Source organism: Streptomyces sp. NBC_01381 (genome assembly GCF_026340305.1).
Classification (GTDB): Bacteria; Actinomycetota; Actinomycetes; order Streptomycetales; family Streptomycetaceae; genus Streptomyces.
In genome coordinates this window covers 3,313,374-3,369,291 of sequence record NZ_JAPEPI010000002.1, presented here as the reverse complement: position 1 = coordinate 3,369,291, position 55,918 = coordinate 3,313,374, and the positions used below count along the sequence as shown (strand labels likewise).

Here is a 55,918-nt window from a genome sequence, read left to right as displayed (position 1 = left end):
GTCGTGTTCAGCTTCGTGCTGGCCGCCGCGCTCGCCGCCATGGCCTCGCTCACGGCGGACCGCGTCCGTGGCTGGCGCCGGTCCCTCAATCCGTCGGCGTCCGAACTGCCCGATGCCGCCTTCACCGTCGGGCGCGTCGTCCTCTTCGGCATGGCGGGCGTCTCGGTCTTCATGGCGTTTCAGCTCATGACCGCATCCGACGACGTGGAGTGGAGCGACGACGAGCTGACCAGCGCCGTCGGCCAGGCCACGACGGCGCTCGACGGCACATCCCGCTTCGGTGACATCTACGGCGACGACAGCGGCTTCGACGACGAGTACGCGCGCATGATCGAGGACGAGGTCGTCGAGCAGGGCGGCGGCGACTCCCCGCAGACCGGCGTGGACGCCGTACCCGCCGATGCCAACACGGCGTCCGGCGCGGGCTACACGGTGACCGGCTCCGGCGCGGCCGCGAGCTTCTGCGTGCGGGTCGAGCGCACCAGGTCCAAGGGCGACGACTACGAACCCCCGGGCGTGGCGGGCGGCGCGGGGACGGTGACCATGCCGAGCTACAAGTTCGCGGTGACGAGCGCCGACGGGGACTGCTGAGCCGCTACTCGCCCAGGGCCGTCCCGCAGCGTGCGCAGTAACGGGCGTCGCGCTCCGCGGCGAGGCGGCCGCACTCGGGGCAGACGCGGTCGAGGAGGCAGGCGGGCTCTCCGGCGTCAGAGCCGGGGGCGGGGCTGATGCCGAGGGGTGGGCGCCGTCGGTGGGCGGTGGTGTAGACGAGGCCCGCGTCCGCCGCCTGCACGGAGCGGGTCGTGCCGGCCGGAAGCCACACCAGGGCACCGGGCGTCAGCGGCCATGACCCGCCCGGCGTACGGAGTTCACCCTCGCCGTGCAGCACGGTCACGAGGACGCCCAGCGCGGCCTCCGTGTGCTCGCCGATGCCCGCGCCGGGCGCGAGCCGGATGACATTGGCGTCGAGGTCCCGTGCGTGCCCGCTCAGCGACCACGCGACGGTGATCTGTCCCTGCCCGGCGGCGGCGGTCTGCTCCGGGCCGACGAACACCGGAGCGGTGGCGGCGGACGTACTCATGGGGACTCCAGTGGGCGGGTGGGGGCTGCCCGGAGAGGGTGCGGACATGCGTCAGAGAGTCGGCGAAACTCTAACGGCGCACGACGGACCCTCAGAACCAGTCCGCGCGCCCGCTCGCGTCGCACAGCTCGAAGACGACTTCGCCCGCCTCGGGGTCCGTACCAGTCACCGGGCGGACCCGTGCCCCGACCCAGACCAGGTTCGGGGCGGCGCCCACGACGCGGCAGCGGAACACAAAGCCTTCGGGGAAGCGGACCAGGGACTCGTTGCGTGCCACGCCCGTGTAGCGGTTCACGACATTGGAGCGCACGACGACGCCGTAGCCCTCACTGCGTTCCGGCTCCAGGTCGCTCGACGCGCACACCGGGCACAGCAGCTTCCGGAAGGAGGCGGTCTGGCACCAGCGGCAGCGCTGATAGATCAGGCCGGTCGACTCGCGCTGATCGGGATCCTCGTCAAGTCCGGTCTGGTGCAACTCGGTTCCTGCTATGGACACGTTTCGACCCCCTGCGGTCGGCCCGGATACGCCGCGTCGTCACGGCGACACGCGCACCATATGGCACTGAGTGCCGCAACGTAAAGGTACTGAGTGTCGAAAGGACGCCAAGAACGGGCTCACGCCCCTTCGGCGCCCGCTCGCCCCTCCCCGAAAGCCGACTCGATGCGCTGCACGACCCGCCACATCGGGGCACCCTTCGGGGCCACCATCACGATCACCTCGTCCTCGGACGCACCACCGGCGGACCGCCCGGCCTGCGCGTTCCCCCACATCTCCCGTACGAGTCCCAGCGCGTGGTCCACCGAGGCCTCGGCGTCACCGTCGCCCCCCGAACGCAGCCAGGAGCGCAGGCCGTTGTTGTGCGCGGCGACCACGGAGGCCGCGATCACCTCGGCGCGAAGGGCGCCGTCGGGGGTCTCCGCACAGCGCCGTTCCAGATATCCGGCGAGCTTGCGCTCGTAGCGGCGCACCACGGAGAGTTCATACGTACGCAGGCCGGGCACCTCGCGCGTGAGGCGGTAACGCTGCACGGAGAACTCGGGGTTCGCGGCGTACATGCGCAGCACGAGACGGGCCGCGTCGCACACCGCACCCACGGGATCGTCGCCGTCGTCATGATCTTCGAGGAACGCCGACATATCGGCAAGGCAGCGCTCGTGGTCGGGGAAGACCACGTCCTCCTTCGACGGGAAGTACCGGAAGAACGACCGGCGTCCTACGCCCGCCCGAGCGACGATGTCGTCGACCGTGGTCCGCTCGAAGCCCCGCTCGAGAAAGAGCTCGAAGGCCGCCTCGACGAGCACCTCTCGCATGGGGGCCTTCTTGGCTGGTCCGCGCACCTCAGTCATGCCGGGAAACCTAGCACCGGAGAGCACCTTTTGGCACTACGTACCTTTACAGAGGGTACTGAGTGCCATAGGCTCGCATCACGGACCGCACTGAGGTAGGAGAGCCGGCGTGAGCTTGAGGATCGTTGTCACCGTGAAGTACGTGCCCGACGCCACTGGCGACCGGCACTTCGCCGATGACTTGACCGTGGACCGGGACGATGTCGATGGTCTGCTGTCGGAGCTCGATGAGTACGCGGTGGAGCAGGCGCTGCAGATCGCGGACGAGGCGGACGATGCGGAGATCACCGTGCTGACGGTGGGTCCGGAGGACGCGAAGGACGCGCTGCGCAAGGCGTTGTCGATGGGTGCGGACAAGGCCGTCCACGTGGAGGACGACGACCTGCACGGCAGCGACATCATCGGTACGTCGCTGGTGCTTGCCAAGGCGATCGAGAAGGCCGGCTACGACCTGGTGATCTCCGGTATGGCCTCCACGGACGGCACGGCCGGTGTCATTCCCGCGCTGCTGGCCGAGCGTCTTGGTGTGCCGCAGGTGACGCTGCTGTCCGAGGTCAAGGTCGAGGACGGTGTGGTCACCGGCCGCCGGGACGGCGACTCCGCATCCGAGCAGCTGGAGGCGTCTCTGCCGGCGGTGGTGTCGGTGACCGACCAGTCGGGCGAGGCGCGTTACCCCTCGTTCAAGGGGATCATGGCGGCGAAGAAGAAGCCGGTCGAGTCCTGGGACCTGTCGGATCTGGACCTGGAGGCCGATCAGGTCGGTCTGGAGGGTGCGTTCACGACGGTGGACTCCGCGACCGAGCGTCCGGCCCGTACGGCGGGCACGATCGTCAAGGACGAGGGCGAGGGCGGCAAGCAGCTGGCCGAGTTCCTCGCGGGCCAGAAGTTCATCTAAGGCCTGCCGAACCCGTCAACCCGCCCTACTTCCCTTGTAATCGCAGGAGATTGAAGTCCCATGGCTGAAGTTCTCGTCTATGTCGACCACGTGGACGGTGCCGTCCGCAAGCCCACCCTGGAGCTTTTGACGCTGGCCCGCCGCATCGGCGAGCCCGTCGCCCTGGCGCTGGGCAACGGTGCCGCCGAGACCGCCGCGGTGCTTGCCGAGCACGGCGCGGTGAAGGTCCTGACCGCCGATGCGCCGGAGTTCGCCGACTACCTGGTCGTGCCGAAGGTCGATGCCCTGCAGGCCGCCTACACGGCCGTGTCCCCGGCCGCGGTGCTGGTGCCGTCCTCGGCGGAGGGCAAGGAGATCGCCGCGCGTCTGGCGGTGCGGATCAAGTCCGGCATCATCACCGACGCCGTCGACCTCGAGGCGGGCGATGAGGGGCCGGTGGCCACGCAGGCCGCGTTCGCCGCCTCCTACTCCACCAAGTCCCGCATCACCACCGGCACCCCGGTCATCACGGTCAAGCCCAACAGCGCGGCCGTGGAGGCCGCCCCGGCCGCCGGCACGGTCGAGGCGCTGAGCGTGTCGTTCTCCGAGCAGGCGACGGGCACGAAGGTTGTCGCGCGGACGCCGCGTGAGGCGACGGGGCGTCCGGAGCTGACCGAGGCCGCGATCGTGGTCTCCGGTGGCCGTGGTGTCAACGGCGCCGAGAACTTCCACATCATCGAGGCGCTTGCCGACTCGCTGGGTGCGGCGGTGGGTGCCTCGCGTGCCGCGGTGGACGCGGGCTGGTACCCGCACTCCAACCAGGTCGGCCAGACCGGCAAGAGTGTCTCGCCGCAGCTGTACATCGCCTCGGGTATTTCCGGTGCGATCCAGCACCGGGCGGGCATGCAGACCTCGAAGACGATCGTGGCGATCAACAAGGACGCCGAGGCCCCGATCTTCGACCTCGTCGACTACGGCGTGGTCGGCGACCTCTTCGACGTCGTCCCCGCCCTCACCGAAGAGGTCAAGACCCGCAAGGGCTGAGCCAGTTGACCTGGCTGACCTGGCTGCCTAGTTGACCGCATCGAGGCCCTCGCCCCCGCAGCACGCGGGAGCGAAGGCCTCGATGCGTCACACGCCCCGGCGCGTCACACACACCAGGGCAGCACAGCGCCCGTCACCCGCGATAGGTCTCCAACAACCGCAGCCACACCTCACTGACCGTCGGATACGCCGGAACCGCATGCCACAGGCGGTCGATCGGGACCTCGCCCGCGATCGCGATCGTCGCCGAATGGATGAGCTCGCCGACGCCGGGGCCCACGAACGTGACGCCCAGCAGGATCTCGCGGTCCAGGTCGACGATCATGCGGGCGCGGCCCTCGTAGCCGTCCGCGTAGAGGCCTGCGCCCGCCACCCCCGCGATGTCGTAGTCGACGGCGCGCACGCGGTGGCCCGCGGACTCCGCCTCCGCGAGGGTGAGGCCCGCCGACGCCGCCTCGGGGTCGGTGAAGACCACCTGCGGGACGGCCGCGTGGTCGGCGGTCGCGGAGTGGGCGCCCCAGCGGTCGGTCTCCAGGAGGGGGACGCCCTGCGCGCGGGCGGTGATCGCGGCGCCCGCGATGCGCGCCTGGTACTTGCCCTGGTGGGTGAGGAGCGCACGGTGGTTGGCGTCGCCCACCGCGTAGAGCCAGTCGCTGCCCTGCACGCGCAGGCTCTCGTCGACCGGCAGCCATGAGCCCGGCTCCAGGCCGATCGTCTCCAGGCCCAGGTCATCGGTGCGCGGGGCGCGGCCCGTGGCGAAGAGGATCTCGTCGGCCTCGACCGTGCCGCCGTCGGAGAGGGTCGCCGTGACCGTGCCGTTCTCGCGCCGCACGGCCGTGACGGAGACACCGGTGCGGATCTGCGCGCCCGCCTCCGTGAGCGCCTTGGTGACCAGCTCCCCGGCGAACGGCTCCATGCGCGGCAGCAGCCCTTCGCCCCGTACGAGCATCGTGACCTGCGCGCCGAGTGCCTGCCAGGCCGTGGCCATCTCGACGGCGACCACACCTCCGCCGACCACCGCGAGCCGGCCGGGCACATGGTCGGCGCTGGTGGCCTCGCGGCTCGTCCAGGGCTTCACATCGGCGAGCCCCGGCAGGTCGGGCAGGGCTGCGCGGGTGCCGGCGCAGATCGCTACGGCGTGGCGCGCGGTGAGCGTCTCGTGGGGCCCGTCGGGGTCCGTGACGGTCACCTGGCGGGTGCCGGAGATACGGCCGTGGCCGCGGTAGAGGTCCACTCCGATGCCGTCGAGCCAGCCGACCTGGCCGTCGTCCTTCCAGTGGGATGCGTAGTCGTCCCGGTGCGCGAGGACCGCCGCCGCGTCCAGCGGACCCTGCACCGATTGCCGCAGCCCCGGCACCTTGCGCGCGTCCGAGCGGGCGATCACGGGCCGCAGCAGCGCCTTGCTCGGCATGCAGGCCCAGTACGAGCATTCGCCCCCGACGAGTTCGCTCTCCACCACCGCCACGCTCAGACCCGCGGCACGGACCCGGTCCGCGACGTTCTCCCCCACGGGACCAGCGCCCAGGACCACTACGTCGTACGCCTTCGATTCCGTCATGGAAGCCAGTGTGGTGCCAGGTGTGCGACGTGGCCACATGGGTACGCGCGCGGAGCGGCACCGGTGCGCGGATGGAATACGCATACGGCCGGGGCCGTTGTGCAAGGCGGCTTCACCCGATACCAGGAAGAGGGAACTAACCATGAGCAGCACGACTGTGGAGCTCACCAAGGAGAACTTCGACCAGATGGTCACGGACAACGAATTTGTCCTGATCGACTTCTGGGCGTCCTGGTGCGGTCCGTGCCGGTCGTTCGCGCCCGTCTACGAGAAGGCCGCCGAGGCCAACCCCGACCTGGTCTTCGGGAAGGTCGACACGGAGGCACAGCCCGAGCTTGCGCAGGCCTTCGGCATCCAGTCGATTCCCACGCTGATGATCGTCCGTGACCAGGTGGCCGTGTTCGCGCAGCCCGGCGCGCTCCCCGAGGCGGCCCTTGTGGACGTCATCGGGCAGGCCAGGAAGCTGGACATGGACGAGGTCCGCAAGTCCGTCGCCGAGGAGCAGGCAAAGGGGCAAGAGCAGTGAGCGAAGCTTTGTAGAGGCTTCGCGGCAGGTCAGCTGGACTCGCGGTGCACTGCCGTCGCGCCGAGCACGTCGTGCACCTCGGGTTCCATGCCGGGGTCACGCACGACCCGGTCGACCAGCTCCGCGAGTTTCTGTCCTGACGGCAGCTCGATGCGGACCGTGCTGAGCCGGGGCCGCAGGAGCCTGCCGAGCATCAGGTCGTCGGAGCCGATGAGCGCCGTCTCGTCGGGCACGGCGACCCCCTCGTCCTGGAGCGCCCGCATCAGCAGCATCGCGTACTCGTCGTTGTACGTGAACACTCCGTCGATCCCCAGCTCGCGCCAGCCCGCCGCGAGCCGGGCCGCCGCATCCTCCGTGTAGGCGAGGGGCAGCTCGGTGAGCGTGGCGTCCGTGCCGTGCAGCGCGCGGCGGATGCCTTCGACGCGCGGCCGTGAGAAGGGTTCGAGGCCCCGCTCCTCGGGGACCACGACGCCGATGTGCCGGCTGCCGCGCTCCAGGAGGTGCGTGGCGGCGCACCTGCCCACCAGGCGCTGGTCCATGAGCAGGGCGTGCGCGCCCTCGGCGCGCTGCGGGCCGAGCGTGAAGACGGCCTTGGCGCCCGACCGCTTCAGGACGCTCACACCGCGCGCCCCGAGCGCCGACGCGTCGGGCGCGAGGACCGCGACGGGGCGCAGCTCCGCCCAGGCGCGGGCCGCGTCCTCGCCGGTCAGGCCGAGGCTGCCGTACTGCACGACGGTGTAGTCGAATCGGCTGAGCGCCCACTGCAGTTCGTTGAAGAACTCGCTGAACAGCGGGCCCGCCGGGATCTGCGGCGTCGGCATCAGGACGACTCGGGTGTGCCCCGCGCGCAGGCTGCGGGCCGCGGCGTGCGGGACGTATCCCAGTTCCTTGGCGGCCGCGTGGACGCGGCGGCGGGTGGGTTCGCTGATGCGGACGGCGCTGGTGTTGTTGAGGACGTACGAGACGGTCGCGCGCGAGACTCCCGCAAGACGCGCGACGTCGGCGCTTGTCGGCACGGAGCTCGGCACTGAGGTCGACGCCGAGTTCGGCACCGAGTTCGGCACGGATTGCTGCGTGGGCTGCTGCGTGGGCTGCTGATTAGGTATCTGCACCATGACGCCGCTCATCTTTCCAGACCGTGCCGGGGCGCCCCCAGGCGGGCGTCCGGGCGCTGTGGGCGGACATCGGGCGCTTGGCGGTGGCGTGCGCGGCGTGAACTTCCCTGCTCTCGTTCCGCGTTGACCTACCGGCCGGTAGCGTGCGTTCACCTGCCCACCGATCAAAGGTGCCCCCACATGACTGCCGACCGTGCCGACGGCCTGGAGCGGACCGCCCGTGCGCTGGCCGCCGGAGAAGTGACCTCGCGTGCGCTGACCGAGCGGACGCTGGCCCGGATCGAGGCGTCCCAGCCGGTGCTCAACGCCTTCAAGCTGGTCCGCGCCGAGGCCGCGCTGGCCGAAGCGGACGCCGCCGACCGGGAGTTGGCGGCGGGCGGTCCCGGTCTTCCGCCGCTCCTCGGCGTGCCGCTCGCCGTGAAGGACGACACCGACATCGCGGGTGAGCCGACCGCGTTCGGCTGCCGCGGTGACTTCCCTCCGAAGAAGGAGGACGCGGAGTCGGTGCGCCGACTGCGGGCGGCCGGCGCGGTGATCGTAGGCAAGACCAACACCTGCGAGCTGGGCCAGTGGCCGTTCACCGAAGGGCCCGGCTTCGGCGACACCCGCAATCCCTGGCACACCGGCCACACCCCCGGCGGGTCGTCGGGCGGTTCGGCGGCCGCGGTCGCCGCCGGGCTCGTCCCTGCCGCGCTCGGCTCGGACGGGGCGGGCTCGGTGCGCATCCCGGCCGCCTGGACGCACCTCGTGGGGATCAAACCGCAGCGCGGCCGGATCTCGACCTGGCCGTGGCCGGAGGCCTTCAACGGAATCACCGTCAACGGCCCGCTCGCCAGGACCGTCGCCGACGCGGCGCTGCTCTTGGATGCGGCGAGCGGCAACCACGAGGGCGACCTGCACAAGCCGCCCGCCATCAGCGCCGTCGATGCGGCCACGCGTGAGCCGGGCCGCCTGCGGATCGCGCTCTCGCTGCGCATGCCGTTCACCGCGACGCCCAAGCGGCTCGATCCGGTGGTGCGGCGCAAGGTCATCGTCCTCGCGGACCGGCTGGCCGCGCTCGGGCACGACGTCGAGGAGGCCGACCCGCGCTACGGACAGATCGGCCTCGACTTCGTGCCGCGCGCCACGGCGGGCATCACCGACTGGGTCCGCGAGGTCCCCGACCCCCGGCTGCTCGACCCGCGCACCAAGGAGGCCGCCCGCCTCGGCCGCCTGCTCGGCGGTGCGCCGCTGCGCCTCGCCCGGCGCGCCGAGGCCGCCCTGCACCGCCGCGTCGGCGCGGTCTTCTCGACGTACGACGTGGTCATCACACCCACCACCGCCACTCCCCCGCCCCGCATCGGCACCCTGGCGAAGCTGAGCGGTTGGCGCACCGACCAGGCGATGATCGCCGCCTGCCCCTACGCCTGGACGTGGAACGTCCTGGGCTGGCCGGGCGTCAACGTGCCCGCCGGGCGGGTGGGCGACGGGCTTCCGGTGGGCGCGCAGCTGCTCGGCCCGGCGGGCAGCGAGCCGCTTCTGATCTCGCTGGCCGCGCAGTTGGAGGCGGACCAGCGCTGGTACGAGCAGTGGCCGGCCGTGGCCGAGACGGCGGCCTAACCCTTCGCCAGCGTGGGCCACAGCGCCGGGTCCTCGAAGCCGAGGGCCCACAGGACGGTGTGGCGTACGCCGTACTTCCGCAGGACCGGCAGATGGGCGGCCGTGCCGCGCGCGTCCTGGTACCAGACGGTGCGGCGCTCGTCACCGTCGTCGTACGTGAAGTGCGGCGTGCTCGACGCGGGATCGAGGCGGTAGGGCGCGCCGACCCTGCGGCGCAGGGCCTCCGCCTCTTTCCAGGTGACGTGCCGGGCTCGGTCGCCGCTGCCCACGCCCCAGTCCCAGCCGTAGCCGGGCAGGCCCATCTCCAGCTTGCGGGCGGGGACTTCGGCGGTGGCGCGGCGCAGGATCTCCTCGTACCAGGCGGGCGAGGAGAGCGGTCCGGGCGATCCCTCCGCCCAGTGCTGGTCGTACGCCATGATGCGCAACCGGTCGGCGGCGGCGCCCAGTCGGCGGTAGTCCCAGACGCGGCCGCTGATCCGTGTCTTGGGCGAGACGGTGACCACGCACTGCTTGCTCAAGGCGTGCAGCCGGGCGCACAGGTCGGTGACCAGCGTCGCGTACCCGGAACCCACCTTCCTGTAGTCGGCGTCCCCGGTGGCCGCGATGCTCTCGTAGTCCAGGTCGAGCCCGTCGTACGAGCGGCTGCGGACGACACGGAGCAGCGCGTCGATGTGCCGCGCGCGGCGGTTCTTGTCGGTGACGACGGAGGCGAGCTCGCCGCGCTCCATCCTCTCCATGACGGTCGGCACGACCTTGATGCCCGCCTTGTGGAGTCCGTCGATGACGCGGCGCTCCCCCGCGCCGGTGTAGCCCACCACGTCCCCGGCCGGCTGTGTGCGGTACCAGAAGGGGCTGACGGTGTGCAGTTGGGCGGCGTGGCGCAAGGCGTCCTGGTACGCGACTTCCTGCTCCCAGTAGGGCAGCCACGCGGAGACGGTGCGCGGCGGGGGCGCGATGGGGGCGGCGGGGGCGGGCGGTGGCGGGACCGTCGCGGCAAGTGCCGTGCCGCACAGGGCGAGGACGGCGATGAGCCGCGCGCGGTGGAGGTGTCGAGGTGGCGCCATGGACCGAGCCTGCGGTTCATCGGGCGGACCCGCCCTGCGGGTTGGGCCAGACAGGCTCTACGGTGGCCCGCGTGACTGCCGACACCGAAGAACCGCAGATGTCCGCGAACCCGGGCCGCACGGGCCGCACCGCGACCACCGAGGTCGAGCCCGCCGAGGTGGGGCGGGTGCAGGCGACGTACGCGCCGGCCCATGACGGCGACCCCGACCCCGGCGAGATCGTGTGGACGTGGGTCCCCTACGAGGAGAACGACGGGCGCGGCAAGGATCGCCCCGTCCTCGTCGTCGCCCGCGAGGACCGGGGCACGCTGCTCGCCGTGCAGCTTTCCAGCAAGCGGCATGGCGGCGACCGGGGTGGGGTCTCCCCTGCTCGAGCGAAGCCGAGAGCTTGGGGAAGGGTGCCGATCGGCAGCGGGCCGTGGGACCGTACGGGCCGCGATTCCTGGGTCGACATCGACCGGGTGCTCCGGGTGCACGAGAAGGGCATGCGTCGCGAGGCGTGCGCCATCGACCGGATGCGGTTCAACCTGGTCGTGCGGCGGCTCCAGGAGCGGTACGGCTGGCGCTGAGCCACTAGGGCCGGCGCTTGAGCCGCTACGGCCGACGTTGAACCGCTCGCTACGGCCGGCGCTGATCCGCCATGTCCGCGAACGCCCGCTCGAAGGCGGACCGCGTCACCGCGCCGCGCGTGCGGTCGAGCACCCCGAAGACGATGTGCTCGAAGGCCCCGTGGAACCAGCCGCCCTCGTCGAGCTGGACGCGGAAGGCGTCCGCCACGTCCACCGGGTCGTTCTGGAAGACCCCGCAGCCCCACGCGCCGAGCACAAGCCGCCGGTAGCCGCAGGCCAGCGCGGTCTCCAGGACCCGCTCGGCGCGGCCGAGCAGGGCGTCGGGCAGCTGCCCCGCACGCTCAGGTGTCTGCCGTCCGACGACTCCCGCGTTCGGCGCCGCCGACGTCAGGAAGCCCACGGTGTACGCCTCGTCGAGCAGCCGTCCGCGGTCGTCGCGGAAGACCGGGACGGCCGGGGAGTGGATGACGCGGTCGCTGTAGAACGGGTCGCGGTGGGCCCGGTGGTAGTCGTAGAACTCCCGGGCCGACCGCACGCACGTGTACAGCGCGGAGGCGCGGCACAGCGCCTCCTCCTGGGCCTGGGCCCCGTTCAGATAGCCGCCGCCGGGATTGCGCGCGGAGGAGAAGTTCAGGACGGCCACCGGGGTGTCTTCCCTGGTGGCGAGCCTGTGCGCCGCCTCCAAGCTGCTCTCCGCTGTGACCTCGACTACCGTGGAGCTCGGCTCGGGCAGCGTCACGCGCACCGCGGCGGGTCCGAACATCCGCGTGCCGGAGCGCGCGGCGTCCACCGCATGCGCGATCACCACGTCGCGGCCACCGGCAGAGACATACCGGCCCGCCGCGACGATCTCCTCGGTCTGCTGCGCGATCCCGCGCAGGCGGGCACTCATACCCGCTCCCCCGCCCTGTCCCCCGACTCGTACATGAACGCATGGTGAGCGGTTCGCATCGTCCGCCGCAACAGAATTCCCTGGCGTCGACTCGACCCCAGGGGCACTCTTGTGCGAACGGCCGACAAGGTCTTGGGTAGGACGGAGCGTTCCGGCTCAAGACCAACTCGGTCCACCCCACATCGAGTTGACCGGGGTGGTCCGCAACCGCCTGACCAGGCGGAACTGTGAACAGGAGGACCCCTGCATGCCCGAGGGCGACTGTACGACGTACCGCGCGAAGTACGGCACCGCGGTATCCGAGGCCGAGGCGGAGGCGCTGGTCAGCGGCATCTGCTTCAAGACCGGACCACCTCGCGCCACCGGTGTCGAACTGGAATGGCTGATCCACGAGCCGCACCGGCTCCGAACGCCCGTGTCCACCGCCCGCCTCGAAGCGGCCTACGCCGCACTGCGGGCCCTGCCCCTGAACTCCCAGATCACCGTCGAACCAGGTGGCCAGCTAGAGCTCAGCTCGCTCCCCGCCGCCTCGCTCATGGAGTGCGTATCGGCCGTGTCGGCCGATCTGTCCGTCGTACGCGACCGACTGGAATCCCTGAATCTGGCCCTCACCGGCATCGGCGCCGATCCATGGCGCCCGCCTCACCGCATCCTGCACCGTCCGCGCTATGACGCCATGGAGTGCTATCTCGACCGCGCGGGCCCCGCTGGGCGGCGCATGATGTGCTCCACCGCGTCCGTGCAGATCTGCCTGGACGCGGGGCACGAGGAGCCGGGACCGCTCGGCTACGGGCGGCGCTGGCGGTTCGCGCATCTCCTTGGCGCCGTACTCGTCGCCGCGTTCGCCAACTCGCCGCTCCAGGACGGCCGTGCCACCGGCTGGCGGTCCACCCGGCAGGCCGTGTGGGCCGCCATCGACCCGGGGACGTCCGCCGCGCCGCCGATGGACGCGGAGCCGCGGGCGGCCTGGACACGGCACGCCCTGGACGCGCCGGTGATGTTCGTCAGGGCGCAGCGGGACGACGTCGACTGGGCCGTCCCGGAAGGGCTGACCTTCCGCGCCTGGGCGCGTTCGGGCACACCGCGCCCGCCCACTCGTGAAGACCTCGACCACCACCTGACCACCCTCTTCCCGCCCGTACGCCCCCGCGGCCACCTGGAGCTGCGGATGGTGGACGCCCAGCCGGGCGATGACGGCTGGATCGTGCCGCTCGCCGTGACGAGCGCGCTGTTCGACGATCCGCAGGCCGCCGAGACCGCGTACCGCACGGTCAAGCCGCTGGCCGAGCGCGCCTGCCCGCCCGGTGCCCCCGCGGCGCCGCGCAGCCCGCTGTATCTGGACGCCGCCCGGCATGGGCTCGCCGATCCCGAGCTGCGCGAGGCCGCGGCGGCCTGTTTCGCCGCCGCCGTCGACGCGCTGCCCCGGATGGGCGCCAGCACGGCGGTGCGGGACGCGGTGGCCGCGTACACCGAGCGTTATGTCGCCCGGGGCCGCTGCCCGGCCGACGACGTGCTCGACCGGCACCGTGCGCAGACACACGACCGTGACCATGAGCCCGTTCCCGAGAACGAGCACGAGAAGGGCAGCCTCCGATGACCGGAACCGTCAGCGACCCCGATTCCCTTCGGGAGCGCGCCCTGGCGGCGCTGCTCGCCGCCCGGGACCGCACCTCGCTCCTGACCACCTGTGTCGAGGACCCCGAACTGACCGCGCAGCACTCGCCGTTGATGTCGCCGCTGGTCTGGGACCTCGCGCACATCGGCAACCAGGAGGAGCTGTGGCTGCTGCGGGCGGTGGCAGGCCGTGACGCCATGCGGCCGGAGATCGACGGTCTGTACGACGCCTTCGAGCATCCCCGCGCCGAACGGCCGACCCTGCCGCTGCTCGCCCCCGCCGAGGCCCGCCGTTACGCGGCCGAGGTGCGCGGGCGCGCCCTTGACGTCCTGGAGAGCACGCCGTTCCGCGGTTCGCCGCTGACCGACGCGGGCTTCGCGTTCGGCATGATCGCGCAGCATGAACAGCAGCACGACGAGACGATGCTGATCACCCATCAGCTGCGCTCGGGGCCGACGGCGCTCACCGCTCCCGACCCCGCTCCCGCGCCGCCGTTCACCGGTCCTTCCGAAGTCCTCGTCCCCGGCGGCCCGTTCACGATGGGCACGTCCACCGAACCGTGGGCGCTGGACAACGAACGTCCGGCGCACCACCGTCTCGTCCCGCCGTTCTTCATCGACACGACGCCGGTGACCAACGCCGAGTTCCAGCGCTTCATCGCCGACGGCGGCTACACGGACGAGCGCTGGTGGGCTCCCGCGGGCTGGGACATGGTCCGGGGCAACAAGCTCTCGGCGCCGCTGTTCTGGCGCCGCGACGCCGGGCAGTGGCTGCGCCGCCACTTCGGGACGGTGGAGGCCGTGCCGCCGAACGAGCCGGTCCTGCACGTCAGTTGGTACGAGGCGGACGCGTACGCCCGCTGGGCGGGCCGGCGGCTGCCCAGCGAGGTGGAGTGGGAGAAGGCCGCCCGGCACGACCCGGCGTCAGGACGGTCCATGCGCTACCCGTGGGGTGACGCGGACCCCACGCCCGAGCGCGCCAACCTGGGCCAGCGCCATCTGCGGCCGGCTCCGGCGGGCAGCTATCCGGCCGGTGAATCGCCGCTCGGCGTACGCCAGTTGATCGGCGACGTGTGGGAGTGGACGTCGAGCGACTTCCTGCCCTACCCGGGCTTCGCCGCCTTCCCCTACCGCGAGTACTCGGACGTGTTCTTCGGCGGTGACTACAAGGTGCTGCGGGGCGGCGCGTTCTCCGTGGACGAGGTGGCCTGCCGGGGCACGTTCCGCAACTGGGACCATCCGGTGCGGCGGCAGATCTTCTCCGGATTCCGCACGGCACGTGACGCGGGTCCGGCGGGGACCGGGCCCGGCGGCCCGGCGGAGGCCGTCTGATGTGCCGTCACCTCGCCTACCTGGGCCCCCAGGAGCCGCTCGGCAAGCTCCTGGTGGAGCCCGAACACAGCCTGTTCCGCCAGTCGTGGGCGCCCCGGCAGCAGCGCTACGGCACGGTCAACGCCGATGGATTCGGGGTGGGTTGGTACGCCGAAGGCGATCCCGAGCCCGCCCGCTACCGCCGTGCCGGTCCGATCTGGGGCGACCGGTCCTTCGCGGACCTCGCCCGGGTCGTACGGTCCGGTGCCCTGCTCGCCGCGGTGCGGGACGCGACCGTGGCGGGTGCCGACGGGGAAGCGGCGGCGGCGCCGTTCGCCGCCGGGGCCTGGCTGTTCAGCCACAACGGCGCGGTGGCGGGCTGGCCGCGGTCCCTCGCCCCGCTCACCTCGGGCCTGCCGCCCGCCGAACTGCTCTCGATGGAGGCGCGCTGCGATTCCGCGCTGGTGTGGGCGCTCGTCCTGCACCGGCTGCGCGGCGGTGACGACGAGGGACAGGCCCTCGCGGACACCGTCGTCGAGGTCGCCGAGGCGGCCCCCGGATCACGCCTCAACCTCCTCCTCACCAACGGCGAGACGATCGCCGCGACCGCCTGGGGCGACACCCTCTGGTACCTCACCGAACCGGGCCGCCGCACCGTCGTGGCCTCCGAGCCCTACGACGACGATCCGCACTGGCGTCAGGTCCCCGACCGCACGCTGCTCGCCGCGAGCCGTACCGATGTTCTGCTGACCCCGCTCAAGGAGCCCACCGAGTGAGCCCGTTCCTGCTGACCCGCACCCTGCCCGAGGACGCCACCGACGCCGCCCTGCGCGCCGACGTCCTGCAAGGCCTCACCCGTACGCCCAAGACGCTGCCGCCCAAGTGGTTCTACGACGCACGCGGCAGCGCCCTGTTCGACGAGATCACCACGCTCCCCGAGTACTACCCGACACGCGCCGAGCGGGAGATCCTGCAGACACGCGCCGCGGAGATCGCCGCCGTGACGGACGCGCGCACCCTCATCGAGCTGGGCTCGGGCTCGTCGGAGAAGACCCGCCACCTCATCGACGCGCTGCCCTCGCTGCACACGTACGTCCCCGTGGACGTCAGCGAGAGCGCGCTGACCGGCGCCGCGAACACGCTCCTCGCCTCGCGCCCTGCTCTCGACGTACACGCCCTGATCGCCGACTTCACCCGCGGCCTCGCCCTGCCCGGCACGCCGGGCCCGCGTCTGGTGGCCTTCCTCGGCGGCACCATCGGCAATCTGCTACCGGCCGAACGCGCCGCCTTCCTCACGTCGGTACGTGCCCTGCTCTCCCCCGGTGACGCGCTGCTGCTCGGCACGGACCTGGTGAAGGACGAGTCGGTGCTCGTCTCCGCGTACGACGACGGGGCGGGCGTCACGGCTGCCTTCAACAAGAACGTCCTGACCGTCATCAACCGCGAACTGGGCGCCGACTTCGACCCCGACGCGTTCTCGCACGTCGCCGTCTGGGACCGCGAGCACGAGTGGATCGAGATGCGGCTGCGGTCGCGGGCCACGCAGACGGTGAAGATCCCGGCGCTCGACCTGGCGGTCGACTTCGAGCGGCACGAGGAGATGCGGACGGAGGTCTCGGCGAAGTTCCGGGAGGACGGGGTGCGGGCGGAACTGTCCGCGGCGGACCTGAAGCTGACGCATTGGTGGACGGATGAGAGGGGCCGCTTCGCGTTGTCGTTGAGTGTGGCGGGGTAAGGGCATTTCCTTTCCCCAACCCCACCCCTTCCCGAAACTTTCCGGCTGCGCCAGCCGCGAGGTGGCCGCAGATCACCGCCTTCGGCGAGTTCGTCCTCAAACGCCGGACGGGCTGAGATGTTGGGGTGGGTGGGCAGCTGCTGGGATTCGGGCGGGTGGGTGGGAGACTCGCCGCGAAGCGGCGCAACGGCGGCGCGGCCGACGACGGCGCGTCGCCAGGCTGGGGCCGCTGCGGGGCAATCGGGTGGGTGGGCGGGAAAGATCCGCCGCGAAGCGGCGGTCTAGAACGGGGTTCCGGGGGCGGAGCCCCCCGTTTCGGGAAGGGGCGGGGTTGGGGAAAGAGACTCCTCACGGCCCGCTCACGTCCAGCGCCCTGGTGATCCGGCGGGACGCCAGCCCCGCCTCCACCGCCGCCTCACCCCCGCCCAGCACCTTCGACATGTACGCCTTGATGGGATTGTCCGCCTCCACGGCGGCCCACTTCGGGGAGGCCGGAGTCGCCCGACCCCGCGCCGCCCCCGCGGCCATCGCCGCGACCCCCGGCTCATCCGACACGGCAGAGGCCAGCGTCGTCTTGTTCGGCACGTAATTCATGGTCCGGGCAAGCTCCGTCTGCCACTTCTTCCCGGCGAGCGCCTCGATCACGGCGACCGCACCCTTGCGGTCGCCGGTCTTGCCGCGCACCACGAGATCGGACCCACCGGTGAAGACGGCCCCCGGCCTGCCCGCCGTCTTCCCGGGGATGGGGAAGTAGCCGAGCTTCCCCATCAGCTTCGGATTCTTCTCCTCGATCGCCCGCACCGTCCCCGGCACGGCGACGATCTGCGCCACGTCACCCCGAGCGAACACCCCGGCCTGCGGCGGATGCTCCTCGTCCGCGTCTCGGGGGCCCGAACCCAGCGCCTGGAGCTGCCGGTAGAACTCCATGCCCCGCAGCGCCGCGGGCGAGTGCAGGCTGCCCCGCCACACCCCGTTCGTCTCCTTGGCCAGGTCACCGCCCTCGTCCCAGATGAACCCCGACAGGGTGTACCAGTCCTGGCCCGCCAGGTAGATCCCCTGATTTCCCCCGGAGTTGAGCCGCTGCGTATCCGTGAGCCACTGCGCCCGCGTCTTCGGCGGCTGCTCGATCCCGGCCTGCGCGAAGAGGTCCTTGTTGTAGATGACGACGCGGTTGGCGGCGTACCAGGGCACGCCGTACTGGCTGCCGTTGTACCGCCCCGGCTCGGCCAGACCCGGCAGCCAGTCCTTCATGCCGAGATCGCGCGCGGACTCCAGGGTGAGGTCATGGAGCCCGCCCTCGTCGACGTACTGAGCGACCTGCGTGTTGCCGACCTCGATCACGTCCGGGCCGTCCTCGGCCTTGAGCGCGGCCTTGACCTTGTCACCGATGCCGGTCCATTCCTGGATGCGTATCTCCAGGTCGATGTCGCCGTGCTGCTGCTCGAAGTCCTCGGTGAACCGCTTGATGAACTCCGCCGAAGCGCTGTCCTTCATGAACCACACGGTGATGGTCCGCTGCTCCTCGTCCCCGCCGGGCAGGACGCCGCATCCGGGGAGCAGAGCGGTGGCGGCGAGGACGAGGGACAGGGACATGGCGGTGCGGCGGAGCGGTTTCACGTCGGTCACTTTCTGCCTGCGGACAGGGGAAGGTCGGCCCGACGTGGGGGTGAGCTCCAGGCTCGAACGGGTATGGCTGGATTTTGGTCTGTACCAATGGGTCGGTCAAGGGGGTCACGGCACCGGGATCGGCCGAATCAGCCGCCGGGGACCGTGTCCTCGAACGTCGTGCCCGCGCCGCGATAGGCGCCGACCCGCTCCTTCACCTGGTCCGGCGTCAGGACCTCGTCCTTGACGTGCAGGACGTAGTCGACCTGCTGGTCGTAGGCGCGGGGTGTGGTGCTCGACTGTCCCGCGAGGTCGATGAGCCACTGATTGAAGTTGATCGACATGGGCCGTTCCGGCAGGTACTTGGCATCGTGTGTGCCGAACAGCTGCCCGTCGACGTAGTACTTGATGGCGCTGTCGTCGATGGTGAACACGACGTCGTGCCAGCCCTCGTAGCTCTGCCGCACCTCGGTGTGCTGGTTGACGGCTTCCCACGGCTCGGGATTGAAGGTCTCCCAGGAGGTGGCGTAGAGGATGTCGGCGGGCTCGCCCCAGCCCCCGTTGGGCAGATACTCGAAGTCGTACTCGGAGTAGTCGTCGGCCATCGGGGACTTGAGGTCGTTGATGGAGAAGAACGCCTGGACGAGATGGTCCCCGTCGGGGCCGGACTTCGGTACGTCGGCGTATTTCACGCGGGCCGCGTAGGTGCCGTTCTTGAACTTGACCGCCTTGGTGAGAATCTCGGTCTGCTTCGTCGACTCCCCCGTGCCGGCGGTCGAAGTCTCCAGGTTCATCACGGAGTTGCCGTCCGCGGCGCGGAAGGTGATGTTCTCGGGCGCCCAGGTGGCGCCGGGCACGCCGGGGCCGCCCGCGTTGGAACGGATGCTCCAGCCGTGCTCGGAGATCTTCGGGTCGGTGTGACCGGCGTAGTCGAAGTCGTCGAAGAGCGTCGCGGCGGCGGCCGCCGGGGCGGTGCCGTCCGGAGCGGTGTCGTCCGGGGCCGCGGAGGCGGGCAGCGCGGCGGGCCCCGCCAGGCCGAGGCCGGCGGCGGCTGCGATCGCCGTCGCGACCGCGACGGTTGTCAGCGGCCGGGAGGTCACTCTGAAGCGGTGTCGGTTCATCGACCTGGTTCCTTTCGGAATGCCGGGGGCGCTCACCGCTCCCGGCGTGGGGGGGGAGGTGCGGCACAACGACACGACGCGGGCTTGACCAATTGGTAAGGTGACCACTCGCGAGGACTGAAGGTGGCATAGACCAATGGGGGCGTCAAGTCCCTTGGCGCGGGCGGGAGTTGTGGACACGACCCACCCCTCCGCCGGAACGGGACGGCATCGATGGACTACCAAAGAACCGCCCCCGGCGGCATGCTCAAGCGCGAGCGCGTGCGCGAGGTCCTGCTCGACCTGATCGAGACCCGCCGGCCCGGCGACGCGATCCCCTCCGAGCGCACACTCTGCGCCGACCTCGGTGTATCGCGGCCGACTCTGCGGGCTGCCGTCGACGACCTTGTGACCTCGGGACTTCTCGTACGCGAACACGGGCGCGGGATGTTCGTGGCACCCGCCAAGGTCACCCAGGAGCTGATCTCGGCGAGCCGCCCGCTCACCGCACCGCAGGCTCCGGGCGGCTGGTCGAGCCGGGTGGTGGAGTTCAGCACCGTCCGGGCCGGGGCACGGACCGGCCGCAAGCTGCGCGTCTCCCCCGCCGCCGAGATCGTGTACGTGGCACGGCTGCGCCTCGTCGACGGCGAACCCATCGCTCTGGAGCATCTGCACATTCCGGCCGCGCTGACACCGGGGCTCACCCCCGAGCAGATGGAGTCCGGTTTCTACGCCCATCTCCGCGAGGTCCGGCACATCCGTCCCGCCCACGCCGTGCAGTCCATCGAACCGACGGTGGTCACGGAGGCCGAGGCGCGGCTGCTCGGCGTGCCCGAGCTCTCCCCCGCGCTGCTCTTCGACCGGATCACCACGGACACCGAGGGCCGCCCCGTCGAGTATGTGCGCTCCCTCTACCGCGGCGACCGCTACCGCGTCGCCTCCCGGCTCGCCCTGGGCGCGGCCGCCGAACATCCCGCGCCCACCGCCTCGCGCACCGCCGCGTGGTGGGGCACGGTGGAGTGACGTCACCCCACCGCTGTGACGCCACCGCACGGAGGAGAGGAACACCCTCATGTCCGACCACACCTACCGGGTCACCGAGATCGTCGGCACCTCGCACGAGGGCGTCGACCAGGCGATCCGCAACGGCATCGACCGCGCCTCGCAGACCCTGCGCTCCCTGGACTGGTTCGAGGTCACCCAGGTGCGCGGCCATATCGAGAACGGGCAGATCGAGCACTACCAGGTGGGCCTGAAGGTCGGATTCCGCCTTGAGGACGGCGACAGCGCCTGAGGCCTGCGGGGCACGCCCGTCAGCCGGTCACGTCCGCCCCTCCCGCTCCTGGGCGTCCTTGAGCGCGGCGGACGTGCTCGCCCAGCGTGCCCGTACGACCTTGAAGCCCGCCCGCTCGGCCTCGTCGCACACCAGCTCGTCGTCGTCCACGAGCACGCGCACCGCACGCTTCTGCGCGATCTTCTGGAGAATCTCCAGTTTGGCGCGGCGCGCGGGCCGCCGGTCGTCGTTGCGCCGCATCCAGATCCGCCCCTCGGGCAGCCCCTGCGCCGCGAGCCACGCCACGGTGTCCTTGCGGCACCGCTCCGGCCTGCCCGTCAGATAGACGACCTCACACTCCTGAGCGCTCTCCAGGGCCAGCGCCACACCCTCCGCAAGCGGCGGATCCTCCGGGGCGGCGGCGAAAAAGGCGCCCCAGTCGCGCGGCTTGCGCTCCAGGAACCGCTGCCGGTGCGCGGTGTCCGCGAGGGTGCCGTCCAGATCGAATACGGCCAGTGGCCTGCTGTCTTCCGTCACGCGCACAGCCTAGGCAATGCTCACCGAGGCCCTGCCTTCAACCAGGGGTGACGCCCGGGTCCGGCCGGGTGGGTGCCGGTGACTCCCATGACCACCGAGTAGAGGGTGGTTTCGGCGGTGATGAACAGGCGGTTGCGCTTGGCGCCGCCCCAGGAGATGTTGGCGACGGTTTCCGGCACGTTGAGACGGCCGATCAGTGTGCCGTCGGGGTCATAACAGTGCACGCCGTCATCCATCGCGGCTGCCCAGAGCCGACCGCCGTCGTCGAAGCGCAGGTTGTCGAAGCGGGCGCCTTCACGAGCTGCGGCTTCGGCGAAGACCTTGCCGTCGGACAGGGTGCCGTCCGCGGTGACGTCGAAGACCCGGATGAAACCTGCCCGGGTGTCGGAGACGAACAGCTGCCGCTCGTCGGCCGAGAAGACCAGACCGTTCGGGGCACCGAAACCATCGGCGACGAGCCGCACTTCGCCGGTGTCCGGATCGATCCGGTAGACGTTGTTGGCGCCGATCTCGCTCTCGGCCCGGTAGCCCTCGTAGTCGCTGGTGATGCCGAAGTCCGGGTCGGAGAACCAGATGGAGCCGTCGGACTTCACCGCCGCGTCGTTCGGGCTGTTCAGCCGCTTGCCCTGCCAACGGTCGGCCAGCACCGTGACCGTCCCGTCGTGCTCGGTCCGGGTGACCCGGCGGTTGCCCTGCTCGCAGGTGATCAACCGGCCCTCGCCGTCGAGGGTGTTGCCGTTGGTGTGCCCGGCCGAGCGGCGGAAGACGCTGACCGCGCCGGTCTCCTCGTCCCAGCGAAGCATCCGGTCGTTGGGTATGTCGCTCCAGATCAACTGCCGCCAGGCGGGCAGGTAGATCGGCCCCTCGGCCCAACGGCAACCGGAGTACAGGACCTCGAGGTCGCTGTCACCGTTCATGCACCGCCCGGATCGGAACCGGTCGTCGAGCATCTCGTACAGCCCAGGGCCCTCGCTGCTCATGAGGTCCTCCCTCTCCTAGAAGCATCACTTGTGCGAATCTCATTCGGCTCAGGGCTGAGATTGCAGGATGAGATACGGTCGATGCAACAGGTATCCGAATGGAGAGTTGTGGATCACATCGATCGCGTCCTGCTGGCCGAGCTCCAGCAGGACGCCACCCAGCCCTACGCCGCATTGGGACAAGCCGTCGGCCTGTCCGCCGGCGCCGCTCATGAACGGGTACGCAAGCTCCGGGAGCGCGGTGTCATCCGACGCACCACGGTCGAGGTGGACCCGGCCGCGGTGGGCGGTGCCGTCCTCGCGTACGTGATGGTCGACTCGACCTCGTGGATGGGCGATTCGGCACAGGACTTCGCCGCACTCCCCGAAATCCTGGAGGCACACGTCATCGCCGGCAGCGCCTCGGTACTGGTGAAAGTGCGGACCGCCACCACTGAGCAGCTACAGGACGTCCTGCGCCGCCTCTACGCCATCGACGGCGTCAGCGGCACGCAGGCCACGGTGGCCCTTGAGACCTTCTTCGAACGGCCGCTCTCCCCGCACCCCGCGCCCGGCGGGAATCCTGGCGGCGCTCAGGCGTTGAACCTTCCGTGAGCTCAGTGATCGAAGCAACCCGGTTCTCCGTCCTCGACCGATCCCGCACCCGTGAGGGGCACGACGGCCCCGAGGCCCTGCGCGACACCGTGCGTCTCGCCAAGGAGCTCGAAGGGCTCGGGTACCACCGTCTCTGGGTGTCCGAGCATCACGGCGTGCCGGGTGTGGCCGGTTCGGCGCCGACCGTGCTCGCGGCGGCCGTCGCGGCGGCGACGCGCACCATCCGGGTCGGCACCGGCGGTGTGATGCTGCCGAACCATCAACCGCTCATCGTCGCCGAGCAGTTCGGGGTGCTCGAAGCGCTCTTTCCCGGGCGCATCGACATGGGGCTCGGCCGCTCGGTCGGCTTCACCGACGGGGTGCGCAAGGCGCTGGGGCGGGACAAGCACAACGCCGAGGACTTCGCCGCGCAGCTCACCGAGCTCCTCGGCTGGTTCCGCGGCACGTCCGACACCGGCGCGCATGCCCGCCCCGCCGAGGGCCTGACCGTCCCGCCGTACGTCCTGGCCATCGGCGAGGGCGCCACCATCGCCGCGCAGGCCGGGCTTCCCATGGTCATCGGCGACATCCGGAGCCGCGAGAAGATGCTCCGCGGCATCGACCACTACCGATCGTCGTTCCGGCCCTCCGTCTGGTCGAGCGAGCCGTACGTCGTCGTCTCGGGCACCATCGCCGTCGCCGAGACACCCGAAGCGGCCCGCCGCCTGCTGATACCGGAAGCCTGGTCCATGGCGTACTCGCGCACGCACGGCACCTTCCCGCCGCTGCCCCCGGCCGAGCGCGTCGAGTCACCGGCGATGACGATGACGGAGAAGGAGCGCGGGTTCTACGCATCCGGGCTCCAGGGCCACATCCATGGCACGGAGGAGCAGGTGGCCGAGGAGCTGGAAGTACTGCTCAAGGAGAGCGGCGCGCAGGAAGTGCTGGTCACGACCAGTACGTACGACCGCGACGGGCTCCTCGACTCCTACCGGCGGCTCGCCCGGGTCGCGGGTCTGGCCGCGGCCTAGAATCTTGGGGTTTGCCCCCGAGCCGCGTACGGAGTCCGCCCCATGCACAGCCCCCACGATCCGTTCGTACGTGTGCGTGGTGCGCGGGAGCACAACCTCCGCAACGTGGACGTCGCCATTCCGCGCGACGTCATCGCCGTCTTCACCGGCGTCTCCGGCTCGGGGAAGTCCTCGCTCGCCTTCGGCACGATCTACGCGGAGGCCCAGCGCCGCTACTTCGAGTCCGTCGCCCCGTACGCCCGGCGGCTGATCCACCAGGTGGGCGCGCCGCGGGTCGGCGAGATCACGGGCCTCCCGCCCGCCGTCTCGCTCCAGCAGCGCCGGGCGGCGCCCACCTCCCGGTCCTCGGTGGGCACGGTCACCAACCTCTCGAACTCGCTGCGCATGCTCTTCTCCCGGGCCGGCGACTATCCGCGGGGCGCCGAGCGCCTCGACTCGGACGCCTTCTCGCCGAATACCGCCGCCGGGGCCTGCCCGGCGTGCCACGGCCTGGGCCGCGTGCACCGCACGAGCGAGCAGCTCCTCGTCCCCGACCCGTCCCTGTCGATCAGGGAGGGCGCGATCGCGGCGTGGCCCGGGGCCTGGCAGGGGAAGAACCTCCGCGACGTCCTCGACACCCTCGGCCACGACGTCGACCTGCCCTGGCGCGAACTGCCACAGCAGGACCGGGACTGGATCCTGTTCACCGACGAGCAGCCGGTGGTGACCGTGCACCCCGTGCGGGACGCCGGCCGGATCCAACGCCCTTACCAGGGCACGTACATGAGCGCCCGGCGCTATGTGATGAAGACCTTCGCGGACTCCAAGAGCCAGACGCTGCGCACCAAGGCCGAGCGTTTTCTGGAGAGCGCCGACTGCCCGGCCTGCGGCGGCAGCAGGCTGCGCCCGGAGGCGATGGCCGTCACCTTCGCGGGCCGTACGATCGCCGACCTCGCCGCGCTGCCCCTGTCGGAACTGGCCAAGACGCTCGAAGGCGCGACGGGTTCGGAGGCGGCCCGCGTCCTGGCCGCCGACCTGCTCGCACGGATCGCCACGATCACCGAGCTCGGGCTCGGCTATCTGAGCCCGGACCGCGCGACGCCCACGCTCTCCACGGGCGAGCTGCAGCGGCTGCGGCTCGCGACACAGCTCCGCTCCGGGCTCTTCGGCGTCGTGTACGTCCTGGACGAACCCTCGGCCGGACTGCACCCGGCGGACACGGAGTCGCTGCTCACCCTCCTCGACCGGCTCAAGGCAGCGGGCAACTCGGTCTTCGTCGTGGAGCACCACCTCGATGTCGTACGCCATGCCGACTGGCTCGTCGACGTGGGCCCGCACGCCGGTGAGCACGGCGGTGAGGTCCTGCACAGCGGGCCGGTCGCGGACCTCGCGGGTGTCGCGGAGTCCGCGACGGCCCGCTTCCTCTTCGGGCGCGAACCGGAACCGGTGCGCGAGGTGCGCGCGCCCCGTGGCTGGCTGAAGGTCGGGCCCGTCAGCCGCCACAACCTGCGTGAGGTGACGGCCGAGATCCCGCTCGGCACCTTCACCGCCGTCACCGGTGTCTCCGGCTCGGGCAAGTCCACGCTCATCGGCGAGATCACCGAGGAACTCGAGGGCGTGGGGCGCCTGGTGTCCGTCGACCAGAAGCCGATCGGCCGCACGCCCCGCTCCAACCTCGCCACCTACACCGGCCTCTTCGACGTCGTGCGCAAGGTCTTCGCGGCCACGGACGCGGCGCGCGAGCGAGGCTACGGCGTGGGGCGCTTCTCGTTCAACGTCGCGGGCGGACGGTGCGAGACCTGCCAGGGCGAGGGGTTCGTGAGCGTGGAACTGCTCTTCCTGCCCAGTACATACGCGCCGTGCCCCGACTGCGGGGGCGCGCGCTACAACCCCGAGACGCTCCAAGTGACCTACCAGGGGCGGAACATCGCGGAGGTGCTCGACCTCACCGTCGAGTCGGCAGCGGACTTCTTCGCGGACACCCCGGCGGTCGCCCGCAGCCTGCGGACCCTGCTCGATGTGGGGCTCGGTTATCTGCGGCTCGGCCAGCCCGCCACCGAGCTGTCCGGCGGCGAGGCCCAACGCATCAAGCTGGCGGGCGAGTTGCAAGGGGCCTCCCCTGTTCGAAACGCCCGGGGAAGCGTCCGGCGCGGTCACACGCTCTACCTCCTGGACGAGCCGACGACCGGACTCCACCCGGCGGACGTCGAGGTCCTGATGCGTCAGCTGCACGGCCTTGTCGACGCGGGCCACTCGGTGGTCGTCGTCGAGCACGACATGGCGGTGGTGGCGGGCGCGGACTGGGTGATCGACCTGGGCCCCGGCGGCGGCGAAGAGGGCGGCAGGATCGTCGCGTCCGGCCCGCCGGCGGTCATGGCGGGGGCGCCGGGCAGCCGCACGGCGCCGTATCTGGCACGGGCGTTGACGCCCGACGGTTCCGGTTGGTCCGCACCAACTCCTTGACGGCGCCTCGGAGGGTGCCTTAAATCAAGTACTGGACTAAGCGTCGGGGACGGATCGCTCGCTGCGTTCAGTTCTCGACGGTGGTTTGTCATGCGCATGCCCCGCGGGGCATGCGTGCTCCCCTCCTCTCCCCCCTCCCCCGCCCCCTCCCCTCCCCCACGCGAAGCGATGTGATGACAGTGCGCACCCCCACCCGCCGCCGCCGTACGGCGCTCGCGGCCGCCCTGGTCTGCGGCGCCGCCACCCTGACCGCACTCCCGGCCGGGGCATCGGCCGAACCCGCGCCCGCGGCCGCCTCGTTCACCGACGACTTCGACGGACCCGCCGGGTCGGCGGTCGACGGCGCCAAGTGGCAGATCGAGACCGGCGACAACGTCAACAACCACGAGCGGCAGTACTACACCTCCGGCAACAGCAACGCCGCCCTCGACGGCCAGGGCAACCTGGTCATCACCGCCCGCAAGGAGAACCCGGGCAACTACCAGTGCTGGTACGGAACTTGTGAGTACACCTCCGCCCGTCTCAACACCGCGGGCAAGTTCACGCAGACGTACGGCCATGTCGAGGCCCGCATGAAGGTGCCGCGCGGCCAGGGCATGTGGCCCGCGTTCTGGATGCTCGGCGCCGACATCGGCGACGTGGGCTGGCCCCAGAGCGGTGAGATCGACGTGATGGAGAACGTCGGCTTCGAACCGAGCACCGTGCACGGCACCCTGCACGGCCCCGGCTACTCCGGCTCCGGCGGCATCGGCGCGGGATACACGCTGCCCGGCGGCGAGGCGTTCGCGGACAAGTTCCACACCTTCGCCGTGGACTGGTCACCCAACAAGGTCACTTGGTCCGTGGACGGCAACATCTACCAGACCCGCACCCCGGCCGACCTGGGCGGCAAGCAGTGGGTGTTCGACAAGCCCTTCTTCCTGATCCTGAACCTCGCGGTCGGCGGCTACTGGCCCGGCGACCCGGACGGCAGCACCACCTTCCCGCAGCAGCTCGTCGTCGACTACGTCCACGTATCCACCAACGACGGTGCGGTGCCCGGGAGTTGACTGCCTCTCACATCCCGGGCGTCACCGCGTCACCGGGCGGCCGGTATGGCGGGGCGCCCCTTCTCGTACACGGTGAGTCCCTTGGACAGCCGCAGCGGGACGAGGACCAGCTCGACGATCAGCGCCTTCCACGCGTAGCAGACGTTGACCGCCTTGGTGGCGTAGACGCACGGGATGTTCAGCAGGACCCCCGCCACGGGCAGCCGCCGCCGGCGGGCCGCGTAGATCAGGGGTGGCGCGGTGAGCAGTACCTCGGCCGCCGCCCACCACCCGAAGGACTCGCTCAGCGACTGGCTCGTCGTGGCCGCGAGCAGGAACGGTGTGGCCCACCACAGGGGTGCCGTGACGATTTCGAGGAGGGCCAGCAGGATCCAGAGTGCGAGCATCGGTTTCGCGGTGAGCATCCGGCCCAGGTGCAGCCGCACGTTCTGACAGAAGCCCGCCATCCACCGCCACACCTGTTTGCGCAGATAGGTGAGCGTCTCGGGGTCGGCGGCCCAGGCGACCGCGTCGCTGACGTACAGGGGCGCCGGCCCGCGATCTGCTGGGACCAGGTGTAGTCCATGTCCTCGACGATGGTGCGTTCCGGAAAGCCGCCGAAGGCGAGCAGGTCCGCGCGGCGGAACACCGAGCAGCACCCGGAGCAGACCATGGGGCTGCCCGCGGCGTGCTGGATGGGCCGGTGCCAGTGGCGTCACCCAAACGTACTTCGCCATAGAGGCAGCGAGCAGCCCACTCGACCCACTGGCGCCAGATCGATCTCGACTGACTCCGCGAAGCAGGGGCTTGTGGCGGGGACGTCCCCGCCGACCCCGAATCGGCGGAACAGGCGCGGTCGACGGGCGAGGGACCGACGTGATCCCCCCTTTGAGGGCCCGGACGTGCGGCCCGTCCATGGAGCAGCCGTCCAGGTCCAGCAGGTCGGCGCGCCGAAGCTCGGCCGGCAGGGGCGGCGCGCAGGCGTGGCCAGGTGACCGGCCTCGGTTCAGTTCCCGCAGCCGACGCCAGGCCGTTACTCCGGAACAGCCCGCGGTCTCTGCGGGGACATCGCGCCACGCGACACCGGTCCGCAGCACGCACATGACGTCGGCGAGTGCCGCCCGGTCGGGAACACGCAGTCGACCGGGGGGGCAAGATCGCCGAGCACAGGACCCGCGACTCAAGGCACCGAAGCGATCAGCAAGGAGGGACGGCCCGTGGCGCCACCGCTGTTCGCGCCGCCGCCACGAATGCTGCGATCGCCGGGTGGGTGCCGCCGCCGGCGCGGAAGGCTACCTTCGAACGGCGAAAGAGGGGCAGCCGAGTCAGGACCAGGTTCTCGGGGGCGTGTGCGGTGGCCATCTCCGGTACGAATCCGACGCCTTGCCCGATGGCGGCAAGTGCCAAGACCGTACGGAAGTCGTTGACCTGATGGCGGATGCGCGGCTGGAATCCGGCCGCCTGACAGCCGCGTACGGCCATCGCGTGACCAGTCGTGCCGTCCCGGGCCGTGATCCACGGGGACATGGCCCACGGTCCGAGCAGCTCCGCCAGCGTCTCGCCGCGGGTGACGCGACCGGTAGCGGGAGCACCGCCGGTGGCCAGGTACATCGGCTCCTCCAACAGAGGTACCTGGTCGACCGTGGTGTCCGGTGAGGCGGGCACGAAGTCGTAGTCGTGGACGAGGGCCACATCGAGTTCGCCGGCCCGTAGGCCGTCGGAGACCCGCGCCGAGTCGATCTCCTGCACCATCGGTTCCAGCGCGGGATGCCGCTGGGCCAGTTCGGCCAGCGTGGCGGGCACGATCGCGGGGCCGCCAGAGGGAAACGTCCCGATCCGCAGCGGACCGCCGACGCCCTCGCGTGCACCAGCCAGCTCGGAGACCGCCAGTTCGAGGCGTTCGAGGACGGCATCGGCGTGGGTGACGAGGGTACGGCCCGCGGGGGTGAGCACCACCCGTCTGCCGCTTCGTTCCAGCAGGGATACGCCCGCCTCGCGCTCAAGCACGCTCAGTTGCTGGGAGACGGCCGAGGCGGTGAAGGTCAGCGCCTCGGCAACGGCCGCGATGGTGCCGCGTCGGTCCAGTTCGCGCAGCAGGTGGAGACGTCGAACATCGAGCATAAGATGAGCTTACGCATAAGCGAAGAAACATGAACTGGATCTACTGGGTTTGTGTCGGTCAGGCTGGGCGCATGAAGCCCAAAGCGAATCTCACCGACCTGTTTGTCCCCTTGGTGACTCCGTTCACCGACGACCTGCGCCTCGCCCCGGACGCGCTCGCCCGCCTCGCCGACGAGGCGCTGTCGGTCGGCGGCGCTCGCGGACTCGTCGCCCTGGGCACCACCGCGGAGGCGGCCACGCTGACCACCGAGGAGAAGCAGGCCGTAGTCCGTATCTGCTCGGCCGCCTGCCGGACACACGGAGCTCCGCTGATCGTCGGCGTCGGCACCAACGACACCGCCGCCGCCATCACGACACTGCAGGAGCTCGCTCAGAGCGGTGACGTCGCCGCGGCGCTGGTTCCCACACCGCCCTACACCCGACCCGGCGAGGCGGGAACGCTGGCGCACTTCACGGCACTCGCCGAACACGGGGGCCTGCCGCTGGTCGTCTACGACATCCCGTACCGCACCGGTCAGCCCCTCAGCATCAGCACGCTGAACGCGCTCAGGCACCTGCCGGAGGTCGTCGGGGTCAAGTACGCAACCGGTGCGATCGACGCAGCCGCGATGGAACTGCTCGGCTCGTCGACCCCGGGCTTCGCGGTGCTCGGCGGCGATGACGCCGTCATCTCGCCACTGCTCGCGGCGGGCGCCCGCGGCGGCATCCTGGCGTCGGCCAATGTCCGCACCGCTGACTACGCCGAGCTGATCTCGCTGTGGCGGAGCGACGCCACCGGACCGGCCCGCAGGCTGGGAGCCGAGCTGGCCCGGCTGTCCTCCGCGCTCTTCGCCGAGCCGAACCCGACCGTGATCAAGGGGGTGTTGCACGCCCAGGGCCGTATCCCCAGCCCGGCCGTCCGGCTGCCGCTGCTGGCCGCCTCCGCCGATTCGGTCCGGCGAGCGGCAGACCTGGCCACCGCCAGGACCCACCAAGCCCACCAAGAGACCGCGGCCTGACACGGGCCCGTGGTCCCCAGAGGAACCCGGTGGACTTCGATAGCCGATGGCGCCCGCCCGCACCCGTGCCACCAACTCACCGACGGTGTCGGCCTGGTCAGCACCCGCGACAGCGACGTGGTGCGGATCACCGCCAGTGAGACCGTCAAGTGCCCGGCCGACGAGGAGCACTGGCACGGCGCCACCGACACCCCACTCATGGCCCACATCGCCATGGTCGTCGGCAACGAAAGCGGTGACGGGACCACCTGGCTGGAGCCCGTCACCGACGAGCAGTTCACCGCGGCTCTGGACGCCACCGGCCGCTGACGGCCCGCGACGCTTGTGCCTGCCCTAGGGCCTGTCCGATGGGTCAGGCCCTAGGGGTGGTGTGACCGGGATGGTTCACCGTGGTCGGGAGACGGCTCACGGGACGAGCGCGGTCCGCGAGGCGACTGGTATTACTGGTGCATGCAGGAAGAGACCGCGCGATCCGCGATCGACACGTTCATCTCCGCGTTCAACGCCTCGGACGACAGCTATGTGACTGCGCTGCTCTCCCAGGCCCTCACCTCGGACGTGGTCTTCTGGGGACCGTTGGGCCGCAGTGAGGGGATCGAGGCGGTCGAGCGGTTCGTGCTGGACATCCGGCGCCACCCCGCGGGGACCGGCACGATGGTGCGCTGTTCGGCAGTGGACATGCCGGACGAGTGGGCCCGGTACCAGTGGGTCTTCACGACGCCGGATGGAGGCCCCCGCCTGGCGGGAACGGACGTCGTCCATCTGCGGCGGAGCCTCATCGACCAGGTCATCGTCTTCGCGGGGGAGATCGAGCCGTCCGCCTCCTGAGTCATTCTCCTCTCGCGCCGTCCTTCTCCTGAACCGGCCCCGTTCGGGGCTCCGGGTCTGCCCAGCAGAGAGCATCTTCACAACGCTTCGGTCGTCCGCGCTTGGCCACGAGCGGACCGATGATGCGCTGCGGCTGTGTCAGTTCGCGGTTGGTCAGGCTGCGGTGCTGAGGGGGCGTCCGCCCCAACGGATGCCCTTCTCGCTTCGGATGCGGGCGCGTTCCTTGCGTTCGGCGGCCAGGACGTCGCGGTGGCGGGCGTTGGCGTTGCGCCAGCGTAGATAGGCGTGCAGGGCTCGTGTCTGCACGGTGTGGTCGGGGTGGTTGGAGTTGGCGATGGTGAACTGCCTCAGCGGTATGAAGTGGGCCTCGATGGGGTTGGCCCAAGAGGCGTAGGTCGGGGTGAAGCACAGCTCGACCTTTGTGCTTTGTAGCCCAGCGGCGGATGTCGGTGCCTTTGTGGGCGGACAGGTTGTCCAGGATCACGTAGATGGGGGAGCCGTCGGGCCGGGCGGCGCGGATCACCGACCGAGTAGCAGCCGTGGAAGTACCGGACTCCATGGGTGCGGTGGTAGGTGGCCGACACTCGGTCGGAGTGTTTCCGTTCGGCTCAGCCCGAGCCTGCGGTGGGCCGGATCCCGAGTGGGCCGAACTCGTCGAACGCGAAGACCCGGTCGGGGAAACGGTCCAGGACGTGCTCGATCCGGTCCAGCTTCGCCTCGCGGTCGGGGTCGGTAAATTCCTTCCAGGTCTTGGTGCGCTGGAAGGTGACTCCGCGGCGGGCGAGCAGGCCGCGTAACGCCTCACGGCCGATACGGATCACTCGGCTGTGGACTGTGCGCAGGTAGGCGACGAGTTTGCGTAGCGACCAGCGAGTGAAAGGCTGGCCGAGCTTGGTGGGGCGGGTGGTGGCCGTCTGGACGACGAAGTCCTCGTCGTCATCGCTGAGCAGGCGGGGACGGCCTCTCGCCCACCGAGGGTCCAGGCAGGCCAGGCCGATCTCGTTGAACCGGTGGATCACATCACGCACGGTGTCCTCGTCGGCCGCCACCAGCTGGGCGATCACCGGCACCCGATTCCCGCCGGCCGCGGCCAGCAGCACGGCGGGAACGGCCTCGGGGCCCGGGCGTCGGTCACGCGGGTCCCTGACACCGGGCCCGGCGTCCGCGGCCGGTCACGCCGTGCGCCGGATTCGGGGGAAGGAGGTGGCCGCAGCGAGGAACAGCCAGGTGGTGATGATGAAGGGCCAGCTGAGGGTGCGTCCGCCGAACGGCGCGAAGTAGGCGTTCAGGGCGGCCGTCAGCACCGTGGCGACGGCCACGCCCACCAGGGTGTAGAGCGCGGTCGAGACCGTACCGGCCAGGAAGAGGGTGCCCAGGGCGATGGCCACGAGGACCGCGTTGTAGCCGTAGACGCCCGCGGCGACCGCACCCGGCGGGGCGCCCAGGCCCCAGGCCAGCAGCACCGCCAGGGCGCTGCCCACGACGGCGGCCAGCCCCGGGCGGATCCCGGCGACGAAGAGCCCCACCAGCATGATCGCGCCGACGTACCAGTGCGCCGAGAGGCCGACCTCGGCGATGTTGGCGAAGAACCCGTGCCACAGGTCGGTCCAGGTGTACCTGGTCCCGCCGGTGGCCCTGACGGGCACGAACGCGGGGCTGCCGCCGTGCCAGACCCGGGTGAAGGCAGGCGCCGCCGTCAGCAACGCCCCGCCGACGACGCAGAACGGCGCGGTCAGCGCCGGCAGCCGCCACGGCGCGAGCAGGGCGGTCAGCGCCGCGCAGATCAGTACGCAGACGACGGCGCCGACGACGGTCAGCAGGTACGTCGACAGGCGCGGGCCGAGGAAGACGAACAGGGCCAGGCCGGTCAGGCAGCCGCTGAAGCCTTCCAGCCCCAGGTCGATCCTGCCCCGGTCGACGCCCAACGCGTAGGCGGTCGCGGTGGAGACCACGGCCCCCAGCAGCCCGAAGACGCCCATCCGCCAACTGCCCACGAAGAACGCGAGCAGAAACACGCCCCCGGCCCATACGTTCGTCTGCAGGCCGAGTTGGCCGAAGCTGCGGACCAACTGCGCGGTGAGGCGGACGGGGCCGGGGAACGCGGTGGGCCGCGCGGTGTCGGCGGCGGCCGCCGCGGTCTCGGGGGCGGCCGACTGCCAGGTGTCGGGGGTGATCACGGTGCCTCCTGGGCGGTCCGGGTGGGCGGTTGCCGCACGTCGGGGGCGAGTTGCCACTGCCCGCCCTCCTCGCGAACGGCGAGAACGCGTCCACTCCCCAGGTGCCCTCCGCCCCCCGAGAACCAGCGGGCCTCGCTCGGGTCCCACCAACGGTTCCCGACCCGGAGCACCTCGTGGTGCACGACCGTCCGCCCGATCCACGCGTCGCTGGCCTGCACCTCGTTCCAGGTGGCCCGCCAGTGGGCGGGGGCATGCGGTGTGGTCAGTACGGCGGCGCGGCCGCGCGCGTGGGGGATGTCCTGCCGGGTGAGGAGCGCCGCCGCCACATCGGCGTGCACCCCGCAGTCGCCGACGAGTTCGTCGTGGTCGGCCAGGTCGCACCAGTGCGCGGGCCACTGCACGGGCCCCCAGGGCAGCAGCGCGGGGACGGCGGCGAGCGCGGTCCCCATGTCCCCGTAATGCGTGAGCTGGGCGAACACGCCGTGCCTGACCATCCGGCAGCACGCCTTCGCGTGGCTGGCCACCTGGGACAGACCGATCCGGTCGAACCGCTTCAACTCGGTGATCAGGCCGGTCATGGCTGCCCCAGTTCCCGCGGCGCGGTCCCGCGCCCGAAGTCGTAGGCCATCGAGGTGTCGTACGCACCGCACATGCCGAACGCGAGGTGGTCGCCGACCCGTACGTCGCTCAGGTCCAGCCGGATCGAGAGCACGTCGTGCTCCATGCAGGATCGGCCGAGAATCCGGCTCCGGCCGGGCCGCAGGGGTACCCAGCGGGAGCCGTCGAACCGGGCCACGGGGTGCGGATGGAACGGCGTCTCGGGCATGTCGCCTTCGGCCGCGTCGACGACGATGTCGTAGCCGCGGTGGGATTCCCGGCGCGCCAGGACCTGCGTCACGACAGCGGCGGACGGCTGGGTGACGAGCTTGCCCGGCTCCAGCACCAGCAGCGGATCCCCGTCGCGTGCCACGGCGGGGCCGTGGGCGAGCACGTACCCCAGCGAGGCGCGCAGGTACGGCAGGTCGTCGACATGCCATCCGCCGCCGATGTCCAGTACGGCGGGGGGCTGGCCCAGTTGCTCCGCCAGCGGATCGGCGGCGCTGAGCGCCGCCGCGCACTCGCGCTGCCAGCGCGGTGCGCCCAGGGCGCTCTGCGCGAAGTGGAAGTGCAGCCCCCACCGGGCCTTGAGCCGCTCGGCGAGAGCGCCGAGCAACGGAAGCGTCTTCGCCATGGCCTCGCGCTCGTGCAATGGGATGCCGAAGCGGCTGACCAGCCCGGCGGGCGCGACGCGGACCCCGACGACAGCGGCTTCCAGTTGGAAGCCGCTGTCCAGCAGGGCGTGGAGCGCGCGCAGTTCCGCCACGGAGTCGGCGAAGAAGGCGAAGCAGCGTACCCGGTCGGTGGCGGGCCACCACTTCCCGGGCCCGTTGAGGATCGCCCGTTCGGCCGCCATGCCGAGACGGTCGGCCGCGTCGAGTTCCGCAAGGCTGATCGCCTCGGCGGCCATGCCGAGCCGTGCGGCCTCACGCAGCACAGCGGGCTCGGGGCAGGTCTTCACGCTGTGCGCGAGCAGTACCCGGCCGAGCCCCTCGACCTCCCGCCGCAGCGCCCGGACCTGCTCGGTGAAGAGCGGAAGGAGGAGGTGTCTGCTCGGAGTGGCCGCGCTCCCGGGAGGATCGAGCAGTTCCTCGAAGCCACTGGTGTGTGCGGCCGATCCGTCCGTGTGCACGGCTGTTTCCGCGAGGAGTACGGCTGCTTCGCCCGCGAGTGCGGCGGAGGCCGGGTGGCTCCCGATCGGCTCCTCGCTCCCCTCGGCGTCCTCGGGCGGGAGCAGGCGCCGTTGGCCCAGCGACGGCATCCCCGAATGCCGCTTGTCGCCCGCACGGGAGGCGCCCCCCACGACCCAGGCGATGGGGGTGATGCCCAGCGCCGGGTGCACCGGGATCTCCTCCACCACGCGGGTGAACCCCGGCGTGAGGCGCCTGCCGGGGTCGGCGACCCGTCCCGCGACCAGGGCGGCGGGCAAGTTGGCGCCGCACACCGAGGCGCCGTGGATCCAGGCGGGCAGCCGCGGGTTGATCTCCATGAGCGTGAGTTCGCCGTTCCAGCCGCGGATGAGTTCCAGCTCACCGCCGCCGGTCCACAGGGCGTCGGCGACCAGGTCCGCCAGACGCTCGTGCAGCGTCCCGTCCAACTCGGCGACCTCACCGGCCCAGGTCTTGCCCTCGGTCGTGACCATCGCCTTCGTGATGAAGACCGCGTCAAGGAGTCGGCCGTCCAGAGCACAAAACACGATGCTGCACTCCTGGCCGGCTACGTGCGCCTCCAGATGCCAGCCACCGCCCCACGTCCGCTGGACGACATCCCCTCGGGCCAGCGCGGCCCGGGCGGTGAAGGCCCGGTACGCGTCGTAGTGCTGGCCCTTCACCCACACCCCGTCCGGGGACCGGCGGATGAACTGGTCGATGGCCTGCCAGCTGGTGTCGGTCTGGTACGCCGCGGAGCGCAGGCCGAGCCGTTCGGCCGCTTCGACGGGAGGCTTGCCCACCAACCGCAGGGCGGTCTTCGAGGGCCCCAGGATCCGGTCGTGGGCAGCGAGCTCCGTCGCGAGCAGCCGGACCTCCAGATCCAGACAGGGGATCAGGACCGCGTCATCGGGCTCCAGCAGGCGGCCCATCTGCTCGACCCAGGTGGCCAGATGCGCCCGCTTCCACGAGGGGAGGCAGACCAGGTCGTCGAGGAGCTCCGAGTGCAGCCCGGAGCTCTCCGCCGAATAGTCCAGGCCGACGATCCGCAGATCGGGCCAGGCGAGACGCAACGAGCGGGCCACGCTCAACCCCGGCGACGGGTTCGGGCCACTGTGCATCCCGCTGACGAAGACCGTGCCGACCGCCGTCGCGCGACCGGGATCGGGCCCAGGGCCGTAGGGGCGCACCGCGTCCTCCGAGCACGCGGCGATCCCCTTCGACGCCTCAGGTCTGGTGACATCCCGGCTCGCGCCCACTGGCTCGCGTCCGGTGCGTGCTTGAAGCCCCATGCCGACATCATCAGCAGCGCTCTGTCCGCGCGCACCCGGTGACATCCGGCAGGGTGAGGCGCCGCGCCCGCCCACCGATGCGCGGGCGGTCGCGGTCAGTGAGGCTCTGGTGGGTGGTGCGGCCGTGGCCGGAGCCGACAGGAGATTGGTGCGACCACGTGACGCACCGTGCGGCAGCTGGATCTGCTCCCGGATCGGTGCTCCACCCCGACGTACGGCGGACGGTCCTCAACTTCCCATACACCATGCGGGACCGGCAGCCCGCGACCTCCGCGTGGGCGTCGCACCTCTCTGAGTGACACGACCGATCGCCAGCGGTACGTCAAAAGCACCCCTTTCCGGGACTCGCAGGCCCCCCGACCAGCCCCGGGTTGTGTGACCTGGGGCATGGCCGCGGCTTTGGACGCTCGTCGCGGACGCACACTGACCGGCAGCGCTGAAAGTGAAGCGGCCACCGACGCACTGAGCACGGTGCGTCGTGAAGACTGCACGTCAGTCGGCCTGGTGTGCGTAGGGCGTCGGGAGGCTCGGGCAGGTCCGGGGCAGTAGTCCACCGACAAGATCATCCGCCAGCGAGCGACTGCTCGGTTCGTGAGCACCAGCAGGGCCCGCACCAGCGCGGTCGCCCACCTCGGATTCGTGCGGACCTTGGTGAGGACGCGCCAGTTCTTGAGATGGGCGAAGCCGTGCTCGACCGGGGCCCGCACCGCGGCCAGTGCCTTGTTGGACAGCTTCTGACCACGGGTCAGGGGCCGGTTCCGGGCCGCCTTGTAGCCGGTGATCACCGCCGGGTCGGCGTCCGGAGCGCCGTCGTCGAGGCCGACGAACCCCAGGTCAGCGATGGCGCCGAGCCCGGCGGCCCGCAGTTTGGTGGTGAGCTTGTCGTGGCGGCAGGCGGTGATCTCGGATGTGCGTCCGGGCCGCACCGCGGAGATCCACACCAGTCGGCCGCGGTCGTCGGTGAGCGCGATCACGAGCAGGCCATGGCATTTGTGCTTACCCGAATAGTTGCCGCGGTTGTCTGCCCCGGTGCGACGACGGGTGCGTATGAGGGAGCCGTCCAGCAGGACCACGCCGCCGCCCTTCCGGGCGATCTTCTTCAGGTCCCGGTCCAGGCGCGGGGCGCGGGCGGCCAGCAGACCGACGACCTCCCGCGCCCACCGGCTCAGGGTGGTGCGGTGCACCCCGTTCCCGCCGGCCAGGTCGCCGGGCCGCTGGTCACAGCGCAGCACCGCCAGCACGATGGCGGCGATCTTCCCGGCGGGCAGGGCCCGCCACCGGGAGCCGATCTTCTTCAGGTGGCCGCGTATCAGGCCGGCGAGGTAGTTCAGGGTGGTGCTCGACAGCGGCAGGCGGGCGGTGCAGACAAGGCCGTCAGGGCCCTCGACGAGACCTTTGTTTTTCTTCACACCAAACTCAACTGCCGCCGAGGGCCCGCCAGTTACGGCCCACCCGCGCGGTCACGGACGTGCGGTGAACCGCCCGTCGGGCCGTTTGTGCAGCCAGCCGCGGTCGGCGAGCTTGGTCATCTTCGCCCGCAGCGGCTCCAGCTTGCCGCGCACCGAGGCGTCCAGGCCCAGCCGCTCGCCGACCGCCCTGACCTGCACCGGGCCGTCGGCCTCCCGCACGATCGCCAGGATCTTGCGGTAGTCGCCGGGCAGCGCGCCCTCGTCGGCCGCGTCGCTGCGGTGCGGGATGAGCAGGACTGCCCGCCCGGCCACCTGCGCCACTACCGGAGCAACAGCCTCGGCGTCGGCCTGGGCCTGCCCGGCCAGACGGTTCAACACCCGCTCCGCGATCGCCAGTTCGTCCCGCTCGGCCTGGACTTCCTGAAGCTGCTGTCCTTTGACAGCGAAGATAGTCGGGCACAGGATGCTGACCTGCGGCGACTAAGTTGGGTGTCCGACTGGACCTCGGTCAGTCGATGCCTTCGACGATGCGGAAGTCGCGCTCGACGCCGTCGGAGAGGGCGACCAGCGCCTCCTGGTAGGCCGCACTCTCGTGCGCCGCGACGGCCTGCTCAAAGCTGTCGAACTCGACCAGGACGGTGCGCTCGGCGATTCCGGCGTCATGCGCCACGACCCGACCGCCACGGACGAGGGTCCGACCGCCCCCGGCCTGGACGGCCGGAGCGGCCAGCTTGTTGTAGGCAGCCAGCTTCTCAGGGTCTGAAATGGTGCGGTAGACGCTGACCCAGTAGCCCTTGGGCATGGAACCTCCAGTGTTGGATGAGTGCATCTGACTTACGGGTTGGTCTCGGACGAGCGTCGGCGGGCGAGAGCGAGGCTTGTCAGCGTCGTGATCGCCATGGCGCCGATGCCGACCAGCGCCGCGGTGGTGCAGGCGTTGTCGTCGGGGAAGAGGCGGCCGGGGCCGGTGCCCGTGGCGAGTATCAGGCCGCCGATGGCGCTGCCCAGGGAGTACCCGACGCTGCGGACGGCGCCCCCATCCGTGCATGGCGCCGGCCATCGGGAGGTTTTTGGCGAACATCCGGAACAGTCCGATCGGCGGCACGTCCCCGGGCAATGCGCGCGAGCAGCGCGCCGGCCTGGTCGGCGTACGGCGGTTCCAGCAGGGTTATTCGCGACATCGGCGCTCCCGTTGAGTTTGTTTCGAAATTCGAAACGCGCATGGATCGCCGGGACACGGCTGCGGCCAGGCGTTTCTTCCGTAAGCTCCTCAAGGCGACCGAGACGGTGCCGCGGGTGATCGTCACGGAGAAGCTCCGCTGCTACGGCGCCGCCCGCCGCACCATCATGCCCTCCGTCGAGCACCGGCAGTCCAGGTACTTGAACAACCGGTGCGAGAACAGCCACCAGCCAACAAGGCAGCGCGAACGCGCCATGCGGAAGTTCACCTCGACCGGGCATGCACAGAGATTCCTGTCCGCGTTCTCCGGCATCTCACCCCACTTCCGGCCCCGCCGCCACCTGCTCACCGCCCACGAATACCGCACCGACATGCACCACCGCTTCACTGTCTGGAAGCAGGCCACCAGCCGCGTCCCGGCGACCGCCTGACAGCGGCACCACAGGCCCGGCAACACCCCAGCACACCTCAACTACCCGCTCACCCCCACAAGTTGACAGTGCCCTGTGGATCGCGAGGAGGTGGCCCGGCCGTTTTCTCGGCCGTCGGCAGATTCGCCCAGGGCAGAGCGGCTGCGGCACGGGAGAGCCCGGCGAGGAAGCGGAACGGGACCGGCGCCCGTGGTGGCGCGCCGGTCCCGCGTGGACGGCCCTACGCCTTGGGCCACCACGGCGCGGTGGCGTCGCGCAGTGTGTTGGTGCCGCAGTGCACCTCGCCCATGCCGAGGTGGTACGTGTACCAGTCGTCGATGTAGGTCGTCTTGAAGCCTGCCTTGTCATACACCGAGGTCACGGCATCGGTGAAGATGTCGCGGCCGCCGATGACCGGGCCCCACTGCTGGGGCGCCAGGTAGCGCGTCGGGCTGAGCAGGACGCCGTTGACGGCGCCCGGTACATACGCGCTGTGCGTCCGGGTGGGAGCCTGGCGGGCGCGGTCGCCGCCGCGGTCCTTCTGGTCGTCGGCGCCGCGCAGCTGGTTGAACTTCTGCAGCCGGTCGGGGCCCATGCGGCGCAGCTTGCGGCTGTCGCTGAGGGCGCTGCTCTCGTCCCCGTCGCGCGTGAACAGGCCGGGCACCTTGACGATCTCGTCGTCGGTGATGCCGGTCTCGCGCTTGAGGATGGCGAGGTTCGCCTTGATGCGCTCGGCCGCCAGCCTGTTGTCGGCGTGGAACTTCGACGAGGCGAGGACCTTGTCGATGGTCTCCTTGGGCGCCGGGACATCGGGGGAACGCGGCACGGAGAACATCTTCTTGGCGCCGTGACCGTCCCGCTTGGCCTTGGCGAGGAGCTCCACGCCCATGGCCGGGTCGGCGACGCCGATGCGCCAGCCGCGCGGGGTGTCGGCGGGCAGGAACTGGATGAACTCGTCCACGTGCCCGACCGAGAGCCAAGACGTGTCGAGCAGCAGCGGCGCCTGCACGCCCTGCGAGGACAGGAACGTACGCATCGCCTTGGCGGGCTTGGAGCCGGAGTCGGCCCGGTAGCCCTGGATGATGCGTCCGGCGGGGTAGCTCTTGCCGTTCAGGGTGTACGGCGGAATGGTCTCCAGGTTGCCCATGGAGTTGAGCGTCCACTCCTCGCTGTCGCGCACCCCGTTGACCTGCACGACGCCGACGTCCGGTCCGCGCAGCTTCTCGAACAGCTCACGTCCGGCGTCCCGGTCCGGCTGCGCGGAGCGGATGAGGACGCGCATGGTGTGCTGCTTGCCGCCCGGGCCCGGCACGCTCGCGTAGGCCGGTTCGACGAAGTCCTGCGCCCAGGGGTCGGCGTACTTGGTGAACTTGGTCATGGGCTTGCTGATCCCAGCGTCCTTCACCTTCTTGGCGAGGTCCTTGACGAACCGCTGCTGGGCGCGGCTGTACTCGCCCTGGCCCTGCACCTCGGTGACGAGGACTTCCTCGGTGCGCTGCAGGTGGTGGTGAGTGAGGACGGGGGCGGTGCGCAGCACGACGTCGTCGGAGCGGGACGTGCCGCCGTGAGTGACCGTGAACCGGACCTTCACGTCGCCGTTCCACTTCGCCGCCTCGCGCACGACGTCGGTCGCCTCGATGCCCAGCTCGACGCCGGAGCGCAGCTCCTTGGTGGTCAGCTTGTCGGTGGGCCGCAGCAGGGACCAGCGGCCGTCGCGGTTGATGAAGAGGCGGGACTTCTTGGCGCCGGTGCCGACCGTCTTGACGGTGCCATGGCTACCCGCCGGGGTCTTGGGCAGCGGAACGGTCTTCAGGCGGGCCAGGTCGGCAGCGTCGCGCGCGCCGTTGACCTTGGTGTCGGAGCCGTCGTTGCAGCGGGCCAGCTTGGCGTCCGAGAGCGGCCTGCCCTGCGCGTCCTTGACCGGGCAGCGCTTGGCGTCGTCGTCGACGTTCGGCAGCACGGTCGCGCCGCGGCGCTGGGTCCAGGTGTTCTCACCGGCCGTGTCGGTGGCGCCCTCGACGTCGACGGATCCGTCCCGGTTCACGTCCGCGCGCAGGTCGGGTGTCCGGGGCGTGGCCGAGGTGCCGGTCTCGGCGACGGCGGTGGCGCCCGTGGCCGCGAGGACCCCGGCCATGCCGGTCGCCAGGGCTATGTTTCTCCATCTGTTCGTACGCACAGTTCCCCTCTTCGTTCCCGGCCCTCTGTGGTCAGGTGGCGAGGGCCGTTGCAGAGGAAGAGGCCCACGGGGGCCGGGAGGTTGACGCGGCCGGGCGGAAAGAAGGGGAAAGAAACGGAAGCCACGCGCGGGCTCGTTGAACAACGGTGGCCAGCGGTGGGCGACAAGTAACAGAATTCGCCGGAATGCTTCTCCTGGTTCACGCGGGGCTGGTGGGCTGACCGCGCTCAACTCACCGATCAACAGGAGGCGTGCGTGAATCTCGTCGTCAACGGCGACGCGGAGAGCGGGTCCGGCGGCACCGCCGACCCCGTCGCGACGGTCCGCGGCTGGAAGGTCGCCCAGGGAGCCCCCGCGCTCATCGCCTACAGTCTCGGCGGCGGCTACCCGACCGCGTCGGACCCCGGCCCCGCCCGCCGCGGCAGCCGTTTCTTCTCGGGCGGCAACAGCCCGCGCACCGTGCTGGTGCAGGACATCGACCTGCCGAGGAGCGGCCCGACCGGGCGCCGAGCCGTCGACGCGGGCAAGGTGCGGTACACCCTGGCGGCTGGCTCGGGGGGTTTGCCGGGCAGGAGGACGGCGCGTGTCTCTCCGTGGAGTTCCGCGACGCCAAGGGCACCCCGGTCGCCCTCAGCGTGCTCGGTCCCGTGAGCGTTTCCGACCGTGAGAGCAAGACGATGTCCTATGTGGTGAGGCGGACGAGTCGCTTGTAGCAGCACAGGGCGGCTGCGAGACCGAGAAGGGCCAGGTAGTTGCGGGGATGGCGTTCGTAGCGAGGGCTCAGGCGTCGGTAGCCGGATAGCCAGGACATCGTCCGCTCGATGACCCAGCGGCGTCGCCCTAATCGTTCGCTGGATTCGATGCCCTTGCGGGCGATGCGCACTACGATCCGCTTCCATCGGAGCCACCTGCGCAGGTCGGCCCGGTCGTATGCTTTGTCGGCGTGTAGGCGCTGAGGCTTGAAGTACCGTCCGCGGCGGGGGTCGTGTCTCGTTTGGTGACCCTCGATCATGGCCTTCAGCCCTTCGCTGTCGTGGGTGTTGGCGGCTGAGATGCCGACGAGGAGGGGCAGTCCGTTCGCGTCCGACAGGATGTGCATCTTGGAACCCGGCTTGCCCCGGTCCACGGGGCTCGGGCCTGTGTGTTCGCCCCCTTTTCCGCCCGGACGTGGGCGGTGTCGAGCACTACGCGGGTGACGTCGACGAGGCCGGCGTCGTCGAGGCGGTGCAGCACGGCTTCGTGCAGGCGGCCCCAGACACCGGCTCTCGACCAGATCAGGAACCGGCGATGGGCGGTCGACTTGGATATGCCGAAGCAGAGCGGCAGTTGGCGCCAGGCGCAGCCGCTGACCAGGACGTAGATGATGGCCGCGAACAGCGTCTCATCAGGCATATCCGGTGTCCCGCCACCCTGCGGTCGCACTCTCGACGGCGGGAGCAACGGCTTGGCGATCTCCCACAGCCCGTCCGGAACAATCCAACTCCACGTCCCCTGGCCCATGGTGAGGTCCTACTCCGCCTCACCACATAGGACATCGTCTTAGTGCCGGCGCGATGCGTTGCGCACGCCTCCAGCGTCGGATCGGGCGGCGGCGCATGACGAGCAGGCCGAGGCCGAGATAGCCCATGACCAGCAGATAGCCGGCCACCGTGAGCGTGATGCTGAGGGACACGGGCAGCATGGCCGACTCCTGGTGGTGACCGCTCTCAGGAGGAGTCCCGGAGGAGGAAGTGCCAGCCGCGCACGAAGGTGTGCCAGCCGAACCACAACCACAGGGCGAACCGAACAGGGCCCAACGGCCCACGGGATAGCGCATGACGGCCCTGGTCGCGTCACTGAGCGTGGGAAAGCCGTCGTGGGGCCGCAGCAGGCCAATGCCCTCCCAGGCGAAGTTGGCGCCGAAAAAGCACGACCCAGACGAGGTAGCAGATCACTGGATGCTCTGCCACTGCCTCTCCCACGCCCCTGCCGCGGCTCCACAGGAAGAGCATCTGGGCAGGCTCCCGGCTCACGGCGCCGACCCGGGACACCCTGCGGCTTGTTGACCTGGTGACCCGGCCGCCGACCGACGAACTTCAGTACATCGAGGGCCCGTTCTCGCCCCCGATGACACGCCTTCAGGCTCTCTTCAGGTTCGAAACCTTAAGTTAACTCTGCAAAGGATTTTGCAGGGTTATTGTGTTTCTTGGTGGATCATTGACCAAGTGTTGGCATGTTCTAGAGTCCGCGAACTACCTGGAGGGAGGCTCATGTTCCGAGGTACGACGGCCCGGACCGTGATGTCGATCATCGCCGCCGTCCTGCTCGGCCTTCAGATTTTCGCGCACACCGCATCCTTCGCATCCGCGCACACAACCCGTCACGCCGTGGCCAAGGGCCAGCCCGAAATCAAGCCCTCCGGGAAGGCGCTGCGCGACGAGATCGCCACCTGCCGGGACGCAAGCCAGCACGGGTATCCGACCGGTCCCCTGGGCACCCGCGACCGGCACCGCACTGCCGCCGACTGCGCACCCGAGGCACCCGACCGTCCACACCTGAGGCAGGGGGCCTCGAAGGCGGACGAGCCGGGCACACCCCGTACCGCGCACCACCGCACGTCGAGATCCTCGACGACCCACGCCCCGGCGGCACTTCAGATATTCCGCTGCTGAGCGGCAGAGCAGCCCCCCACACACCTGTCCCGTAAGTCCGACGCGCCCCCACGGCGCGCCAGGAGGAGTCACCACATCATGCAACCCCTCATCGACAGCGCCCGCATGTTCGGACAGCGCCCTGAGGAGCTCGCCAACCTCGCCAAAGGCCAGTCGCCCGAGGTCCTGTTCATCACCTGCGCCGACTCCCGGGTCATCCCGGCCCTGATCACCGGCGCCCGCCCCGGCGAGCTCTTCGAGCTGCGCACCGCGGGCAACATCGTCCCCCCGTACACCTCGGAGCACCCCACCAGCGAGGCGGCCACCATCGAGTACGCCGTGGAGGTTCTCGGCGTCAAAGACATCGTGGTCTGCGGCCACTCGCACTGCGGCGCCGTGGGCGCCGTGGTGCGCGGCGACGACCTGAACGCCGTCCCCGCCGTGCGTGACTGGCTCGCGCACGCCGCCGACGAGCGCAAGTGCTCCGACCCCGCCGACCCCACGGTCGCCGAGGCCGTGCAGAACCACGTCCTGACGCAGCTGCTGCGGCTGCGCTCCTACCCCTGCATCGACAAGCGCCTGCAAGCGGACCAACTCCGGCTGCACGGCTGGTACTACGAGGTGCACACCGGGGCCGTGCGCGAATACCGCACGGCGACTGACACGTTCGAGGCGCTGTGAGGGGGCTGACTGTGCTGTCGAAGTTTCCTTACCTCAGGCAGGACTTTGCCGCTTCCATCGTTGTCTTCCTGGTCGCCGTGCCGCTGTGCGTCGGCGTGGCGGTCGCCTCCGGCGTCCCCGCAGAGCTGGGCCTGATCACCGGCATCGTCGGCGGCCTGGTCACCGGCTTTCTGCCCGGCAGCAGCCTGCAGGTGTCCGGCCCGGCCGCGGGCCTGACCGTGCTGGTCTTCGAGGCGGTCAGCGAGTTCGGAGTGGCCGCGCTCGGCGTGATCGTGCTGATCGCCGGCCTGCTTCAACTCGCCATGGGCTTCTTCGGGATCGGCCGCTGGTTCAGGGCGATATCCGTCGCCGTCGTCGAAGGCATGCTCTGCGGCATCGGCCTGGTGATCATCGCCGGCCAGATCTACGCGGCGGCAGGTCTGAAGGCCCCGGAGACCGGCATCGGCAAGATCGTCGGCCTGCCCGGGGCGTTCACCGACGCGCTCGGCAGCACCGAGGCCCTGACCTCCCTCGCGATCGGCGCGGGCACCGTCGCCGTCATCGTGCTGTGGAAGAAGCTGCCGAAGAAGGTGCAGGCCGTACCCGGCGCCCTCGCGGCGGTAATGCTGGCCACTCTCGCCTCGCTCGCCTTCAGCCTGCCGGTCGCCACCGTCGAGGTGGAGGGTCTGCTCGGCGTCATCCAGCCGCCCGGCGCCGACGCCTTCGGTGAGCTCGCCAGCCCGGCCATCTGGGGCACGATCATCGCGTTCGCGCTGATCGCCTCGGCCGAGTCGCTGTTCAGCGCGGCGGCGGTGGACCGGCTGCACGACGGTCCGCGTACTCAGTACGACAAGGAGATGATCGCCCAGGGTGCGGGCAACACGGTGTGCGGTCTGCTCGGCGCACTGCCGATGACCGCGGTGATCGTGCGCAGCTCCGCCAACGTCAACGCGGGCGGGAAGACGAAGGCGTCACGGGTGCTGCACGGCGTGTGGATCCTGCTGTTCGCCGCCGCGCTGCCCTCCGCGCTGGCGCTGATCCCGCTGCCCGCGCTCGCCGGCATCCTCGTGCACGCGGGCTGGAAGTTGATCCCGTTCCGCCAGATCGCGGCGCTGTGGCGGGGTCACAAGGGTGAGGCGCTGATCCTCGTGGTCACGGCCGTGTCGATCGTCGCGGTGAACATGTTCGAGGGGGTGCTCATCGGTCTGGCCCTGGCGGTGATCAAGACCGCCTGGGAGGCATCGCAGCTGAAGACGGAGGTCATAGACAAGGGCGCCGGGCCGATCCAGGTGTACCTGTCGGGCAACGCGACGTTCCTGCGGCTGCCGAAGATACTCGACAGCTTGGAGGCCCTTCCGCAGGACCGGCCGATCGAGGTGGACCTGTCCGGGCTGTACCACCTCGACCACGCCTGCCACACGGCCCTGGAGAACTGGGCGGACCGGCACAGCGCGCCCGACACCGACCCGGTGAAGGTCACGAACGCGGAACCGGTGAATGCCACGGAGCCGTAAGGATCTCGTCGTACGGATCTGTCGCGCGGCCGGAGACTCGCCCCCGAGCCTCCGGCCGCGCGGCTCGTCGCACCAACACGAATCACCAGTGGCCGGACACCGGCGCATCGAGCACAGTGTTTGGACCATCGGTGCATTCTGATGCAGTGACGCTGTGTGCGAGCGACCGACCCGACTGTGTGCACCCAGCACGCCAGCGACAGCGTTGAGGTCCTGCCGACCCACTACGCCAGGTGGCTGGGCAACAGCCCACCAAGATCCAGGGCATTGAACAACTCCTGCGCGCCCACGACCAGCCGCCCGATGGGCAGTTCAGGCTGCCGGGCCGTGGGCGGCTGCTTCTGTCAGCGGGCCGCGGGTGGTGACGAGTTGGACGCTGCCGTCGGCCAGCCGGTAGGACAGGCCCACTACGGCCGTCTGACCCGCGGTGACCTGGTCGGCAAGGACACGGGAGCGGTCCAGCAGGAGATCGACGGTGTGCCGTATGTGCTCGGCGATGATGTCGTCTTCCCGGGTGAGCCCGGCGGCACGGGCGGCCAGGGCGCTCGGCGTGACGCGCCCTGCCGCCGACGCGATGTTCATCGTGCACCGTCACGCAGTCCACAACGACGTTGTCGCGCTCAGGGCGCCCGCCGAACGGGTGACTCCACCCGGCCTGCCCCGACCGGCGCCGCCACCGGCTGTGGTCAGGATCCGTCCGGCAGGTCGGGCGCCACGCGCGCAGGCGCCCTGCGCTCATCGCGCCCGTACGCCTCAAGACGGGGACCGGGGCCGGTGATGCCCACGATCGTGGAGGAATGGGTCAAGAAGGATGAGCCCTCTGCCTGATCGGCGACTCCGGCACCGGCAAGTCCCACCTGCTGATCGCTGGGACGGAAGCCGTGAACGGCAGTCCCCCGTGCATCCGCTTTCCCCCGTCCTCTCCGGTCCTGCCTTCTCCTGTCCTGCCTTTTCCTGTCCTTCCGTTGACGATCACGCTAGACCAAACGGCGCAGAACATCCGGAACGGGAAATTCCTGTGGATAACTCGGAGGTCGCGGCTACGGAACGATGGAGTCGACGTAACCCCCGTCGACCCGCAGCGCACCGCCCGTCGTCGCCGAGGCGAGCGGCGAACTGAGGTAGACGACCATGTGGGCGATCTCCTCCGGCTCGATGAGCCGCTGGATCAGCGACTGCGGGCGGTGCTTGACCATGAACTCCCGCTGCGCCTCGTCCCAGGGCAGGGCGGGGTCGACCAGCTCGTACACGAAGTCCTCCACGCCGCCGGTGTGCGTGGGGCCCGCGATCACGGAGTTGACGGTCACGCCCGAACCGGCGGCCTCCTTCGCGAAGCCTCGGGAGACGGCCAGGAGCGCGGTCTTCGACGTGCCGTAGTGGATCATCTCGGCGGGCGTGACGAGCGCCGAGTCGCTGGCGATGTTCTGGATCCGCCCCCAGGAGCGGTCTTTCATGCCCGGCAGGTAGTGGCGGATCATCCGGACCGCGGTCAGCACATTCACCTCGAAGTAGCGGCGCCATTCGTCGTCGCTGATGTCGAGGGCCGGTGCGGCGCCGAAGACGCCGAGGTTGTTGATGAGGATGTCCGCCTGGGGCACGGCGTCGAAGACCTGACGGGCGCCTTCGTCGGTGGAGATGTCGCCGGGGGCCCAGAGGAATGCGGCTCCGCCGTGCTCGTCCTTCAGACGCTCCACGGCCTTGTCGACGGATGCCGCGGACCGCCCGTTCACCGCGACCCGCGCGCCCGCCCGGGCCAGGCCGGTCGCGATGGCCGCCCCGATTCCCTGGGTGGAGCCGGTGACGAGGGCGGTCTTGCCGGAGAGATCGACGAGCATGCTGCGTACCTCCTGCTGGGGTCTGACGGATGGCCCCCGGGTCCCGGGATCAGTAGATCACTCAGGCTGCGAGGCTCTGCTTCAGCGCCGCGAGCCCGTCGCTGAAGATGCCGTGGAACAGCGCGACGACCTCGTCGTCGCCGGCACCCACCGGTGTGAAGACGCCGGACCACTCCACACGGGAGGCGTCCTGGCCGGGCATCTCGTGCACCTTGAGGGTCGCCACATAGTCCGCGGCGGGGAAGGGGGCCTTGAGGATGGAGTAGCTGTACGTGCGCGCCTCTTCGTCGAAGGTCAGCAGCCGTTCGACGATGACGTCGCCGCCCTCGCTCGTGAGGGTGCGTACGCGGCCGCCCTCGCTGGACTCGCTGGAAGGGATGAAGGGCAGCCAGTCGGGCAGCGCGTCGAAGCCGCCGATGAGCTGCCAGACGCGGTCGGCCGGTGCGGGGATCTCGATCGATGCGATGGTGGAAGCCACGGGATTCTCCTTGATGGGTACGGGGATGGGTACGGGCGTGCGCGACTTGATGGGTACGGATGTGCGCGACATCATGAACCCGCACGATGCCGAGACGGTCGATCTCCAGCCGCTTCCGCGAGCCGTCAGTCCCAATACGCCTTCCGCAGCCGCGACTTGGCCAGTTTCCCGGCGGGCGTCCTGGGCAGCGAGTCGGCGAAGTCCACGGAGCGGGGCGCCTTGTAGTGGGCGATGCGCTCCCGCACGAACTCGATCAGCTCACGCTCAAGGTCCGGCCCCGGAGCCGCCCCGTCGGCCGGCTGCACCACCGCCTTGACCGCCTCGCCCATCTCCGCGTCCGGCACCCCGATCACCGCGACGTCCGCGACCGCCGGATGCAGCACGAGGCAGTCCTCGGCCTCCTGCGGATAGACGTTCACACCCCCGGAGATGATCATGAACGCCCTGCGGTCCGTGAGGAAGAGATAGCCGTCGTCGTCGACGTGCCCGATGTCCCCCGTGGTGGTCCAGTTGAGGTGCACCGGGTGCTGAGCCTCGCGGGTCCTGCCCTCGTCGTTGTGGTAGCGGAAGGGCAGGTCGTCGCGCTCGAAGTAGACGATCCCGGTCTCGCCGACCGGCAGTTGCACTCCCGCGTCGTCGCAGATCCGCAGCCCGCCGAGGAAGCCGTCCCGGCCCACCGAGCCGGGCTTGCGCAGCCACTCCTCGGGCGAGATGAACGTGATGCCGTTGCCCTCTGTCGAGGAGTAGTACTCGTACAGGACCGGCCCCCACCACTCCAGCATCCGCCGCTTGACCTCGACGGGGCAGGGCGCGGCCGCGTGGATGGCGGTCTTCATCGACGACAGGTCGTAGCGCTCGCGCACCGGCGCGGGCAGCTTCAGCATCCTTACGAACATCGTTGGCACCCACTGGCTGTGCGTGACCCGGTGCCGCTGCACGGCCACGAGGGCGCCCTCCGCGTCGAAGGCGTCCATCAGGACGACCGTGCCGCCGAGCGCGGTGACGACCCCGCAGAACCGCAGCGGCGCCGCGTGGTAGATCGGTGCGGGGCTGAGATAGACGGTGTCCTCGCCGAAGCCGTACATCGCCTGGAAGATGAGCGTGTACGTACTGGGCTCCTCGCGCACATCGCCCTCGGGCAGCGCGGGTTTGATGCCCTTGGGGCGCCCGGTGGTGCCGGAGGAGTAGAGCATGTCGGTGCCGCGCGGCTGGTGCGCGGGCGGCTCGGCGGACGCGGCCTCCAGGGCCTTCTCGTACGTTCCGTCGTCGAGGCCGAGCACGATCGGCGGGCCGCCCGCCAACTCCAGGACGGTCGCGCCGAGTTCGGCGAGCGAGCCGGAGACGATCAGTGCCTTCGCCCCGCAGTCCCGGACGATATAGGCGGCCTCGTCGGCCGTGAGGTGGTGATTGACGGCGGTGAGATAGAGGCCCGAGCGCAGGGCGGCCCAGTAGACCTCCAGGGCGCGCGGGTCGTTGTCGCACAGCAGGGCGAAGTGGTCGCCCCGACGCAAGCCTGCGGCCCGCAGATGATCCGCGAGCCGCAGGGAGCGTTCTTCGAGTTGTCCGTAGCTGAGGGTCCGTGTGCCATCGGCGGTGACGACGGCCGGCCTGGCAGGGTCGTACGCTCCCGGATACATGCCGCGAAGGTACGCGCCCCGCAGGGGCGCGGGGAACCGCGCGACAAGCCACAACGGACCCGCAGATCCCAACCGCCCCACAGACTGACTAGCGGCTGACCTTCCGAGTGGCCCGCAACCACTCCTTGTTCATCGCCGCGATGGAAGGCAACGGGATCCCCTTAGGACAAGCGGTGGCGCACTCGCCGGTCAACGTGCAGCCACCGAAGCCCTCCTCATCCATCTGCGCCACCATGTCAAGGACGCGCGTCTCGCGCTCTGGAGCGCCCTGCGGCAGGACATTGAGGTGGTTCACCTTGGCCGAAGTGAACAGCATCGCCGAGCCGTTGGGGCAGGCGGCGACACAGGCGCCGCACCCGATGCACTCCGCGTGCTCGAAGGCGAAGTCCGCGTCAGGCTTCGGCACGGGCGCGGCATGCGCCTCGGGGGCCGCGCCGGTCGGGGCGCTGATGTAGCCGCCGGACTGGATGATGCGGTCGAAGGACGAGCGGTCCACCACCAGGTCCTTGACGACTGGGAAGGCCGCGGCACGCCACGGCTCGATGTCGATCGTGTCGCCGTCCTTGAAGGACCGCATGTGCAACTGGCAGGTGGTGGTGCGCTCCGGGCCGTGCGCGTCGCCGTTGATGACGAGCGAGCAGGCCCCGCAGATGCCCTCGCGGCAGTCGTGGTCGAAGGCGACGGGGTCGTCGCCCTTGACGATGAGCTCTTCGTTGAGGGTGTCGAGCATCTCCAGGAACGACATGTCGGAGGAGATGCCGTCCACTTCGTACGTGGACATGGCGCCGTCGGCGTCGGCGTTCTGCTGGCGCCAGACGCGCAGGGTGAGCTTCATGCGTAGCTCCGCTGAGTGGGGTGGACGTACTCGAAGACGAGGTCTTCTTTATGAAGGACTGGGGCATCACCGGTGGCGGTGAACTCCCAGGCGGCGGCGTACGAGAACTCCTCGTCCACGCGGGCCGCCTCGCCGTCCGGGGTCTGGGACTCCTCGCGGAAGTGGCCGCCGCAGGACTCGGCTCGGTGCAGGGCGTCGAGGCACATCAGCTCGGCGAGCTCGATGTAGTCGACGATGCGGTTCGCCTTCTCCAGGGACTGGTTGAACTCCTCGCCGGTGCCGGGGACCTTGATGCGGCGCCAGAACTCCTCGCGGATCTGCGGGATGCGCTCCAGAGCCTTGCGCAGACCCGTCTCCGTACGCGCCATGCCGCAGAACTCCCACATGAGCTCGCCGAGTTCACGGTGGAAGGAGTCGGGCGTGCGGTCACCGTCGACCGCGAGAAGCTTGGCCAGCCGGTCCTCGGTCTCGGTCAGCACCTCGCGCACGACGGGGTGTTCGTCGGTGACCGCGTCGTGGTGCGGGTTGCGTGCGAGGTAGTCGTTGATCGTCGATGGCAGGACGAAGTAGCCGTCGGCGAGGCCCTGCATCAGGGCCGAGGCGCCGAGCCGGTTCGCTCCGTGGTCGGAGAAGTTGGCCTCGCCGACCGCGAACAGGCCGGGGACGGTGGTCTGCAGGTCGTAGTCGACCCACAGTCCGCCCATCGTGTAGTGCACGGCGGGGTAGATCCGCATCGGCGTCTCGTACGGGTTCTCCGCGGTGATCCGCGCGTACATGTCGAAGAGGTTGCCGTACTTCTCCTCGACCTTCTTCTTGCCCATGCGCTGGATGGCGTCCGCGAAGTCGAGGTAGACGCCCTGTCCGCCGGGGCCGACGCCACGGCCCTCGTCGCATACGTTCTTGGCGGCGCGCGATGCGATGTCGCGGGGCACCAGGTTGCCGAAGGACGGGTAGATGCGCTCCAGGTAGTAGTCGCGCTCGTCCTCGGGGATCTTGTTGGCGGGGCGGTCGTCGCCCTTGGCCTTCGGCACCCAGATCCGGCCGTCGTTGCGCAGCGACTCACTCATCAGCGTCAGCTTGGACTGGTGGTCGCCGGTGCGCGGGATGCAGGTGGGGTGGATCTGTGTGAAGCACGGGTTGGCGAAGTAGGCGCCGCGCCGGTGGGCCCGCCATACGGCCGTGGCGTTGGAGTTCATGGCGTTCGTCGACAGGTAGAAGACGTTGCCGTAGCCGCCGGACGCGAGGACCACCGCGTCGGCGAAATGTGTCTCGATCTTGCCGGTGATCAGATCGCGGGCGACGATGCCGCGGGCCCGCCCGTCGACGACGATGACGTCCAGCATCTCCGTGCGCGGGTGCATCTCGACGTTGCCCGCGGCGATCTGCCGGGACAGCGCCTGGTACGCCCCGAGGAGCAGCTGCTGCCCCGTCTGGCCGCGCGCGTAGAAGGTCCTTGAGACCTGTACGCCGCCGAAGGAGCGGGTGTCGAGCAGACCGCCGTACTCGCGGGCGAACGGGACGCCCTGCGCGACGCACTGGTCGATGATCTCGACGGAGATCTGCGCGAGCCGGTGCACATTGGACTCGCGGGCGCGGAAGTCGCCGCCCTTGACGGTGTCGTAGAAGAGGCGGTGTACGGAGTCGCCGTCGTTGCGGTAGTTCTTGGCGGCGTTGATGCCGCCCTGCGCGGCGATCGAGTGGGCGCGGCGCGGGGAGTCCTGGTAGCAGAACTGGACGACGTGGTAGCCCTGTTCGGCGAGCGTGGCGCCGGCGGAGCCGCCCGCGAGGCCGGTGCCGACGACGATCACGGTGTGCTTGCGCCGGTTGGCCGGGTTGACCAGTTTGGCCTCGAAGCGGCGGGTGTCCCAGCGCTCGGCGACAGGACCGGCGGGCGCCTTGGAGTCGACGACCGGCTCGCCGGTCACGTACTCGGCATACGAATTCATCAGCTCACCACTCCGGTCATGACGGCCACGGGTACGACGACGAAGCCCGCCGTCAGGAACAGCGCGAGGCCATTGGCGATGATCTTGAGGGCGCGGTCGCGGGTCGCCTTTCCCGCGCCGAGCGTCTGCGCGGCGCTCCAGAGACCGTGCCGGACGTGGAAGCCGAGGGCGACCACCGCGACGATGTAGATGACGTTGCCGTACCAGGTCGAGAAGGTGTCGATGATGTTCTGGTACGGGTGCAGGTGTTCGTAGCCGCCCGGGTGCACGGTGCCGGTCGTCAGGTCGAGGATGTGCCAGACGATGAAGAGGGCGAGGATGATCCCGCCCCAGCGCATCGTGCGCGTCGCGAAGCTCGAACCCGCCTTCCTGTGCACGTACTTGGTGGGGCGCGCCCTGATGTCGCGGCGGCTCAGCTGGTACGCGGAGACGGCGTGCGCGACCACGGCGACGACGAGCACGACGCGGACCAGCCAGAGCGTCCACTCGTAGTGCATGAAGGGCTCGCCGACCGTGCGCAGCCAGTGGGCGTAGTGGTTGATCTCCTCCGGACCGAAGAAGATCTTCAGGTTACCGATCATGTGCACGACCAGGTAGAGCAGCATGATCAGGCCGCTCACCGCCATCACCGTCTTCTTGCCGACGGATGAGTCCCAGATCGTGCGCGTCATCGACGGCCGTCGGTCCGTCCGCGTTGCCAGAGCCATGACGCAGACGCTAAGGCCGAAGGTCCCGATCGGTCCAAGAGATGGTTCAGCTCATCTCCATAGCGATTGGCTATCATCGGCCGTACCCTGCCGTATATGCAGTTCCAGCAGCTTCTCTACTTCGTCGCCGTCGCCGAGACCAGGCACTTCACCCGCGCCGCCGAGCAGGTGCACGTCTCGCAGCCGTCCCTCTCCCAGCAGGTCCGCGCCCTGGAGAAGGAGCTGGGCGCCGAGCTGTTCAGCAGGGCACGGGGCAACATCGCCCTGACCGACGCCGGCGAGGCGCTGCTTCCGCTGGCCCGCCGGATCCTCGCGGACGCCGACACCGCGCGGATCGAGGTGCAGGAGCTGGCCCAGCTGCGGCGCGGCCGGATCCGCCTCGGCGCCACGCCCAGCGTCTGCACCGGACTCCTGCCCGAGGTGCTGCGCGCCTTCCACGACCAGCATCCCGGCATCCAGCTCCTCCTGGAGGAGGGCGGCTCCCACGACCTCGTACGCGAACTGGCGCGCGGCGCCCTGGACCTGGCCCTGGTCGTCCTTCCGCTGCCGAGCCCGTCCCCCGCCCTGACGACCGTGGAGCTGCTGCGGGAGGATCTTGTCGTGGTGTCCTCACCGGATGCGCCCTCGCTCGGCAAGACGGTGCGGGTCGCGGATCTGGAGCAGCATCGCCTTGTGATGTTCCGGCACGGGTACGACCTGCGGGAGCTGACGGTCGCCGCGTGTCGCGCCGCGGGCTTCGAGCCGGATTTCGCGGTCGAGGGTGGCGAGATGGATGCGGTGCTCGGCTTTGTCCAGGCAGGGCTCGGGGTGGCCGTCGTGCCGCGGATGGTGGCCGAGCGGGCCGGGCGCGGGTTGCGGATGACGCCGCTTGCCCGGCCTGGCCTGCACCGGACGATCGCGCTTGCCCACCGCAGCGATGTGGCGCCGCCGCGGGCTGCGCGGGAGCTTCAGCGGATGCTTTTGGCTCCGCCGGGGGTGCGGTGATTTGCGTGTGGGCCGGTGGGAGGTGGTGATTTGGCTGCGGGTCCGGTGGGGGCTTGTCGCGCAGTTCCCCGCGCCCCTTCGGGGCGCCCACCCTCGGGTCCGCTTAATTCAACCTGCCCGTCTCGGGGTTCCTGATCGTCAAGCAGTACGTCCCGCCCGCCGGGTCCCGCATCACGGTCCAGTGCGGGCCTCGCGACACCGCCTCGGCGCCCTGCTTCTCGTGCCGGACGCGGGCCGCGTCGAGGTCGGAGCAGGAGAAGTCCAGGTGCGCGCCTGCCGGACCGTCCGAGTCGAGGCGCTGGAGGAGGATCCGGATCGGCAGCCGCGCCGGTGACTCGACGAGGTGGAACTCCGGGCGCGAGCCCGGGCGCGACGACCACCCGGTGAAGGCGGGCCAGAACGCCTTCTCCGCCTCCCATGCCCCCGGCGGCACATCGAGGCACACCTGGTCGAGGCGGCTCGTGGAACCGTCCGGGGCGGTCAGTGGTGCGGGGCGGACCCGCTCGGCCTGCCACGGCACCACGCAGAACAGCTGCCCGCCCGGGGAACGCAGGACCTCCAGGCCGTCCTCCGCGAAGACGGGGGTGGCCCCCAGCTCACGCGCGGCGCTCGCCGCGGCGGCCACGTCGTCCACCGCGAAGTCGAGATGCGCGCCGCCGACGCCACCGACCGCCTGCGCCTTCACGTACGCGTCGCCCTGCTCGGGCAGCAGCGTCACGAACTGGTCGTCCTCACCGCGGAACGCGGAGAGCCGCGTCCCCGTGACCTCCGTCCAGAACGCGCAGGCCCGGGCGAACCGGTCCGCGGGCCGGTCGACGAAGGCGTACACCCAATGGATCACTGTGCTGCTTCAGCTCGTCGCGTCCGCGAGTGCCAGCTCGTGCAGCCGGTCCGGCGGGCCAGGGCGGGCGTAGTACCAGCCCTGCGCCGTGTCACAGCCCAGTTCGCGCAACTGGTCCGCCTGTGCGCCCGTCTCGACGCCCTCGACCGTCACCGCGAGGTCCAGGCTGTGGGCGAGCGACACGATCCCCTCGACGATCTTCAGGTCGACGGGGTCGGCCGGGAAGTGCTGCATGCCCTGGGTGAAGGAACGGTCCAGCTTGAGGATGCTCACCGGCAGGCGGCGCAGATTGGCGAGGTTGGAGTAGCCCGTGCCGAAGTCGTCGAGCGCGATGTCCACGCCCATCTCGGCGAGCCGCCGCAGCGGCTTGAGCAGGTCGTCGTCGGCGCCGATCAGCGCGGACTCGGTGACCTCCAGGCACAGCGCGCCCGGTTCGAGCCCGGCGCGCTCCAGGATCTCCACCGTGTCCGAGACCAGACCGGGGTGGGTCAGCTGCATGGGCGACAGGTTCACGTTGACGCGCAGCGGCCCGGCGTCGGTGTGCCGCGCCTCCCAGGTGCGGGCCTGGCGGACCGACTCCTCCAGGACCCAGCGGCCGAGCGGCACGATCAGTCCGG

General features: G+C 70.5%; 51 protein-coding genes and 7 pseudogenes (2 of these 58 only partly in view). 25 read left to right on the top strand and 33 right to left on the bottom strand.

Translation table 11 applies throughout. The annotated features are described in order from the left end of the window. Positions 1–591 carry the 3' portion of a hypothetical protein gene (locus OG453_RS36375; RefSeq protein WP_266872806.1) on the top strand. The gene continues 3 nt to the left of window position 1, outside the view, so only the last 591 of its 594 coding nucleotides appear in the window; its start codon lies beyond the left edge, outside the window; the stop codon is at positions 589–591. Between the two features lie 4 nt (positions 592–595). Here the strand turns inward: OG453_RS36375 and OG453_RS36370 are convergent, their stop codons facing one another. From OG453_RS36370 to OG453_RS36360, 3 genes are all read right to left on the bottom strand, one after another. Beyond that, a complete protein-coding gene (locus tag OG453_RS36370) occupies positions 596–1,081 on the bottom strand; it encodes a hypothetical protein (protein WP_266872805.1) in 486 nt (161 codons plus the stop codon). 91 nt (positions 1,082–1,172) lie between these two features. Then, a complete protein-coding gene (locus tag OG453_RS36365) occupies positions 1,173–1,556 on the bottom strand; it encodes a Zn-ribbon domain-containing OB-fold protein (RefSeq protein WP_266873261.1) in 384 nt (127 codons plus the stop codon). Between the two features lie 140 nt (positions 1,557–1,696). Then, a complete protein-coding gene (locus OG453_RS36360) occupies positions 1,697–2,428 on the bottom strand; it encodes a TetR family transcriptional regulator (RefSeq protein ID WP_266872804.1) in 732 nt (243 codons plus the stop codon). A 109-nt stretch (positions 2,429–2,537) separates the two neighbouring features. Between OG453_RS36360 and OG453_RS36355 the strand changes: the two genes are divergently transcribed. Together OG453_RS36355 and OG453_RS36350 are read left to right on the top strand one after the other, a co-directional pair. Continuing rightward, on the top strand, positions 2,538–3,323 hold the full coding sequence (locus OG453_RS36355) for an electron transfer flavoprotein subunit beta/FixA family protein (RefSeq protein WP_266872803.1): 786 nt from the start codon (positions 2,538–2,540) through the stop codon (positions 3,321–3,323). Positions 3,324–3,383: 60 nt separating this feature from the next. Further along, entirely contained in the window at positions 3,384–4,346 is a 963-nt protein-coding gene (locus tag OG453_RS36350) for an electron transfer flavoprotein subunit alpha/FixB family protein (protein WP_266872802.1), read from the top strand. A 133-nt stretch (positions 4,347–4,479) separates the two neighbouring features. On the opposite strand, the gene OG453_RS36345 is transcribed toward OG453_RS36350, so the two are convergent. Beyond that, entirely contained in the window at positions 4,480–5,904 is a 1,425-nt protein-coding gene (locus OG453_RS36345) for an NAD(P)/FAD-dependent oxidoreductase (RefSeq protein WP_266872801.1), read from the bottom strand. 142 nt (positions 5,905–6,046) lie between these two features. Between OG453_RS36345 and trxA the strand changes: the two genes are divergently transcribed. Next, a complete protein-coding gene (trxA, locus tag OG453_RS36340) occupies positions 6,047–6,430 on the top strand; it encodes a thioredoxin (protein WP_266872800.1) in 384 nt (127 codons plus the stop codon). A 29-nt stretch (positions 6,431–6,459) separates the two neighbouring features. Here trxA and OG453_RS36335 read toward each other — a convergent pair whose 3' ends face one another. Further along, complete coding sequence (locus OG453_RS36335; RefSeq protein WP_266872799.1) at positions 6,460–7,545, bottom strand: LacI family DNA-binding transcriptional regulator; 1,086 nt, start codon at positions 7,543–7,545, stop codon at positions 6,460–6,462. A 180-nt stretch (positions 7,546–7,725) separates the two neighbouring features. Between OG453_RS36335 and OG453_RS36330 the strand changes: the two genes are divergently transcribed. Continuing rightward, positions 7,726–9,144 (top strand): amidase, encoded by a 1,419-nt coding sequence (locus tag OG453_RS36330; protein WP_266872798.1) that lies wholly within the window; start codon positions 7,726–7,728, stop codon positions 9,142–9,144. Here the strand turns inward: OG453_RS36330 and OG453_RS36325 are convergent. Then, positions 9,141–10,208: a glycosyl hydrolase family 18 protein gene (locus OG453_RS36325; RefSeq protein WP_266872797.1), complete on the bottom strand. Its 1,068-nt coding sequence runs from the start codon at positions 10,206–10,208 to the stop codon at positions 9,141–9,143. The two genes, OG453_RS36330 and OG453_RS36325, sit on opposite strands and share 4 nt — an antisense overlap. 98 nt (positions 10,209–10,306) lie before the next feature. On the opposite strand from OG453_RS36325, the gene OG453_RS36320 reads away from it, so the two are divergent. After that, the gene (locus OG453_RS36320) at positions 10,307–10,777 is read left to right on the top strand and encodes a type II toxin-antitoxin system PemK/MazF family toxin (protein ID WP_266873260.1); all 471 of its coding nucleotides are present in this window, start codon (positions 10,307–10,309) and stop codon (positions 10,775–10,777) included. A 49-nt stretch (positions 10,778–10,826) separates the two neighbouring features. Here OG453_RS36320 and OG453_RS36315 read toward each other — a convergent pair whose 3' ends face one another. Further along, positions 10,827–11,669 (bottom strand): TIGR02452 family protein, encoded by an 843-nt coding sequence (locus tag OG453_RS36315; protein WP_266872796.1) that lies wholly within the window; start codon positions 11,667–11,669, stop codon positions 10,827–10,829. Between the two features lie 247 nt (positions 11,670–11,916). On the opposite strand from OG453_RS36315, the gene egtA reads away from it, so the two are divergent. From egtA to egtD, 4 genes are read left to right on the top strand one after another with little or no spacing between them, the layout of a single operon-like run. Then, entirely contained in the window at positions 11,917–13,266 is a 1,350-nt protein-coding gene (gene egtA, locus OG453_RS36310) for an ergothioneine biosynthesis glutamate--cysteine ligase EgtA (protein ID WP_266872795.1), read from the top strand. After that, the gene (gene egtB / locus OG453_RS36305) at positions 13,263–14,615 is read left to right on the top strand and encodes an ergothioneine biosynthesis protein EgtB (RefSeq protein ID WP_266872794.1); all 1,353 of its coding nucleotides are present in this window, start codon (positions 13,263–13,265) and stop codon (positions 14,613–14,615) included. The genes egtA and egtB overlap by 4 nt, the downstream gene beginning before the upstream one ends. After that, the gene (gene egtC, locus OG453_RS36300; RefSeq protein WP_266872793.1) at positions 14,615–15,370 is read left to right on the top strand and encodes an ergothioneine biosynthesis protein EgtC; all 756 of its coding nucleotides are present in this window, start codon (positions 14,615–14,617) and stop codon (positions 15,368–15,370) included. The genes egtB and egtC overlap by 1 nt, the downstream gene beginning before the upstream one ends. Further along, a complete protein-coding gene (gene egtD / locus OG453_RS36295; RefSeq protein WP_266872792.1) occupies positions 15,367–16,329 on the top strand; it encodes an L-histidine N(alpha)-methyltransferase in 963 nt (320 codons plus the stop codon). Before egtC ends, egtD begins: the two co-directional genes overlap by 4 nt. 348 nt (positions 16,330–16,677) lie before the next feature. On the opposite strand, the gene OG453_RS36290 is transcribed toward egtD, so the two are convergent. Further along, complete coding sequence (locus OG453_RS36290) at positions 16,678–17,922, bottom strand: extracellular solute-binding protein (RefSeq protein WP_266873259.1); 1,245 nt, start codon at positions 17,920–17,922, stop codon at positions 16,678–16,680. A 161-nt stretch (positions 17,923–18,083) separates the two neighbouring features. Beyond that, a pseudogene (locus OG453_RS36285) lies at positions 18,084–18,884 on the bottom strand (glycoside hydrolase family 16 protein); the annotation flags it as partial. Between the two features lie 384 nt (positions 18,885–19,268). Between OG453_RS36285 and OG453_RS36280 the strand changes: the two are divergent. Both OG453_RS36280 and OG453_RS36275 read left to right on the top strand, forming a co-directional pair. Then, positions 19,269–20,057, top strand: coding sequence for a GntR family transcriptional regulator (locus tag OG453_RS36280; protein WP_266872791.1), 789 nt, complete (start codon positions 19,269–19,271; stop codon positions 20,055–20,057). Between the two features lie 49 nt (positions 20,058–20,106). Then, positions 20,107–20,328 carry a dodecin gene (locus OG453_RS36275; RefSeq protein WP_266872790.1) on the top strand — a complete coding sequence of 74 codons (222 nt, stop codon included), beginning with the start codon at positions 20,107–20,109 and terminating at the stop codon, positions 20,326–20,328. A 27-nt stretch (positions 20,329–20,355) separates the two neighbouring features. Here OG453_RS36275 and OG453_RS36270 read toward each other — a convergent pair whose 3' ends face one another. After that, positions 20,356–20,844 carry a hypothetical protein gene (locus OG453_RS36270; protein ID WP_266872789.1) on the bottom strand — a complete coding sequence of 163 codons (489 nt, stop codon included), beginning with the start codon at positions 20,842–20,844 and terminating at the stop codon, positions 20,356–20,358. Between the two features lie 20 nt (positions 20,845–20,864). Continuing rightward, entirely contained in the window at positions 20,865–21,824 is a 960-nt protein-coding gene (locus OG453_RS36265) for an SMP-30/gluconolactonase/LRE family protein (RefSeq protein ID WP_266872788.1), read from the bottom strand. 108 nt (positions 21,825–21,932) lie between these two features. On the opposite strand from OG453_RS36265, the gene OG453_RS36260 reads away from it, so the two are divergent. The 4 genes from OG453_RS36260 (at position 21,933) to OG453_RS36245 (ending at position 26,919) form a co-directional block, all read left to right on the top strand. After that, complete coding sequence (locus OG453_RS36260; RefSeq protein WP_266872787.1) at positions 21,933–22,418, top strand: Lrp/AsnC family transcriptional regulator; 486 nt, start codon at positions 21,933–21,935, stop codon at positions 22,416–22,418. After that, the gene (locus OG453_RS36255; protein WP_266872786.1) at positions 22,415–23,428 is read left to right on the top strand and encodes an LLM class flavin-dependent oxidoreductase; all 1,014 of its coding nucleotides are present in this window, start codon (positions 22,415–22,417) and stop codon (positions 23,426–23,428) included. Before OG453_RS36260 ends, OG453_RS36255 begins: the two co-directional genes overlap by 4 nt. A 42-nt stretch (positions 23,429–23,470) precedes the next feature. Further along, the gene (locus OG453_RS36250) at positions 23,471–25,870 is read left to right on the top strand and encodes an excinuclease ABC subunit UvrA (RefSeq protein ID WP_266872785.1); all 2,400 of its coding nucleotides are present in this window, start codon (positions 23,471–23,473) and stop codon (positions 25,868–25,870) included. Between the two features lie 173 nt (positions 25,871–26,043). Beyond that, the gene (locus OG453_RS36245) at positions 26,044–26,919 is read left to right on the top strand and encodes a glycoside hydrolase family 16 protein (RefSeq protein ID WP_266872784.1); all 876 of its coding nucleotides are present in this window, start codon (positions 26,044–26,046) and stop codon (positions 26,917–26,919) included. A 29-nt stretch (positions 26,920–26,948) separates the two neighbouring features. On the opposite strand, the gene OG453_RS36240 is transcribed toward OG453_RS36245, so the two are convergent. From OG453_RS36240 to OG453_RS36230, 3 genes and pseudogenes are all read right to left on the bottom strand, one after another. Beyond that, a complete protein-coding gene (locus OG453_RS36240; RefSeq protein ID WP_266873285.1) occupies positions 26,949–27,365 on the bottom strand; it encodes a hypothetical protein in 417 nt (138 codons plus the stop codon). A gap of 336 nt (positions 27,366–27,701) precedes the next feature. After that, positions 27,702–28,046, bottom strand: a pseudogene (locus tag OG453_RS36235) (IS5/IS1182 family transposase); the annotation flags it as partial. A gap of 49 nt (positions 28,047–28,095) precedes the next feature. After that, on the bottom strand, positions 28,096–29,019 hold the full coding sequence (locus OG453_RS36230) for a LysR family transcriptional regulator (RefSeq protein WP_266872783.1): 924 nt from the start codon (positions 29,017–29,019) through the stop codon (positions 28,096–28,098). Between the two features lie 71 nt (positions 29,020–29,090). On the opposite strand from OG453_RS36230, the gene dapA reads away from it, so the two are divergent. From dapA to OG453_RS36215, 3 genes and pseudogenes are all read left to right on the top strand, one after another. Then, positions 29,091–30,017, top strand: a complete 927-nt coding sequence (gene dapA / locus OG453_RS36225) for a 4-hydroxy-tetrahydrodipicolinate synthase (protein WP_266872782.1) — start codon at positions 29,091–29,093, stop codon at positions 30,015–30,017. 75 nt (positions 30,018–30,092) lie between these two features. Next, positions 30,093–30,326, top strand: a pseudogene (locus OG453_RS36220) (cupin domain-containing protein); the annotation flags it as partial. A 141-nt stretch (positions 30,327–30,467) separates the two neighbouring features. Continuing rightward, positions 30,468–30,845 carry a nuclear transport factor 2 family protein gene (locus OG453_RS36215; RefSeq protein WP_024757633.1) on the top strand — a complete coding sequence of 126 codons (378 nt, stop codon included), beginning with the start codon at positions 30,468–30,470 and terminating at the stop codon, positions 30,843–30,845. A gap of 153 nt (positions 30,846–30,998) precedes the next feature. Here OG453_RS36215 and OG453_RS36210 read toward each other — a convergent pair. From OG453_RS36210 to OG453_RS36180, 7 genes and pseudogenes are all read right to left on the bottom strand, one after another. Beyond that, a pseudogene (locus tag OG453_RS36210) lies at positions 30,999–31,945 on the bottom strand (helix-turn-helix domain-containing protein). Positions 31,946–32,017: 72 nt separating this feature from the next. Continuing rightward, positions 32,018–33,022, bottom strand: a complete 1,005-nt coding sequence (locus tag OG453_RS36205) for an urea transporter (RefSeq protein ID WP_266872781.1) — start codon at positions 33,020–33,022, stop codon at positions 32,018–32,020. Continuing rightward, complete coding sequence (locus OG453_RS36200) at positions 33,019–33,600, bottom strand: hypothetical protein (RefSeq protein WP_266872780.1); 582 nt, start codon at positions 33,598–33,600, stop codon at positions 33,019–33,021. The genes OG453_RS36205 and OG453_RS36200 overlap by 4 nt, the downstream gene beginning before the upstream one ends. Then, on the bottom strand, positions 33,597–36,059 hold the full coding sequence (locus OG453_RS36195) for a hypothetical protein (protein WP_266872779.1): 2,463 nt from the start codon (positions 36,057–36,059) through the stop codon (positions 33,597–33,599). Before OG453_RS36195 ends, OG453_RS36200 begins: the two co-directional genes overlap by 4 nt. Before the next feature lie 572 nt (positions 36,060–36,631). Then, a pseudogene (locus OG453_RS45235) lies at positions 36,632–37,468 on the bottom strand (transposase family protein); the annotation flags it as partial. 51 nt (positions 37,469–37,519) lie between these two features. Continuing rightward, positions 37,520–37,843 (bottom strand): hypothetical protein, encoded by a 324-nt coding sequence (locus OG453_RS36185; RefSeq protein WP_266872777.1) that lies wholly within the window; start codon positions 37,841–37,843, stop codon positions 37,520–37,522. A gap of 133 nt (positions 37,844–37,976) precedes the next feature. Then, positions 37,977–38,270 (bottom strand): DUF1330 domain-containing protein, encoded by a 294-nt coding sequence (locus OG453_RS36180; RefSeq protein ID WP_266872776.1) that lies wholly within the window; start codon positions 38,268–38,270, stop codon positions 37,977–37,979. Between the two features lie 422 nt (positions 38,271–38,692). On the opposite strand from OG453_RS36180, the pseudogene OG453_RS36175 reads away from it, so the two are divergent. Further along, positions 38,693–39,079 (top strand): annotated as a pseudogene (locus OG453_RS36175) (DDE-type integrase/transposase/recombinase); the annotation flags it as partial. Positions 39,080–39,299: 220 nt separating this feature from the next. On the opposite strand, the gene OG453_RS36170 reads toward OG453_RS36175, so the two are convergent. Continuing rightward, positions 39,300–41,192, bottom strand: a complete 1,893-nt coding sequence (locus tag OG453_RS36170) for a protein-arginine deiminase domain-containing protein (RefSeq protein WP_266873258.1) — start codon at positions 41,190–41,192, stop codon at positions 39,300–39,302. Between the two features lie 297 nt (positions 41,193–41,489). Between OG453_RS36170 and OG453_RS36165 the strand changes: the two genes are divergently transcribed. After that, positions 41,490–41,885, top strand: a complete 396-nt coding sequence (locus OG453_RS36165) for a hypothetical protein (protein WP_266872775.1) — start codon at positions 41,490–41,492, stop codon at positions 41,883–41,885. Between the two features lie 31 nt (positions 41,886–41,916). Here the strand turns inward: OG453_RS36165 and OG453_RS36160 are convergent. Beyond that, positions 41,917–42,734 (bottom strand): IS5 family transposase gene (locus OG453_RS36160; RefSeq protein ID WP_266872774.1). Its coding sequence is split into 2 segments (ribosomal slippage): positions 41,917–42,392 and positions 42,392–42,734, totalling 819 coding nucleotides; the frame shifts between segments, so codons are not numbered across the junction. A gap of 19 nt (positions 42,735–42,753) precedes the next feature. Continuing rightward, positions 42,754–42,915 carry a DUF6256 family protein gene (locus OG453_RS36155; RefSeq protein ID WP_266872773.1) on the bottom strand — a complete coding sequence of 54 codons (162 nt, stop codon included), beginning with the start codon at positions 42,913–42,915 and terminating at the stop codon, positions 42,754–42,756. Positions 42,916–43,483: 568 nt separating this feature from the next. Between OG453_RS36155 and OG453_RS36150 the strand changes: the two genes are divergently transcribed. From OG453_RS36150 to OG453_RS36140, 3 genes are all read left to right on the top strand, one after another. Continuing rightward, complete coding sequence (locus OG453_RS36150; RefSeq protein WP_266872772.1) at positions 43,484–43,885, top strand: hypothetical protein; 402 nt, start codon at positions 43,484–43,486, stop codon at positions 43,883–43,885. Positions 43,886–43,963: 78 nt separating this feature from the next. Next, positions 43,964–44,545, top strand: a complete 582-nt coding sequence (locus OG453_RS36145) for a carbonic anhydrase (protein ID WP_266872771.1) — start codon at positions 43,964–43,966, stop codon at positions 44,543–44,545. An 11-nt stretch (positions 44,546–44,556) separates the two neighbouring features. Continuing rightward, entirely contained in the window at positions 44,557–46,038 is a 1,482-nt protein-coding gene (locus OG453_RS36140; protein ID WP_266872770.1) for a SulP family inorganic anion transporter, read from the top strand. Positions 46,039–46,350: 312 nt separating this feature from the next. Here OG453_RS36140 and OG453_RS36135 read toward each other — a convergent pair. The 7 genes and pseudogenes from OG453_RS36135 to OG453_RS36105 form a co-directional block, all read right to left on the bottom strand. Further along, positions 46,351–46,596 (bottom strand): annotated as a pseudogene (locus OG453_RS36135) (carbonic anhydrase); the annotation flags it as partial. A 482-nt stretch (positions 46,597–47,078) separates the two neighbouring features. Further along, positions 47,079–47,873: an SDR family NAD(P)-dependent oxidoreductase gene (locus tag OG453_RS36130; protein ID WP_266872769.1), complete on the bottom strand. Its 795-nt coding sequence runs from the start codon at positions 47,871–47,873 to the stop codon at positions 47,079–47,081. Between the two features lie 61 nt (positions 47,874–47,934). Then, positions 47,935–48,351, bottom strand: coding sequence for an SRPBCC family protein (locus OG453_RS36125; protein WP_266872768.1), 417 nt, complete (start codon positions 48,349–48,351; stop codon positions 47,935–47,937). 125 nt (positions 48,352–48,476) lie between these two features. Next, positions 48,477–49,988 carry an acyl-CoA synthetase gene (locus tag OG453_RS36120; RefSeq protein WP_266872767.1) on the bottom strand — a complete coding sequence of 504 codons (1,512 nt, stop codon included), beginning with the start codon at positions 49,986–49,988 and terminating at the stop codon, positions 48,477–48,479. A gap of 88 nt (positions 49,989–50,076) precedes the next feature. Next, complete coding sequence (locus OG453_RS36115) at positions 50,077–50,823, bottom strand: succinate dehydrogenase/fumarate reductase iron-sulfur subunit (protein ID WP_266872766.1); 747 nt, start codon at positions 50,821–50,823, stop codon at positions 50,077–50,079. Further along, entirely contained in the window at positions 50,820–52,769 is a 1,950-nt protein-coding gene (locus tag OG453_RS36110) for a fumarate reductase/succinate dehydrogenase flavoprotein subunit (protein WP_266872765.1), read from the bottom strand. Before OG453_RS36110 ends, OG453_RS36115 begins: the two co-directional genes overlap by 4 nt. Further along, complete coding sequence (locus OG453_RS36105) at positions 52,769–53,440, bottom strand: succinate dehydrogenase (RefSeq protein WP_266873257.1); 672 nt, start codon at positions 53,438–53,440, stop codon at positions 52,769–52,771. Before OG453_RS36105 ends, OG453_RS36110 begins: the two co-directional genes overlap by 1 nt. 132 nt (positions 53,441–53,572) lie before the next feature. On the opposite strand from OG453_RS36105, the gene OG453_RS36100 reads away from it, so the two are divergent. Then, positions 53,573–54,460, top strand: a complete 888-nt coding sequence (locus tag OG453_RS36100; protein ID WP_266872764.1) for a LysR family transcriptional regulator — start codon at positions 53,573–53,575, stop codon at positions 54,458–54,460. 103 nt (positions 54,461–54,563) lie between these two features. Here OG453_RS36100 and OG453_RS36095 read toward each other — a convergent pair whose 3' ends face one another. Further along, a complete protein-coding gene (locus OG453_RS36095) occupies positions 54,564–55,301 on the bottom strand; it encodes a VOC family protein (protein ID WP_266872763.1) in 738 nt (245 codons plus the stop codon). Between the two features lie 9 nt (positions 55,302–55,310). Next, a protein-coding gene (locus OG453_RS36090; RefSeq protein WP_266872762.1) for a bifunctional diguanylate cyclase/phosphodiesterase crosses the window boundary here: on the bottom strand, positions 55,311–55,918 show its 3' portion. The gene runs 1,528 nt beyond the window's last position; only the last 608 of its 2,136 coding nucleotides appear in the window; its start codon lies beyond the right edge, outside the window; its stop codon occupies positions 55,311–55,313.

Bases quoted from the DNA above. Each gene is read 5' to 3' on its own strand.
- OG453_RS36105 (WP_266873257.1), bottom strand. From the start codon at position 53,440: ATGACGCGCACGATCTGGGACTCATCCGTCGGCAAGAAGACGGTGATG.
- OG453_RS36360 (WP_266872804.1), bottom strand. From the start codon at position 2,428: ATGACTGAGGTGCGCGGACCAGCCAAGAAGGCCCCCATGCGAGAGGTG.
- OG453_RS36250 (WP_266872785.1), top strand. From the start codon at position 23,471: ATGCACAGCCCCCACGATCCGTTCGTACGTGTGCGTGGTGCGCGGGAG.
- OG453_RS36335 (WP_266872799.1), bottom strand. From the start codon at position 7,545: ATGGTGCAGATACCTAATCAGCAGCCCACGCAGCAGCCCACGCAGCAA.
- OG453_RS36280 (WP_266872791.1), top strand. From the start codon at position 19,269: ATGGACTACCAAAGAACCGCCCCCGGCGGCATGCTCAAGCGCGAGCGC.
- OG453_RS36330 (WP_266872798.1), top strand. From the start codon at position 7,726: ATGACTGCCGACCGTGCCGACGGCCTGGAGCGGACCGCCCGTGCGCTG.
- OG453_RS36150 (WP_266872772.1), top strand. From the start codon at position 43,484: ATGTTCCGAGGTACGACGGCCCGGACCGTGATGTCGATCATCGCCGCC.
- OG453_RS36320 (WP_266873260.1), top strand. From the start codon at position 10,307: ATGTCCGCGAACCCGGGCCGCACGGGCCGCACCGCGACCACCGAGGTC.
- OG453_RS36195 (WP_266872779.1), bottom strand. From the start codon at position 36,059: ATGGGGCTTCAAGCACGCACCGGACGCGAGCCAGTGGGCGCGAGCCGG.
- OG453_RS36245 (WP_266872784.1), top strand. From the start codon at position 26,044: ATGACAGTGCGCACCCCCACCCGCCGCCGCCGTACGGCGCTCGCGGCC.
- dapA (WP_266872782.1), top strand. From the start codon at position 29,091: ATGAAGCCCAAAGCGAATCTCACCGACCTGTTTGTCCCCTTGGTGACT.
- OG453_RS36180 (WP_266872776.1), bottom strand. From the start codon at position 38,270: ATGCCCAAGGGCTACTGGGTCAGCGTCTACCGCACCATTTCAGACCCT.
- trxA (WP_266872800.1), top strand. From the start codon at position 6,047: ATGAGCAGCACGACTGTGGAGCTCACCAAGGAGAACTTCGACCAGATG.
- OG453_RS36290 (WP_266873259.1), bottom strand. From the start codon at position 17,922: ATGTCCCTGTCCCTCGTCCTCGCCGCCACCGCTCTGCTCCCCGGATGC.
- OG453_RS36130 (WP_266872769.1), bottom strand. From the start codon at position 47,873: ATGCTCGTCGATCTCTCCGGCAAGACCGCCCTCGTCACCGGCTCCACC.
- OG453_RS36120 (WP_266872767.1), bottom strand. From the start codon at position 49,988: ATGTATCCGGGAGCGTACGACCCTGCCAGGCCGGCCGTCGTCACCGCC.
- OG453_RS36145 (WP_266872771.1), top strand. From the start codon at position 43,964: ATGCAACCCCTCATCGACAGCGCCCGCATGTTCGGACAGCGCCCTGAG.
- OG453_RS36345 (WP_266872801.1), bottom strand. From the start codon at position 5,904: ATGACGGAATCGAAGGCGTACGACGTAGTGGTCCTGGGCGCTGGTCCC.
- egtB (WP_266872794.1), top strand. From the start codon at position 13,263: ATGACCGGAACCGTCAGCGACCCCGATTCCCTTCGGGAGCGCGCCCTG.
- OG453_RS36240 (WP_266873285.1), bottom strand. From the start codon at position 27,365: ATGGCGGGCTTCTGTCAGAACGTGCGGCTGCACCTGGGCCGGATGCTC.
- OG453_RS36170 (WP_266873258.1), bottom strand. From the start codon at position 41,192: ATGGCCGGGGTCCTCGCGGCCACGGGCGCCACCGCCGTCGCCGAGACC.
- OG453_RS36230 (WP_266872783.1), bottom strand. From the start codon at position 29,019: ATGCTCGATGTTCGACGTCTCCACCTGCTGCGCGAACTGGACCGACGC.
- egtC (WP_266872793.1), top strand. From the start codon at position 14,615: ATGTGCCGTCACCTCGCCTACCTGGGCCCCCAGGAGCCGCTCGGCAAG.
- OG453_RS36275 (WP_266872790.1), top strand. From the start codon at position 20,107: ATGTCCGACCACACCTACCGGGTCACCGAGATCGTCGGCACCTCGCAC.
- OG453_RS36100 (WP_266872764.1), top strand. From the start codon at position 53,573: ATGCAGTTCCAGCAGCTTCTCTACTTCGTCGCCGTCGCCGAGACCAGG.
- OG453_RS36350 (WP_266872802.1), top strand. From the start codon at position 3,384: ATGGCTGAAGTTCTCGTCTATGTCGACCACGTGGACGGTGCCGTCCGC.
- OG453_RS36325 (WP_266872797.1), bottom strand. From the start codon at position 10,208: ATGGCGCCACCTCGACACCTCCACCGCGCGCGGCTCATCGCCGTCCTC.
- OG453_RS36200 (WP_266872780.1), bottom strand. From the start codon at position 33,600: ATGACCGGCCTGATCACCGAGTTGAAGCGGTTCGACCGGATCGGTCTG.
- OG453_RS36315 (WP_266872796.1), bottom strand. From the start codon at position 11,669: ATGAGTGCCCGCCTGCGCGGGATCGCGCAGCAGACCGAGGAGATCGTC.
- egtA (WP_266872795.1), top strand. From the start codon at position 11,917: ATGCCCGAGGGCGACTGTACGACGTACCGCGCGAAGTACGGCACCGCG.
- OG453_RS36115 (WP_266872766.1), bottom strand. From the start codon at position 50,823: ATGAAGCTCACCCTGCGCGTCTGGCGCCAGCAGAACGCCGACGCCGAC.
- OG453_RS36215 (WP_024757633.1), top strand. From the start codon at position 30,468: ATGCAGGAAGAGACCGCGCGATCCGCGATCGACACGTTCATCTCCGCG.
- OG453_RS36370 (WP_266872805.1), bottom strand. From the start codon at position 1,081: ATGAGTACGTCCGCCGCCACCGCTCCGGTGTTCGTCGGCCCGGAGCAG.
- OG453_RS36155 (WP_266872773.1), bottom strand. From the start codon at position 42,915: ATGCTGCCCGTGTCCCTCAGCATCACGCTCACGGTGGCCGGCTATCTG.
- OG453_RS36110 (WP_266872765.1), bottom strand. From the start codon at position 52,769: ATGAATTCGTATGCCGAGTACGTGACCGGCGAGCCGGTCGTCGACTCC.
- OG453_RS36265 (WP_266872788.1), bottom strand. From the start codon at position 21,824: ATGAGCAGCGAGGGCCCTGGGCTGTACGAGATGCTCGACGACCGGTTC.